Genomic DNA, 56590 nt, shown 5'->3' with positions numbered 1-56590 from the left:
AAAACGCAGCTTGGCGTTTGTTACACGGCCGGATTCCCGCATGCTGTCAGTCACTTCATGACTGACGACCGGTTGCATGAGAAGATGTAGAACATTCTTCTTCTTAGGTTGATCGAAACGCCGTTTGTCTCCGTCGGCGATAAGGACAAACCGTTCATCGACGATGCCGATGATGACAGCATAGCCGCCCTCGTCCTTGCCGCGCACTACTTTGACGATCCGGCCGATTTCAGGCATATGTTCCAATGCGCTCAACCTGCTTGCTCTCTGGATTGAGTGAATATTTCGCAGCCATTCTCGGTAACTGCCACGGTGTGTTCAAAATGAGCGCACCAGGTGTTATCCACAGTTACGACTGTCCAATTATCCTCCAGCGTACGTACATAACGTTCGCCGATGACTACCATCGGTTCGATTGCCAGTACCATGCCTGGTTTCAGGCGTGGACCGCGATCAGGTACGCCGTAATTTGGAATTTGCGGCTCTTCATGAAGGCTTGCGCCTATTCCATGACCGACATATTCCCGTACTACGGAGAAGCCAGCTGCTTCGATCACTTGTTGAATCGCATGCGAGACGGTGAACAGGCGGACATCCGCTTTCACCATAGCAAGGCCTGCATAAAGCGACTGTTCAGTCACTTCCAGCAGACGGCTTACTTCTTCACTGACATCGCCTACGCCGTAGGTCCAGGCGGAATCGCCATGGTAGCCTTTATACTGCGCACCGATATCAATGCTGATAATGTCGCCATCATTCAGCTTTCGTGAACCCGGAATGCCATGCACCAGCTCGTTGTTTACAGAAGCGCAAATACTGGCAGGAAACTGATTGTACCCTTTAAAAGAAGGCAAAGCGTTTTGACTGCGAATGTACGACTCGGCGATACCGTCAAGCTCCTTGGTCGTAATGCCAGGACGTATGGCTTGCTTCAACAAACGATGCGTCTCAGCTACGATCCGACCAGCTTCTCTCATATATCGCAATTCCGCTTCGGACTTGCAGATGATCATTATAGCGAACCTCGCAGACAGGCCGTAATTTCACCTGTTACTTCGTCGATTTCTTTCTCGCCGTTTACTTCTCTCAGCAATCCTTTGCCTGAGTAATAATCAAGCAGCAGTGATGTCTTTGAGATATATTCGTCAAGACGTGTTCCGACTTTTGCTTCCGTATCGTCTGACCGCTGATACAGCTCACCGCCGCATTTATCGCAAACGCCTTCTTGCACCGGCGGATTGAACATAACATGATAAGTCGCGCCACAAGCTTTACAAATGCGGCGACCGGTCAGACGCGCAAGCAGCAAGCCACGGTCTACCTTTAAGTTAACGACATGATCGATGCTGCGGCCCATCTCAGCCAGCATTCCGTCCAGTGCCTCAGCTTGCTGAAGCGTACGCGGGAAACCATCAAGCAGGAAGCCGGAGTTGCAATCTTCAAGCTGCAGGCGCTCACGTACGATACCGTTCGTGATTTCATCCGGAACTAGAAGTCCTTGATCAACATATTCCTTAGCTTTCTGACCGAGTGGAGTTCCCTGCTTCATAGCGAGCCGAAAAGCATCGCCGGTCGAAATGTGCGGAACACCGAAGGTGTCTACAATTCGTTCGGCCTGCGTACCTTTACCAGCGCCTGGAGGGCCCATGAATAAAATGTTCATTAGCGTCTTCCTCGCTTTAAGCACAATAGGCTCTAAGCGGGTTCCGCCGCATGGACTTGCATGTGCGGAATCCCGGTTTTGAACCTATCATTATTTATTGATAAACCCTTTGTAATGGCGCTTGATCAATTGTGTCTCGATTTGCTTCATTGTATCGAGTGCAACACCTACGATGATGAGCAATGACGTTCCGCCAAGCTGTACGCTTGTTGGCAGTCCGGCCAGAGAACCAAAAGCAATAGGCATCAGTGAGATAAGCGCCAAGAAAATCGCTCCACTCAAAGTAATCCGTGACATAACGCGAGTGATGAAGGATGAAGTTGGTTTGCCTGGACGAACGCCAGGGATATATCCGCCGTTCTTCTTCATTTGATCAGCCATCTGCACCGGATTAATTTGCACGAACGTGTAGAAGAACGTGAAACCGATAATCAACAGCACATAAAGCACCATACCGAGCGGTGCATCATAATACAAGTTCTTCTTGACCCAGATCGCCCAATCATGAGTCGACCAGAACTGCGCTATCGTACCTGGGAACATCAGAAGCGAACTTGCAAAGATAACCGGGATAACGCCTGCTCCGTTAACTTTCAGCGGAATGTGCGTAGATTGGCCACCGTACATTTTCCGGCCAACAACACGTTTGGCATATTGAACCGGAATTTTTCGAATCCCCTGCTGAACATAAATAACAGCCACAATAACCGCAATAACCACAACGACCATTACGATTGCTTTCACAATGTTCAGGAACAGCTGATCACCTGCATCAACGAATTGATCGGTGTAGATCGTACGAATGTGACCCGGGATTGCAGCAGAGATACCGGCAAAGATCAGAATCGAAATTCCGTTGCCAATGCCTCTCTCCGTAATCTGCTCACCTAGCCACATCAAGAAGGATGTACCGGCAGTCAGTACAATAGCGATCATGATATAGTCGGTCACAGTAGCCCCCGGAACCATCTCATAACCATATTGTCTGTTAAAGCCGATTGCAGTACCAAAACCTTGAATCAAAGCGAGCGCAACAGTACCATAACGCGTAATTTGCGCCAGCTTGCGCTTACCATTCTCGCCTTCTTTTGCCCATTCAGCAAATTTAGGAATAACGTCCATCGACAGTAATTGTACGATGATTGACGATGTGATGTAAGGTAGGATCCCGATCGCAAAGATAGAGAACTGGAACAATGCACCACCGGAGAAAGTGTTAAGCAGCCCGAACAAATCCGAGCCCTGTTGATCTACGCTTTTGAATACATCTTTATTTACTCCAGGCACCGGAATAAATGAACCTAAACGGTAAATGAACAAGATGAACAGTGTAAACAAAATCCGCTTGCGAAGGTCTTCCACTTTCCATATGTTGGAAATGGTCTTGAACAATTAGATCACCTCGGTTTTACCGCCGGCAGCCTGGATTTTCTCTACCGCAGATTGAGAGAATTTGTTTGCTTTTACGGTAAGCTTAGCAGAAATCTCGCCATTGCCCAAAACTTTGATGCCGCTTTGAGGATTTTTGACGATTCCTTGCTCGATAAGCAACTCAGGTGTAACTTCAGTTCCATCTGCGAAGCTGTTTAGCTCATCGATATTTACAATCGCATACTCTTTACGGAACGGATTGTTGAAACCACGCTTAGGCACGCGACGATACAACGGGTTTTGTCCACCCTCGAATCCTGGGCGAACACCGCCGCCGGAACGAGCGTTTTGACCCTTGTGACCGCGGCCAGCAGTTTTACCGTTGCCGCTACCGATACCACGGCCTTTGCGGAAGCCCTCTTTACGAGAACCCGGTGCTGATGCCAGATCATGCAATTTCATCGTACGTTGCACCTCCTTATTATTTCTAAAGCCTATTCAGGGCGATTTATGCTTTTACTTCTTCAACTTTAACCAAGTGGCTAACATGGTTCACCATGCCGCGAATGGCTGGGCTGTCACTGTGGACAACCGATTGACGAATCTTACGCAGACCCAGCGTAGCAACAGTCGCACGCTGTTTCTCGTTACGACCGATTAGGCTACGAACGAGGGTGATTTGCAATTTTGCCATCGTATTTCCCTCCTTAACCCAAAAGCTCTTGTACGGTTTTGCCGCGCAGTTTGGCAACATCCTCAGCGCGTTTCAGGCGGGACAGCCCTTCCAGCGTTGCGTTAACCATGTTCATGGAATTGGAAGAACCAAGCGATTTCGTAAGAATGTCGCCTACTCCAGCCAGTTCAAGAACCGCACGAACAGGACCGCCAGCAATCACTCCGGTACCTTCCGATGCCGGTTTGAGAAGCACGCGTCCTGCACCGAAATGTCCTAGCACCAGATGCGGAATCGTTGTATTTACAAGCGGAACGAGGATCAGATTTTTCTTAGCATCCTCGATGCCTTTACGAATAGCATCTGGAACTTCGCCCGCTTTACCGATACCAGCTCCAACATGACCTTTGCCGTCGCCGACAACTACAAGTGCACTAAAGCTGAAACGGCGTCCGCCTTTAACAACTTTCGAAACACGGTTGATTTGGACTACTTTTTCAGTCAGTTCTAACGTATTCGGATCTATACGCAAGTCGTTTTACCTCCTTAATGAATATTTAAATCAGAATTTCAGACCGGCTTCGCGTGCTGCGTCTGCCAAAGCTTGAACTCTGCCGTGGTACAAGTAACCGCCGCGATCGAATACTACTTGCTCATGACCTTTTGCTTTTGCACGAGCTGCAATCAATTCGCCGATTTTACGAGCGGATTCAACGTTGCCGCCGTTGCCGATTTGTGCTGCAACTTCTTTATCAAGCGTTGATGCGGAAGCGATCGTTACGCCTTGAACATCATCGATCAATTGAGCATAGATATGTTTCGAAGAACGGAATACAGAGAGACGCGGACGTTGCGTTGTTCCGCTGATTTTCTTACGAACACGCAGGTGACGCTTCAGACGCGCTTTGTTTTTATCGCCCTTTGTAATCATTCGTTGCACACTCCTTTCATTGGTCCTTATGAAGCTCTTCTATTTAAGCAGCCGCTCTTGGCTGCTTATTTTTTCTTACCAGCTTTACCTTCTTTGCGAAGAATACGCTCGCCTTCGTACTTAATACCTTTACCTTTGTAAGGCTCAGGCTCACGAACAGAACGGATCTTAGCAGCTGTAGCGCCAACAAGTTCTTTGTCGATGCCTTTCACGATAATTTTCGTGTTAGACGGAACTTCGAACTCGATGCCGCCTTCCGGTGTAATCTCAACCGGATGGGAGTAACCAACGTTCAAGACGACTTTGTCGCCAGCCTTGCTTGCACGGTAACCAACGCCAACAAGCTCCAGGTTTTTCGCAAAACCTTCGGATACTCCGCTAACCATGTTAGCGATGATGCTGCGGGTTGTACCATGCAGTGAACGATGCAATTTATTGTCAGAAGGACGCTCTACAGTGATTACACTGTCCGCTACTACCACTTTCATATCCTTGTGGAGTTCACGGCTCAATGAACCTTTAGGTCCTTTAACGGTAATGAAGCTATTGTCCAAGTCGATGTTTACGCCACCTGGTACTTGGATCGGTTTACGGCCAATACGAGACATTGTTGCACCTCCAATCTTTGTGACAGTTTATTACCAAACGTAGCAGACTACTTCGCCGCCGGATTTCACCTGGCGCGCTTCTTTATCGGTCATAATCCCTTTGGATGTGGAGATGATCGCCATTCCAAGGCCGCCCAGTACGCGAGGGATTTCATTGCTTTTCGTGTAGACGCGCAGTCCCGGTTTGCTGATACGTTTCAGGCCGGTAATGACACGCTCTTGATTAGGGCCGTATTTCAAGAAAATACGGATAATCCCTTGTTTGTTATCTTCGATATACTCAGCATCACGGATAAAGCCCTCACGCTTCAAAATTTCAGCGATTTGCTTCTTTACTTTCGAAGCAGGCATTTCAACCGTCTCGTGACGAACAACGTTAGCGTTACGAATGCGAGTCAGCATATCTGCGATCGGATCAGACATAACCATTGTATTAACCTCCTTCCCGAACTAGGCTGATTACCAGCTTGCTTTTTTAACGCCAGGAATCTGGCCTTTGTGTGCTAATTCACGGAAACAAATCCGGCAAATTTTAAATTTTTGCAAAACGGAATGTGGACGGCCACAACGCTCGCAGCGCGTATAAGCGCGCACTTGGAACTTTGGTGTGCGTTGTTGCTTGACCTTCATCGAAGTTTTTGCCACTTGGTATTACACCTCCTGTGGATTACTTCGTAAACGGCATACCCAATTGGGTCAGCAATTCACGAGATTCCTCGTCCGTTTTTGCCGTCGTGACGATGACGACGTCCATACCACGCACTTTATCAACTTTATCATACTCAATCTCAGGGAAGATAAGTTGCTCTTTCAAGCCCAGTGTATAGTTGCCGCGACCATCAAACGCTTTGTTTGATACACCGCGGAAATCACGTACGCGTGGAAGAGATACGTTGAACAGTTTGTCAAGGAAGTAGTACATACGCTCGCCGCGCAGCGTTACTTTAACCCCGATTGGCATGTTCTCGCGAAGTTTGAAACCCGCAATGGATTTCTTCGCACGAGTTACAACAGGCTTTTGACCTGTGATCAGGCGAAGCTCTTCAACAGCAACATCAAGAACTTTGGAGTTGGAAACAGCTTCACCAACACCGATGTTGATGACAACTTTCTCAACTTTAGGCACTTGCATTACTGTCGTATAATTGAACTTCTGCATCAATGCAGGAGTAATTTCATTCAAGAAACGATCTTTCATTCTTGCTGCCATGTTTCGTGGTCCTCCTTTCTCTAACGGTCAATTAATCGATAACTTCTCCGGATCTTTTGGCAATCCGAACTTTCTTGCCGTTGTCGAGCACTTTGTATCCGATACGGGTTACTTTACCGCTCTTAGGATCAACGTGCATAACGTTCGACACGTGAATTGGCGCTTCTTGCTCAATGATGCCGCCTTGAGGGTTTTGCTGGGTAGGACGCGAATGCTTCTTCACCATGTTAACGCCTTCGACGAGTACGCGATTCTCACGTGGATACGCAGCGATGACGCGGCCTTTTTTGCCTTTGTCTTTACCAGTAATCACGATGATCGTATCGTCTTTCTTCACGTGCAATTTATTGTTGTGTGATTCCAACACTTTTTTCACCTTTGGCATGAGTTACACCTCCTGCATCTTGCGATTGACGCAAGCCAATTTCGCTTTATTAAATAACTTCCGGAGCAAGGGATACGATTTTCATGAAGTCACGATCACGGAGTTCGCGAGCAACTGGTCCGAAAATACGCGTACCGCGCGGGCTCTTATCTTCTTTAACGATTACAGCTGCATTCTCATCAAACGAGATGTAAGAACCGTCTTTACGGCGTACTGCACGCTTCGTGCGTACGATAACCGCTTTAACAACATCACCTTTTTTGACAACGCCACCTGGTGTTGCTTGTTTAACGGAGCAGACGACCAAATCACCGATGTGTGCTACACGACGACCGGTACCACCGAGCACACGAATACACATCAGTTCTTTTGCGCCAGAGTTATCGGCAACACTCATACGTGTAAATGGTTGAATCATTTCAACGTCCTCCTTTCGGGAAAATGCTTATAAAAGCATTCTTACAAAATAACAGCTACTTCAACGATTTCGACAAGGCGGAACCGTTTATCTTTCGAAAGCGGACGAGTCTCCATGATTTTGACTACATCGCCGATCTTAGCTTCATTGTTCTCGTCATGCGCTTTGAATTTTTTCGTGTATTTGATGCGTTTATGGTACAGATCGTGTTTTTTGTAAGTCTCGATTGCTACAACGATCGTCTTGTCCATTTTATCGCTCACGACTTTACCGATTTGAACTTTGCGTGCATTACGTTCGCTCATGTTCTTCCTCCTTCCTTACAATACCGTTTCGTTATCAATCACGGACGATCAACTAGCTGCTGATTCCGAGTTCTCTCTCACGCAGAACGGTTTTTGCACGAGCAATTTCCTTCCGCACATCACGGATGCGCGTTGGGTTCTCCAATTGACCGGTAGCCAATTGAAAACGAAGGTTGAAAAGCTCTTCTTTAAATCCGGCAACTTTTTGTTCGATCTCAGTAGAGGTCAGGTTGCGCAATTCACTAGCTTTCATTTGCTTCACCACCCACTTCTTCGCGTTTCACAAACTTCGTTTTAATCGGGAGTTTGTGAGCAGCAAGACGCATTGCTTCGCGAGCGATCTCTTCGCTAACACCTGCAAGCTCAAACAAAATTTTACCCGGTTTAACGACTGCAACCCATTTCTCAACATTACCTTTACCGCTACCCATCCGCACCTCAAGAGGTTTTTGAGTAATCGGTTTATCTGGGAATACCTTGATCCATACTTTACCACCACGACGGATGTAGCGAGTCATCGCGATACGCGCTGCTTCGATCTGACGGTTAGTGATCCATGAAGGCTCCATAGCTTGAAGACCAAACTCACCAAAGTTAACTGTCGTTCCGCCTTTAGCGCGACCTTTCATGTGACCACGTTGTTGTTTACGATGTTTGACACGTTTTGGTACCAACATGATTAGTTGCCTCCTTCCTGCGGAGCTTTCTTCTTAGGTGGAAGGATTTCACCGCGGTAGATCCATACTTTAACGCCGATACGGCCATAGGTCGTATGCGCTTCTGCTGTACCATAGTCAATATCAGCACGCAGCGTATGAAGTGGAACTGTTCCTTCGCTGTAACCTTCCGTACGAGCAATCTCAGCGCCGCCAAGACGACCGCTTACAGATGTTTTGATTCCTTTAGCACCGGAACGAATAGTCCGTTGAATGGATTGTTTCATCGCACGACGGAACGAAATACGACGCTCAAGCTGTTGTGCAATGCTCTCTGCAACCAAGATTGCATCGAGTTCCGGATTTTTGATCTCAGCAATATTGATATGGACTTTTTTGCCCTTAGCAATTTTGGAAACTTCGGAACGAAGGTTCTCAACCTCGGAACCGCCTTTACCAATTACCATACCAGGCTTAGCCGTATTGATCGTAACGTTAACGCGGTTAGCTGCACGCTCAATTTCAAAGCGGGAAACAGCTGCGTCTTTCAACTTGTTTTTCAAGTACTCACGGATCTTAACGTCTTCCATGAGAAGATCACCAAAGTCTTTGCCAGCGTACCATTTCGATTCCCAATCACGAATGACGCCGACACGAAGACCGACTGGATTTACCTTTTGACCCACACGTTATCCCTCCTTATTTCTCAGATACCACCAATGTAATGTGGCTGGTTCTTTTGTTAATCCGGCTAGCGCGACCCATTGCACGCGGACGGAAACGTTTCATAGTTGGCCCTTGATTCACGAATACTTGTGATACGACCAATTTGTTAATATCCAGCTGGAAATTATGTTCTGCATTAGCAATAGCAGAGTTAAGCAGCTTCTCCACGATTGGGGAAGCCGATTTCGGCGTATGACGCAGAATCGCAATTGCTTCGCCAACTTGCTTGCCGCGGATCAAGTCCACAACCAGCTGCGCTTTACGAGGAGCAATACGAACGTGATTAGCGAACGCTTTAGCTTGTTGCATGGATGAACCTCCTTTCGTTCGTTAGAAACTATCAATTAACGATTAACGACGTCCTGTTTTCTTGTCGTCATTACCGTGGCCTTTGTAAGCGCGTGTTGGTGCAAACTCACCGAGTTTGTGTCCAACCATATCTTCCGTCACATACACTGGCACATGCTTGCGTCCGTCATAAACAGCGAAAGTGTGTCCGATGAATTGCGGGAAAATTGTCGAACGGCGAGACCAGGTTTTAACAACGACCTTCTTCTCAGACTCGTTCAATACCTCAACTTTTTTCAACAGGTAACCGTCGATAAACGGTCCTTTTTTCAAACTGCGACCCATGGATGATCCTCCCTTCACGCTAGCATTGCATGACGCGATTGCGTCATGCGATTATTATTTCGTACGACGACGAACGATATATTGAGTTGAAGCCTTTTTCTTTTTGCGAGTTTTGAATCCGAGTGTCGGTTTGCCCCATGGAGACATCGGAGATTTGCGTCCGATAGGAGCGCGGCCTTCACCACCACCGTGCGGGTGATCGTTCGGGTTCATTACAACACCACGTACTTCTGGACGTTTGCCAAGCCAACGGGAACGGCCGGCTTTACCGATTTTCACGAGCTCGTGATCCTCGTTGCCTACAGAACCGATTGTTGCACGGCAAGTTTTCAGAATGCGGCGAACTTCACCGGAGGACAAGCGGATCGTTACATAGTTATCTTCTTTACCGAGCAGTTGTGCTTCTGTGCCTGCTGCACGAACCAACTGTCCGCCTTTACCAGGCTTCAGCTCGATATTGTGGATAACTGTACCAACCGGAATGTTCTCAAGCGGCATTGCGTTGCCGATTTTGATATCCGATCCAACGCCGGAAACGATTTGAGCGCCGACTTTCAGACCTTTAGGAGCGATGATGTAACGTTTTTCTCCATCCACATAGTGGATAAGTGCAATGTTCGACGTACGGTTTGGATCGTACTCGATCGATGCTACATTACCAATAACGCCATCCTTGTTGCGTTTGAAGTCGATGATCCGGTATTTACGTTTATGGCCGCCACCATGATGGCGAACCGTAATTTTACCTTGATTGTTGCGGCCTGCTTTTTTGAAAAGCGGCGCAAGAAGCGATTTCTCCGGTGTACTTGTCGTAATCTCTTCGAATGTCGATACGGACATAGCACGACGTGCTGGAGATGTCGGTTTATACTTCTTGATTGGCACTTCGATTCCCTCCTTAACCGATATCTTGCGGTTTATCCACAGGCAGAACCATCAGGTTCCGCTGCTGTAAACTAAACCGTTTCGAAAAATTCTAGTTCATTGCTTTCAGCGGTCAATTGAACGATCGCCTTTTTCCATTCGGACGTATATCCGCTATGTTTGCCATAACGTTTCGGCTTAGCCGGCATACGCATTGTATTAACAAACGCAACTTTAACGTTGAAAATTTGCTCGATAGCTTGTTTGATATTGGTCTTATTCGCACGCATGTCGACTTCGAACACATATCGTTTAGTAGCCATAAGCTCGCTCGTTTGTTCCGTAATGATCGGGCGCTTGATAAGATCGCGTGGATTCTTCATTACGCAAGCACCTCCTGTACTTTCTCAACTGCTTCTTTGGTAATAATAAGCTTGTCATATACAAGCACATCCAGAACATTAATGCCATCAGCTGCAACGATCTTGATTCCCGGAATATTACGAGCGGACAATGCTACATTATCCTCGTAGGTAGCCGTTACTACAAGTGCTTTGCGAGCAACCTTCAGGTTGTTCAGGATTGATGTGAATTCCTTCGTCTTAGGCTGCGACAGAGCCAATTGATCCAGAACGATGATATCGTTGTCGATCACCTTTGAAGACAAAGCGGATTTAATCGCCAGACGGCGAACTTTCTTCGGCAATTTGAAGCCGTAGCTGCGAGGTGTAGGTCCGAAAACCGTACCGCCGCCAACCCATTGCGGGGAGCGGATGCTACCTTGACGCGCGCGTCCTGTACCTTTTTGTTTCCAAGGTTTACGACCGCCACCGCGTACTTCAGAGCGCCCTTTCGTCTTATGCGTACCTCTGCGTTCTGCAGCTTGCTGCAACAGAACCGCGCTGTGCAAGACGTGTACGTTCGGTTGAATTCCGAATACGGATTCAGACAATTCAACTTCACCAACTTGCGAGCCGTTCACGCTAAAAAGTGCTACTTTCGGCATTGCTTGTTCCTCCTTTCTTTAGAAGCGATTATTTCTTCACCGTTAATTTAACTTTAACGAAGCTGTTTTTAGGGCCTGGGATAGAGCCTTTAACGAGCAGCACATTACGTTCTGCATCAACGCGTACAATTTCAAGATTTTGAATTGTAACGGTTTCGTTACCCATATGTCCTGGAAGGCGTTTGCCCTTAGGAACGCGGTTCGCTTGGATAGAACCCATGGAACCTGGACCACGGTGATAACGGGAACCGTGCGACATTGGGCCGCGGCTTTGGTTCCAGCGTTTGATAACACCTTGGAATCCTTTACCTTTGGAAATACCTGTTACGTCAACGAATTCGCCTGCAGCGAACAAGTCAGCTTTCAATTGCTGGCCAACTTCGTATTCGCCAATGTTAATGCCGCGAATCTCACGAACGTAGCGCTTAGGAGTCGAATCAGCTTTCTTAGCATGACCGACTTCCGGTTTAGTTGCTCTGCTAGCTTTCTTGTCAGAGAAACCAATTTGAACAGCCTCATAGCCATCGTTCTCTTGGTCTTTCTTCTGCAGAACAACACACGGACCTGCTTCAATTACCGTTACAGGTATAACATTACCTTCAGCGGTAAACACTTGCGTCATTCCTAGTTTTTTACCTAAGATACCCTTCATGTTGACACCTCATTTCCTTCCTGCATTATGCTGTATTACAGTTTAATTTCGATATCTACACCGGATGGCAGGTCTAAGCGCATCAATGCATCTACCGTTTGCGGCGTTGGGTTAACAATGTCGATCAAGCGCTTGTGAGTGCGCATTTCGAATTGCTCCCTAGAATCCTTGTACTTGTGTACCGCACGCAGAATGGTGATGATTTGCTTCTCAGTCGGAAGCGGAATCGGTCCCGAAACGCCTGCACCAGAACGTTTAGCAGTCTCCACAATTTTCTCTGCGGATTGATCAAGAATTCTGTGATCGTACGCTTTCAAGCGAATACGAATCTTTTGCTTTGCCATATAAGTCCCTCCTTTTATCGCCCAATTTAGTATCGGACATACTCCGCGAGAAAACCCGACACGCCCCTCATGGCAAAGGAGCCGTGTGTGTCGGCAACCTCTCACATCATCGCAACGTCACAGACCAACTTCACTATTATATCGAAATTGATGGGTGAATGCAACAACTAAATTAGGCATTTAATTGTGATGAATTTGGAGGCGCTGCGCGGGGCAATAAACGGTCTGCGGCCGCTGTTGCAATCATGTTGCTTCATTATATAGTAACTCAAGGTGGCAACATGATCGCAAAGGCGGCTCGTAAACTCTCCGACTCGTTTATTGCTCTGCTTCGCTCCCCATTCATCAAGATCATCATGCGCTAAGCGCGCATTTTAATATCCAAGGCAGCTGTTATCAGTATTGCAGCTGCCTTGGATTCTTAAACCCGTAATGCTTATAGCACTACATGTACATTCGTTTCTATTCTGTTTCTTCTATTATAATGTAGAAACAAAATAGAAACTGAGATGCAGCACAGTTTCAGAACACATTATAGAACAACCTATAGAACAACAAAAACCCCTCACCGAAGTGAGGGGTTTTCTACCATTATAATGTGAGCACGGCTGATGCCGGGCTTTATTATTTTTGGATGGATGCTACAGCGCCAGCGCCTACAGTACGGCCGCCTTCGCGGATAGCGAAGCGAGTTCCATCTTCAACTGCGATTGGAGCGATCAGCTCAACCGTAACTGTGATGTTATCACCAGGCATTACCATCTCAGTGCCTTCTGGCAGGTTGATGATACCCGTTACGTCAGTTGTACGGAAGTAGAACTGTGGACGGTAGCCAGTGAAGAAAGGCTTATGACGGCCACCCTCTTCTTTTGTCAAAACGTAGATTTGAGCAGTAAAGTTCGTGTGTGGTTTAACGGAACCTGGCTTAGCCAATACTTGGCCACGCTCGATGTCAGCACGGTCTACACCACGAAGCAATGCGCCGATGTTGTCGCCAGCTTGAGCGGAGTCAAGCAATTTGCGGAACATTTCTACGCCTGTTACTACGCATTTGCGAGTTTCTTCAACCAGACCGATGATTTCGATCTCGTCGCCTACTTTAACAACGCCACGCTCTACACGGCCAGTAGCAACTGTACCGCGACCTGTGATCGTGAATACGTCCTCAACCGGCATAAGGAAAGGTTTGTCCGTATCGCGCTCAGGAGTTGGGATGTAAGTATCAACTTGCTCGAACAGTTCAACGATTTTGTCAGCCCATGCGCCATCTGGGTTTTGCAACGCTTCACGAGCAGCACCACGGATGATTGGCGTATCGTCGCCTGGGAACTCATATTCGTTAAGAAGGTCGCGAACTTCCATCTCAACCAGTTCAAGAAGCTCATCGTCTTCAACCATGTCGCATTTGTTCAGGAATACGACGATGTAAGGAACACCTACTTGTTTGGAAAGCAGGATGTGCTCACGAGTTTGTGGCATAGGACCGTCTGCTGCGGACACAACGAGGATTGCTCCGTCCATTTGTGCAGCACCAGTGATCATGTTTTTAACGTAGTCGGCGTGACCTGGGCAGTCAACGTGAGCATAGTGACGGTTAGGCGTCTCGTACTCAACGTGAGCTGTCGAGATCGTGATACCGCGCTCGCGCTCTTCTGGAGCTTTGTCGATTTGGTCGAATGCTACTGCAGCTCCACCATAACGCTTGGAAAGAACAGTCGTGATAGCAGCAGTCAAAGTTGTTTTACCATGGTCAACGTGACCGATTGTACCGATATTAACGTGCGGTTTATTACGTTCAAATTTTGCCTTAGCCATTGAACTTAATCCTCCTTAATATATAGAAAATATGTGATCGGTCGGATTCGGAATCCCAATGGTTTCCCTTGATCCGACCAAGTACAGCTTCTAACAGGTCTTGCACGGTCAAAGGCAGCTATTAAGCATTACCTTTGGATTTGGAAATGATCTCTTCCGAGATCGAACGAGGTACTTCTTCATAGTGCGAAAGCTCCATGGAGAATACGCCGCGTCCTTGTGTACCGGAACGAAGTGTTGTGGAGTATCCGAACATCTCTGCCAGAGGCACCTTCGCACGAACGATCAAGGAACCATGACGCGTGTCAGAACCTTCGATGCGTCCACGACGGGAGCTCAGCATACCCATTACGTCACCCATGTACTCTTCTGGTACAGTTACTTCTACTTTCATGATAGGCTCAAGCAGGACAGGAGCACATTTGTCCTTAGCCGCTTTAAGCGCCATCGATCCAGCAATTTTAAACGCCATCTCCGAGGAGTCAACGTCATGGTACGAACCATCAACAACAGTAGCTTTAATGTCAACGAGCGGGAAGCCCGCGAGGACACCGTTCTTCATTGACTCTTCGATACCAGCTTGGATCGGCCCGATAAATTCACGAGGAATCGCACCGCCGACAACCTTGCTTTCGAATGTGAAGCCAGCTCCTGCTTCTTGTGGTTCGAACTCAACCCAACAATGTCCGAATTGACCGCGTCCGCCGGATTGACGAACGAATTTACCTTCGACCTTCGCATGTTGCTTGAACGTCTCACGATAAGCAACTTGAGGCTTACCAACGTTCGTTTCAACTTTGAATTCACGAAGCATACGGTCAACGAGGATTTCAAGGTGAAGCTCACCCATACCAGCGATGATTGTCTGTCCTGTCTCTTCATCCGTGTGTGCACGGAAAGTCGGATCCTCTTCAGACAGCTTTTGCAATGCGATACCCATTTTGTCTTGGTCAGCTTTCGTCTTAGGCTCAACCGCGAGCTGGATAACCGGCTCAGGGAACACCATCGACTCCAGAATAACAGGGTTCTTCTCATCGCAAAGCGTATCGCCAGTCGTTGTATCTTTCAGACCTACTGCAGCCGCGATATCACCGGAGTAAACATCGGTAATTTCTTGACGGCTGTTCGCATGCATCTGAAGAATACGTCCAACGCGCTCACGTTTGCCTTTCGTTGCATTCACGACATATGAACCGGAGCTAAGAACCCCAGAGTATACGCGGAAGAACGTCAGTTTACCAACGTAAGGATCTGTCATAATTTTGAATGCCAATGCTGCGAAAGGCTGGTCGTCTGCCGACTTGCGAGTCGTTTCGGTTCCATCTTCAAGTGTACCCTTGATATCTGGAACATCGATTGGAGCAGGCAAGTAATCAACAACTGCGTCAATCATAAATTGAACGCCTTTGTTGCGGTAGGAAGATCCACATACAACCGGGTAGATCTTAACTTCACAAACGCCTTTGCGCAATGCTGCTTTGATTTCAGGAATTGTGATTTCTTCGCCCTCAAGGAATTTCATTGTGAGCTCTTCATCAAGCTCAGCAACCTTCTCAACGAGATCATTGCGAAGCTCTTCAACTTTATCCACCAAATCAGCTGGAATTTCAATTTGCTCCGGATCTTTACCAAGATCGTCTTTATATTTGTAAGCGACCCGTTCAACGAGGTCAACTATACCAATAAAGTCATTCTCGGCACCGATTGGCAATTGAATAGCGACAGCATTAGCTTGCAGACGCTCACGCATATCTTTGATAACGTTAAGGAAGTCTGCGCCGATGATGTCCATTTTGTTGACGTATGCGATCCGCGGAACGCCGTAACGGTCAGCTTGACGCCATACTGTTTCGGATTGCGGCTCAACGCCTTCTTTTGCACTGAAAACGCCTACGGCCCCGTCCAATACGCGCAGGGAACGCTCAACTTCAACTGTGAAGTCAACGTGTCCCGGGGTGTCGATAATATTGATGCGGTGACCCTTCCATTGAGCAGTAGTAGCAGCGGAAGTAATCGTAATTCCGCGCTCTTGTTCCTGCTCCATCCAGTCCATCGTCGCTGCACCTTCGTGCACTTCTCCGATTTTGTGGGTACGGCCTGTGTAGAACAGAATCCGCTCTGTCGTGGTTGTTTTACCCGCATCGATATGCGCCATAATCCCGATGTTGCGTGTATTTTTCAAGGAGAACTCTCTTGCCATGATTTCGTCTCCTTTCGATTATGTGAATCCTACCAGCGGTAGTGAGCGAATGCTTTATTAGCTTCCGCCATCTTGTGTGTATCTTCGCGCTTCTTCACGGATGCGCCAGTGTTATTGGAAGCATCGATGATTTCAGCAGCCAGACGCTCTTCCATCGTTTTCTCACCGCGGTTACGTGAGTAGTTCACGAGCCAACGGAGACCAAGCGATGTACGACGTTCTGGTTTTACTTCAACCGGTACTTGATAGTTTGAACCACCTACACGGCGAGCTTTAACTTCAAGAACAGGCATGATGTTTTTGATTGCCGCTTCGAAAACTTCCATCGGCTCTTTGCCCGTACGCTCGTTAATAAGGGTGAATGCATCATACAAAATCGTTTGAGCAACACCGCGTTTACCATCGAGCATAATGCGGTTGATGAGACGAGTAACAAGTTTGCTATTGTACAGCGGATCTGGAAGAACATCACGTTTAGCAACAGGACCTTTGCGTGGCATGAGGAAATCCCCCTTTCTCTAGTATTCACATCGGCTACCTTAATGATAACCTCATGTGGCAAGTCTTATTTTTTAACTTTAGCACGCTTCGTTCCGTATTTAGAACGAGCTTGTTTACGGTTGTTTACGCCCGAAGTATCAAGCGCACCGCGAACGATATGGTAACGTACGCCCGGAAGGTCTTTAACCCGGCCGCCGCGAACCAATACAACGCTGTGCTCCTGCAGGTTGTGACCGATACCGCCGATGTATGCAGTAACCTCAACGCGGTTCGACAAGCGTACACGCGCATATTTCCGCAATGCGGAGTTCGGTTTTTTCGGTGTCATCGTACCTACACGAGTACAAACCCCGCGTTTTTGTGGCGCGCTTTGGTTTGTTTCCTCACGTTTAAGTGCGTTGAATCCTTTTTGCAGTGCCGGCGATTTCGATTTAACGACTTTCGCTTCACGGCCTTTGCGTACGAGCTGATTAATTGTTGGCATGTTGCCACCTCCTTCCCAAATGACTGTCTTGCTCCATCCAATATGAAGGCTTATATTAAGCCCACAGACCCAGGCGGTTCATAAAGAAACAAACGAAAGTTTCTACCGCTGCCTTTCCCGGTAAAAACGATATTTCCTTATTCTATTTCAGGTATGACTGCCGCCATAGCAGCACCGACTTCGATCCCGCAGGTAACCCCAAGGTTCTTCATCGTGTCCACCCAGGAGATTGGAACCCCCGCCGTTTCGCAAAGTCGGACAATCTTGTCCGTCATCCGCTGATCTGCATCTTGTGCAACATAGACTAGAATGGCGCTGCCTTGCTCTACCATCTTCGTCGTCTGCTTGCTGCCGATAACAAATTGCATGATATCCCATCCTTCTATGCTCTGTCAAAACTCTATATCTACATGAGAGACAACAAGTTCTGAACTGACAATTACAAGGACAATGCAATAGGCACACTACGACATATTAGCACTTTGTCTGGCTGTGTGTCAAGTAAGTTATAGAAGTGCGTTCTATGAAGGTTTCGTAAACTCCATCTATGGTTAGGTATGACAGCACAAAGAGCGATTTGCAGCACCAACCATAACGGCTGTGCCGCAGCTCGCTCCCCGCGCTCCTACCAGATCACACATTCAGTTCAGAGAACTTTGCTGCCTATTCTACAGTGACCGTTTCAGCAGCGGCAAGAGATTCCTCTTCCGCCAGCTCTTCTTCCATGCCTGCGAAGCTTATGCTCCGATAACGGTTCATTCCAGTACCAGCTGGAATGAGCTTACCAATAATTACGTTCTCTTTCAAGCCGAGCAACTGATCCACTTTACCTTTGATCGCTGCATCCGTAAGGACACGAGTCGTTTCTTGGAAAGATGCTGCCGACAAGAAGGAATCCGTCTCCAGTGATGCTTTGGTAATACCAAGCAATACCGGTTTGGCAACGGCTGGTTCCAGACTGGAAAGAATAGCTTCACGGTTCGCTGATTCATATTCATGGATATCCACGAATGCACCAGGGAGAAGCTTAGTGTCTCCCGCATCAACGATACGGATCTTACGAAGCATCTGCTTGATCATAACTTCTACGTGCTTGTCGTTAATCTCAACGCCCTGGTTCCGGTAAACGCGCTGAACTTCTTGCAGAATGTAGTTCTGAACGCCACGGATACCTTTAATGCGGAGCATATCTTTCGGATCGATCGATCCGTCCGTAAGCTCGTCGCCCGCCTCAATGTGCTGGCCTTTAACGACACGAATACGGGAACCATATGTGACCGCATATACTTTTGACTCAGCTTCGCCTTGCACTTCTATTTCACGACGATCCTTAGCTTCACGGATGTCTTTAATAACGCCGTCAAGTTCAGAGATAATCGCTTGACCTTTCGGATTACGCGCCTCGAAAAGCTCCTGGATACGCGGCAAACCTTGCGTAATATCGTCTCCGGCAACACCGCCGGTATGGAATGTACGCATTGTAAGCTGTGTTCCCGGCTCACCGATCGATTGAGCTGCAATGATACCGACTGCTTCACCGATTTCGACAAATTTGCCTGTCGCAAGATTGCGGCCGTAACAAATTTTACATACGCCATGACGAGCACGGCAGCTAAGAACGGAGCGAATTTGCAGCTTCTCAACACCAGCTTCGATAACTTCTTCCGCTTTGTTGGAGTCAATCAGCTGGTTGCGGTGAAGGATCACTTCGCCCGTCTTCGGATTCCGTACTGTCTCGAAGGAGTAGCGTCCTTCGATACGATCATACAGATCCTCGATAACCTCTTTACCATCTTGAATCTTGCTGACAGTAAAGCCTTTATCCGTGCCGCAATCGTCTTCGCGTACAATCACGTCTTGAGCAACGTCAACGAGTCGGCGGGTCAAGTAACCGGAGTCAGCGGTACGAAGCGCTGTATCGGCAAGACCTTTCCGCGCACCGTGAGTCGAGATAAAGTACTCGAGAACGGTCAGACCTTCACGGAAGTTCGATTTGATTGGCAACTCGATGATACGACCGGACGGATTCGCCATGAGACCACGCATACCACCAAGCTGAGTAATTTGTGATTTGTTACCCCGCGCCTTGGAATCCACCATGAGCATAATGGAGTTATAACGATCCATTGATCTCATGAGAACTTCTGTGATCTTGTCTTTGGATTTGCTCCAAATTTCGATTACACGGTCATAGCGCTCTTCGTTTGTAATCAAACCACGACGGTATTGATTGGTAACGACTCTGACCTTCTCTTCCGATTCCTTCAGCAATTCCTTCTTCTCGTCCGGCACGATAACATCGGATACAGCAATCGTGATCCCCGCACGAGTCGAGTAAGTAAAGCCCAATTGCTTGATATCATCAAGAATGATGGAAGTTTGTGTCGTATGGTATTGACGGAAGCACTCAGCAATAACAAGGCCAAGATATTCCTTGCCGACAGCACCCATTTGCGGTACTTCGTCCATAAACTTCCGCAAGTCAGTGCCTTTCTCGTATACGAAATATTTGTCCGGCGTACCTTGAAGCAAGTTAACCTTTGTAGGCTCGTTGATGTAAGGGAACGTTTCCGGGAATATTTCATTGAAAATTACTTTACCCACAGTCGTGGAAATCAGCGAGCTCTGCTGCGCCTCTGTAAAGGTCACTTTCTTAAGCACTTTTACGGGAATAAAGATGCGAGCATGCAAGGAAACAATTCCTCTTTGGTATGCCGAAATCGCTTCATTCACAGTCGCGAATACGGAACCGCTGCCCTTGGATTCCTTGTTATCCATCGTCAAATAGTAACTGCCGAGAACCATATCCTGTGAAGGGGTAACGACCGGCTTACCATCTTTCGGGTTAAGAATGTTGCCTGAAGCAAGCATCAGAAGACGAGCTTCCGCCTGTGCCTCTGCCGATAATGGAACGTGGACAGCCATTTGGTCACCGTCAAAGTCCGCATTATAAGCGGTACAAACGAGCGGGTGAAGCTTAATCGCACGACCTTCTACCAGAATCGGCTCAAATGCTTGAATACCCAATCTGTGGAGCGTAGGGGCACGGTTTAGAAGAACCGGATGTTCTTTAATGACTTCCTCAAGAACGTCCCATACTTCTGGACTTACGCGCTCAACCTTGCGCTTCGCACTCTTGATATTATGAGCAAGACCTTTGTTAACAAGCTCTTTCATTACGAACGGCTTGAACAATTCCAGCGCCATTTCCTTCGGCAAACCGCACTGGTACATCTTCAGGCTAGGTCCGACTACGATAACGGAACGACCGGAATAGTCAACACGTTTACCGAGAAGGTTCTGACGGAAGCGTCCTTGTTTACCTTTCAGCATATGGCTGAGGGATTTAAGCGGACGGTTGCCTGGTCCTGTTACCGGACGGCCGCGACGGCCATTATCGATAAGCGCATCAACTGCTTCTTGAAGCATGCGCTTCTCATTCTGGACGATAATATCCGGTGCGCCAAGATCAAGCAGACGTTTCAAACGATTGTTACGGTTAATTACACGACGGTACAAGTCGTTAAGGTCAGACGTGGCAAAACGTCCGCCATCCAGCTGTACCATTGGACGAAGCTCTGGCGGTATAACAGGAAGCACATCAAGAATCATCCACTCCGGCATATTGCCTGAGTTGCGGAATGCTTCAATGACCTCCAAACGCTTGATCGCACGATTGCGGCGTTGGCCTTGAGCTGTTCTAAGCTCTTCCTTCAAGTTCTCAAGGTCGCGCTCGACATCAATATCCTGAAGCAGCTTCTTAACAGCCTCGGCACCCATGCCAGCATGGAAGCCATAGCCGTATTTCTCACGATAGCTGCGGTATTCCTTCTCGGACAGCAGTTGTTTCTTCTCCAAAGGCGTATCACCTGGGTCCGTAACAACATACGATGCAAAGTAAATGATTTCTTCCAAAGAACGCGGGGACATATCAAGCGCAAGTCCCATGCGGCTTGGAATACCTTTGAAATACCATATATGCGATACAGGAGCAGCCAGCTCAATGTGGCCCATCCGTTCGCGGCGGACTTTCGCCCGAGTTACTTCTACTCCACAACGGTCACACACAACGCCTTTATAACGTACACGTTTGTATTTGCCGCAATGGCACTCCCAGTCCTTCGTTGGTCCGAAGATTTTCTCGCAGAACAAGCCTTCTTTTTCCGGTTTTAGCGTCCTGTAGTTGATTGTCTCCGGTTTCTTCACTTCTCCGCGGGACCACGAGCGGATTTTGTCCGGAGATGCCAATCCAATCTTCATGTATTCGAAGTTGTTCACGTCTAGCAAGGAGCAACCCTCCTTCGTCTTGGTTCACTATGTCAAGCTCGTTACGTGTGCAACGCCGTTGCCGGGAGCCATGCTTCATACCAGAACAAAGCCGGCCCCGACATCTTCAACACGGACGTACGGCATGCTCATTAGCGTTCGTACGTATTCCGTTACTCTACTCCAACCTCTGCACCCTCAAGATTGAGGTTCAGCTTATCGCTAGTTGCGTCTTCCTCGTCGTCCATTTCTTTCATTTCGATCTCTTCTTCGTTCTCTGCCAGTATCTTGACATCCATACCCAAGCTCTGAAGCTCTTTAATAAGAACTTTGAACGACTCAGGCACGCCCGGCTCAGGAACGTTCTCGCCCTTGACGATCGATTCGTATGTCTTCACACGACCGACAACATCATCGGACTTGACGGTAAGAATCTCTTGCAATGTATAGGCAGCGCCATAAGCCTCAAGCGCCCAAACCTCCATCTCCCCGAAACGCTGTCCGCCAAACTGCGCTTTACCACCGAGCGGCTGCTGGGTAACAAGCGAGTAAGGCCCTGTGGAACGGGCGTGGATTTTGTCATCGACCATGTGCGCAAGCTTGATCATATACATGACGCCAACGGTAACTTCACGTTCAAACTCTTCGCCAGTACGGCCGTCATAGAGAACTGTCTTACCGTTGCGCTGCATTCCTGCTTCTTCCATGGAGTCAAATACGTCATCCTCACGCGCACCGTCAAATACCGGTGTTGCAGCATGGATGCCCAGACGCTTGCAAGCCATGCCAAGGTGAACCTCAAGCACTTGACCGATGTTCATCCGCGACGGAACCCCCAGCGGGTTCAGAACGACTTCTACCGGTGTGCCATCAGGAAGGAAAGGCATATCCTCTTCCGGCAAAATGCGGGCGATAACCCCTTTGTTACCGTGACGTCCGGCCATTTTATCACCCTCGGAGATCTTACGCTTCTGAGCGATATAAGCACGAACCAATTGGTTAACGCCTGGAGGAAGCTCATCGCCGTTCTCACGGGTAAACACCTTCACGTCAACGACGATTCCGTCCGTTCCGTGAGGCACGCGCAAGCTTGTATCACGCACTTCGCGAGCCTTCTCGCCGAAGATCGCATGAAGGAGACGCTCTTCAGCCGTCAGCTCCGTTACACCCTTAGGTGTCACTTTACCGACCAGAATGTCGCCTGCGCTGATCTCAGCACCTACGCGGATAATTCCGCGCTCATCGAGGTTGCGAAGAGCTTCTTCCCCGACATTAGGAATGTCGCGTGTAATTTCTTCCGGTCCAAGCTTCGTGTCCCGCGCTTCAGACTCATACTCTTCGATATGAATCGACGTGTACACATCTTCCTTCACAAGCTTCTCGCTAAGAAGAATCGCATCCTCGTAGTTGTAGCCTTCCCATGTCATAAAGGCAACGACTACGTTGCGGCCAAGAGCCAACTCGCCCATCTCGGTGGATGGTCCATCCGCAAGGATATCGCCCTTCTTCACGTGATCGCCACGACGGCATAGCGGACGCTGGTTAATACATGTTCCTTGGTTGGAACGCATAAACTTATGCAGCTTCTGCTTAACCAGGTCTCCGGTAACAGGCTTGCCATCGATTATCTCAACACGGCGAAGCCAGATCTCGTTAGCCGAAACACGCTCGATAATTCCATCGTATTTGGCAACAATACATACACCGGAGTCTTTTGCCGATTTATGCTCCATACCCGTTCCGACAAGCGGCGACTTCGGAATAAGCAGCGGCACAGCTTGACGTTGCATGTTGGAACCCATGAGCGCACGGTTGGAGTCATCATTCTCAAGGAACGGAATGAGCGCTGTTGCAACCGAAACAACCTGTTTAGGTGAAACGTCCATGTAATCGACTCGATCACTTGGCATCGTGAGGATGTTATCTGCTTGTTTGTTATAACGGACGATAACCGCCTCATCAGCAAATCGGCTTTCTTCTGTCAACTTGGCATTTGCTTGCGCAATGATATAGTTGTCTTCTTCATCTGCTGTCAGGTATGCGATTTGCTCCGTAACAATGCCGGTCTTGGGATCAACCCAACGATACGGCGCTTCGATAAATCCATATTCATTAATGCGGGCGAACGTGGATAAGGAGTTGATCAATCCAATGTTCGGTCCCTCTGGCGTCTCAATCGGACACATCCGGCCGTAGTGAGAGTTATGAACGTCACGCACTTCAAAGCCCGCGCGTTCACGAGTCAAACCGCCGGGTCCCAAAGCGGACAAACGACGCTTGTGCGTAAGCTCGGCAAGCGGGTTTGTTTGATCCATAAATTGGGACAATTGCGAGGAACCAAAGAACTCTTTGATCGACGCAATAACAGGCCGTATATTGATAAGCGCTTGCGGCGTAATTGCATTCGCATCCTGGATGGACATCCGTTCACGGACAACGCGCTCCATACGCGACAAACCGATGCGGAACTGGTTCTGCAGCAGCTCGCCAACGGAACGAAGACGGCGGTTACCGAGGTGATCGATATCATCCGTGCTGCCAACACCGTGGAGCAGGTTCAAGAAATAGTTAATCGACGAAATTATATCCGCCGGCGTTATATGTTTAACCGATTTGTCAATGACACCATTAGCGATGACCTTGATGACCTTTGTTTCATCATCAGGAGAGAATACGCTGATCGCTTGAAGTGGAATACTATCCGCATCAAGTACGCCGTTAGCGACATGATAGGTTTTGAAGCCTACGTTATTCTCCAGGTAAGGAATAATCTCATCAAGCAGTCTGCGATCGATCATTTGACCGGCTTCGGCCAGAATCTCTCCTGTAGACGGATCAACGAGTGTTTCCGCCAGCCGCTGGTTGAACAAACGGTTCTTAATATGCAGCTTTTTATTGATTTTGTAGCGACCGACATTCGCAAGATCATAACGCTTCGGATCAAAGAAACGCGCGACGAGCAAGCTCTTGGCATTATCAAGCGTCGGCGGCTCACCCGGACGAAGGCGCTCGTAAATTTCAATAAGCGCTTTCTCTGTAGAATCGGTATTATCCTTATCTAGCGTATTGCGGATATACTCGTCATTGCCGAGCAAATCAAGGATCTCAGCATCTGTGCCAAAACCAAGCGAACGTAGAAGAACCGTCACCGGAATCTTCCGCGTACGGTCGATACGGACATAGACGATATCCTTGGCATCCGTCTCAAGTTCCAGCCATGCGCCGCGGTTCGGAATAACCGTTGCCGTGTAAGTCTTTTTGCCGTTTTTGTCCACTTTCGTGCTGAAATAGACACTTGGCGAGCGGACCAATTGGCTTACAATAACCCGTTCAGCACCGTTAATAATGAATGTGCCCGTTTCAGTCATCAGCGGGAAATCGCCCATGAATACTTCTTGCTCTTTCACTTCGCCGGTTTCTTTATTGATGAGCCGAACCTTTACACGTAACGGCGCTGCGTAAGTTACGTCACGTTCTTTCGATTCGTCGACGGAATATTTCGGTTCTCCGAGCGAATAGTCTATGAACTCAAGCATCAAGTTACCTGTAAAATCCTGAATCGGCGAAATGTCCTGGAAAAGTTCCAATAAATCCTTCTCCAAAAACTTCTCATACGATTTCTGCTGGATTTCAATCAGGTTCGGAACTTCAAGCACCTCATTGATGCGAGCATAGCTTCTGCGCGTGCGCCGACCAAACTGAACAAGTTGTCCTGCCAACTTAACCTCACCCCTCATGTCTGCTTCCACAGAAAATGAACCATGCACTCTTTCACCAAAACAACGATGAACAGGCATCGCACTCAACGTGGGCATTCAATTCCACGTTTCTTTCTGCGCCCTCTCTTAAAATGACGATGCCTCACTATCTCATCGCCAACCAGAACGTGCAGCAGGCAAATTCTGATTCAATAAAGAAAAGCCCTTATCGAATATTTTCGAAAAAAGAGCATGTTTCCGCTAGTAACTCTTACATGCTTACAAGAAAAGAAAGTCTCATATCATGTAATTTTGCCCAAAATGTAAACATTATACGTCAAACATGTCATTTCTATTCATAAAAATTAACGCTTGACATTTTAGTTAACTAAAGAGATTGAGCCCATATTAATACTGACATTTTATAATGATACCACAACCCAAAAGTCAAGTCAACAAAATATTGAGCATCTGCCTAATCTTCCTTGCGCGACCGAAATATGCGATAACCTTTGTCCTTCGTCACTTCTTCAACATTGCCAAATATCGCTTCAAGCTTGGCCTCAGCAGAGGGCGCGCCTTGTTTCTTCTGAATAACAACCCACATGGATCCGCCTGATGCCAGCAGCTTGGCGCCTTCCTCGAATATTTGATGCACAACTGCCTTTCCTGCCCGAATGGGCGGATTAGTGATAATCACATCAAACTCTTGACCGCGCACCCGCTCAAACAAATCGCTTTGCAGAACAGTGATATTAGCAGCACCGTTCAGCTTCGCATTCTTCTCCGCCAACTGAACAGCACGCTCGTTAATATCGATCATCGTGATGTGTCCACGGGGAGCAAGCTTTGCAGCCATAATTCCGATGGGGCCATATCCGCAGCCTACGTCCAGAACTCGTGCGTGGGACGGAATATCCAGCGCTTCGACAAGCACGCGGGTACCATAATCGACACCTGTTTTCGAGAAGACGCCGGCATCTGTCATAAATCGCAGCTGTTGACCGCGAATAGCAGTTTCATATTCCCTGTGCTCGTGCTTCGCGCCAGGTGCCTGTGTATAATAATGGTCCGACATCGTATCCCTCTCCATCCTAGACTTCACCTTTTATAGAGCATACTGCCGCCTAGGCGTTTCTTACGTTAAAAATATTAGAAAAGCAGACATTCTGCGCTAGCAAGGCCCGCCTTTCTCCTATTTTTAATGAAACGAACCCCAAGAGACCAGTAGCCTCTAGGGGTTCGCCGATAAGCTAGGTTAGCTTAAATTACTTCACTTCTACAGTAGCGCCTGCTTCTTCAAGCTTAGCTTTAACAGCTTCTGCTTCTTCTTTAGCTACTTTTTCTTTGATTGGCTTAGGAGCGCCATCAACAAGATCTTTCGCTTCTTTCAGGCCAAGACCTGTAATTTCGCGAACTGCTTTGATAACGTTGATTTTGGAAGCGCCAGCGTTAGCCAGGATTACGTCGAACTCGGATTGCTCAGCAGCTTCAGCAGCTCCGCCACCAGCTACAACCGCTACAGGTGCAGCAGCTGTTACGCCGAATTCTTCTTCGATTGCTTTAACTAGGTCGTTCAGTTCAAGAACGTTCATGCCTTTGATAGCTTCTAAGATTTGCTCTTTACTCATGGTTAAACCTCCAGTGAATTTGTTTTATTTGGGTTATTGCTATTACCCGGCATAGCCGAGCCGATTATTAAGCTTCTTGCTTCTCTGCCACTGCTTTAACAGCAAGGGCGAAGTTGCGCATAGGAGCTTGGAGCACGCTGAGGAGCATGGAGAGCAAGCCTTCGCGAGACGGAAGATCCGCAATCGCTTTGATTTGCACTGCATCCATAAATTGACCTTCAACAACGCCGCCTTTAAGTTGCAAAGCTTCGTTCTTCTTAGCGAATTCGCTCAGAATTTTAGCTGGTGCTACTGCGTCTTCCTTGCTGAATGCGATAGCAGTTGGACCAGTCAATACTGAATCCATCTCTGTCAGATCAGCACCTGCAGTCGCACGGCGCAGAATCGAGTTTTTCAATACTTGAAATTCGATACCTGCTTCACGCAGCGATTTACGAAGCTCAGTTACTTGCTTAACGTTCAATCCACGATAGTCAGCAACAACTGTGCAAGAGCTCTCACGAAGCTTCGTCGTGATTTCTTCTACAGCAGCTTGTTTGCCTTGGATGATCTTTGCATTTGCCAAAATGTACACCTCCCGTAAAGTTATCAACATCCCGATTCTAGCGGCAAATTCCTTCTTCCTCGATGCATGAGAAAGGCCTTCGCAGACAATGCGAAGGCCATGATGGTCAGTTGCATATCCGGACGCAAGCGTCCATCCAAGCACAAACACGATATCATAACACCTCGGTAGGAAATTAAGCCTTACGGCACCTACTGTCTACGGTATGCGTATTCGAATGTTAGTTACTGTTCCTCTTAGCGGTAAGCCGCTACGTTAACACGAGCGCTAGGGCCCATAGTGGAGGCAACAGCAATGTTTTTCAGGTAAACCCCTTTAGCAGCAGCCGGCTTAGCACGAACGAGCGCCTCAACCAAGGAACGAAGGTTTTCGTTCAGCTTGTCAGCATCAAACGATACTTTGCCGATTGGAGCATGGATTTGACCTGCACGGTCAAGACGGTATTCGATTTTACCGGCTTTGATCTCTTGCACAGCTTTAGTAACGTCAAACGTTACAGTACCCGCTTTAGGGTTCGGCATGAGACCTTTACCACCGAGAATACGTCCGAGTTTACCAACTTCAGCCATCATGTCCGGAGTAGCGACACAAACGTCGAACTCGAACCAGCCTTGTTGGATTTTGTTGATCATGTCAGCATCGCCAACAAAATCTGCGCCAGCTGCTTCCGCTTCTTTGGCTTTGTCGCCTTTCGCGAAAACGAGAACGCGTTTCGTCTTACCAGTACCGTGCGGAAGTACAACGACACCACGCACTGCTTGGTCTTGTTTCTTAGGGTCTACACCCAGGCGAACAGCAACTTCAACAGTCTCGTCGAATTTCGCAGTCGCAGCTTTCTTCACCAATTCAATGGCTTCCAATGACTCATAAGTCGCTTCGCTGTCAATCAGCTTAACGGCTTCAAGATACTTCTTGCCGTGTTTTGCCATGGTATTCGTCCTCCTTGTGTGGTTTTAACGGAAAATCCTCCTTGAAAGGAGATCCTCCCACTGTAGCGAAACTAAAGTTACGCTATAGCAGACAACGCCTTCCGGCGTGCCCTACATGTGCTGCAATCGCAACCGAATTAGTCTTCGATTACAACGCCCATGCTGCGCGCTGTACCTTCAACCATGCGCATAGCTGCTTCTACAGAAGCTGCGTTGAGGTCAGGCATTTTTTGCTCTGCGATTTCACGTACAGTTGCACGTTTCACAGTAGCGACTTTCTTCTTGTTCGGCTCACCAGAACCCTTCTCAATCTTCGCAGCAACGCGTAGTAATACGGCCGCCGGTGGTGTTTTGGTGATGAATGTGAACGAACGGTCTTCAAATACGGAAATTTCAACCGGAATGATCAGACCTGCCTGGTCGGCTGTACGAGCATTGAACTCTTTACAGAACGCCATGATGTTCACACCTGCTTGACCGAGTGCAGGACCGATCGGCGGAGCCGGGTTCGCTTTACCTGCTGGCACTTGCAGTTTTACCATCTTGATGACCTTTTTTGCCATGTTGCACACCTCCTTGCCCCAATAATCCATTCAGCCCTGAACGATACAATCGCCAAAGCTCTCTCGCCGTCTAAGAGAAACGGCCCCCGGAAACCGGAATTATATCTTCTCCACCTGAGTATAATCAAGCTCAACTGGGGTTTCCCTACCAAACATGTTCACATGAACCTTCAGCTTGCTTTTGTCGAGCAGAATTTCTTCTACCGTACCGACAAAATTAGCAAACGGACCTACTGTTACGCGAACCGTTTCTTTCACATCAAACTCGATCTTCGGCTTCGGCTCCTCCATACCCATATGCTTGAGGATTTGCTCCACTTCATCAGGCAGCAAAGGAGTCGGCTTCGAACCGGAACCAGTTGATCCGACGAACCCGGTCACGCCAGGCGTATTACGAACAACATACCAGGAATCATCGGTCTGAACCATCTCCACCAGGACATAGCCGGGGTAAACTTTACGCATGACGGTCTTCTTCTTACCGTCCTTGTTTACCACTTCTTCCTCCATAGGGACAAGCACACGGAAAATCTTGTCTTCCATGCCCATTGATTCAACACGCTTCTCCAGGTTGGCTTTCACCTTGTTCTCATAGCCTGAGTAAGTATGCACAACGTACCATCTTTTTTCCATAAACAAGCCACCTTTGGCCCCTTCTTAAACAATCAGTTCGACCAATTCGGAGATCCCGATGTCAAGAACCCAAAAATAAATCGTGACAACTATAATCGTAAATAATACTACGAGCGTATAGCTTGTCAACTCTTTACGGCTTGGCCAGCGAACTTTCTTCAGTTCTGCGACGCTGTCGGACAAGAAGGAAAACGTCGTGCCGAAGAATTGCTTCACTTGTGCGAAAAATGCCACGTCCACACCTCCAAATTAGCTATCTCGTCTCGCGATGAGGAGTATGCTCGTTACAGAACTTGCAGAACTTCTTCATCTCGATGCGGTCGGGGTGATTCCGCTTGTTCTTGCTTGAAGCATAATTTCTCTGTTTGCAGTTTGTGCAAGCCAACGTAATAATTACCCGCATTGCTGTACACCTCCGAACTAACCATAAATAAAAAAAATTTGAATCTCTTTATGTGACTAAGCTTCGTTCAGTACCCACAATAAAAAAGACCTATTTAGGGCTACCTAAAACACTTTATCACAAGCAATAGTTAGTGTCAACGAAAACTATTCAAAGTCAACGTCATCTATCCTCATTATCGACGAAAAGCAGCCCTCTCAAACATTGCAATCCCTTTCATTCATAAAAAAAAGAGCCCGCAGGCTCTCACATTCGCACATTTATCCGCTAATATTACGAACTTCCAGGTAGCGTTCCAGCTTGCGCTTCACGCGTTGGAGCGCATTATCAATAGACTTAACATGGCGATCCAAATCGACTGCAATCTCTTGATATGAACGGCCATCCAGATACAGCATAAGAACTTTGCGCTCCAGATCGCTCAGAATCTCGGACATCTTATCCTCAAGGCCAACGAACTCCTCTTGATTGATAATCAGTTCTTCCGGATCAGATACGCGTGTTCCGCAAATAACGTCCAGCAGCGTCCTGTCGGAATCCTCATCGTAGATCGGCTTGTCCAAAGAAACATAGGAATTGAGCGGAATATGCTTCTGACGCGTCGCCGTCTTAATGGCTGTAATAATCTGACGCGTGATGCAAAGTTCAGCGAACGCCTTGAAGGACGCTAACTTATCCCCTTTAAAATCCCGAATCGCCTTATAAAGGCCAATCATGCCTTCCTGGACAATATCCTCGCGGTCAGCCCCGATTAAGAAATAGGAACGCGCCTTAGCACGGACAAAGTTCTTATACTTGTTAATCAGAAATTCCAGCGCTTCGCCATCACCTTCTCGAACCGCTTCTACAATATCCTCGTCCGTTCTGCAGTCATATTCCAGCGTTTTCCACTCTCTGAGGTCGATGCTCACGAACAATCCCTCCGGCTCGAAAGGCGTACATTACTCTGAATCGGCTACGCGCAAATGTTAACCGACGTCCCCTTGACGCCAACACTTGTCGCTAGTTTTTATACAAGAAGCGCGGAGCTTACTACGATTCCAGTCGCCAAACCTAGACCTAGTATACATTATGTAACCTAAGGCCGTCAATCAGCTTGATGTCGAATGTTTGCTTATAAAATAGTGGAAATGGAATTTCTGTCCATCCAGTTCGCAATTCTGCAACACATTGCCTGCCTCACAGCTTCCCTCTTCGCCACCGTTCAAGCTTCATGCGAACATCTACGCTTAAATTCTCATCGAGTTCGTTGCGTTTGCTCTCTGTATGCTTCAAAGTCCGCTCGATCGAAATCCGGTTCTGTTCAATATCCGTAAGCAGCTCCCTTGCCGAGATCCGAAGCGCTCCTTTGCCAAAAGCAACGTGCTGTTCCACCATATCTGAAGTAGCTACATACAGATTGCGGCTGCGCAGCGCCAGCTCAATGGCGAGACGCTCGATACAAGCGTCAGCCGTTTCTTTTTCCTTCGTGAACACTACAGTAACACGGTGCTGGTTAAAGGTCGATCCTGCGCCCGGCACCTGATAGGCGTCAAATACTACAACTACACTTACTCCGGTAAAGCCCTGATACTCTGCCAGCATTTCCAGCAATCGGTCACGCGCCTCTTCCAAGTCATTATCCCTTATTGCAGCAAGCATCGGCCATGCGCCAATCATGTTATATCCGTCAACCAGCATAATATCATCCTGCCGTCGCATTGTTAAAGGCTCCGACGCTGTCGCACCACTTCATACATCAATACGCCTGCCGCCACTGAGGCGTTAAGCGAGTTAAGACTGCCCTGCATGGGGAGCTTGACCAGAAAATCACATTTCTCCCGAATCAATCTGCCGATGCCTTTGCTCTCGTTCCCAATAATAATCGCCAGCGGCATGTCAAAATTGCGGGTGGCAAACACATCCTGCTGCGCGCCTACATCGGCACCGGCAATCCAGATGCCCGCTTCTTTCAATTTATCAATCGTTTGCGCCAGGTTCGTCACTCTTGCCACCGGTACATATTCCACTGCGCCTGCAGAGGTCTTGGATACGGTTGCCGTCAGTGAAGCCGCACGCCGCTTGGGAATAATGACACCATGCACGCCTGTGCATTCCGCCGTCCGCAGAATAGAGCCCAGGTTGTGCGGATCTTCAATCTCATCCAGCAGCAGAAGGAACGGCGTCTCGCCGCTTTCGCGCGCCCGCTCGATTAATTCATCGACTTCATAATAACGATGGGCAGCCGCCTGAGCAACGATCCCTTGATGCTGAATGCCTTCCACCATGCTGTCGAGCTTGCGCTTGTCCACAAATTGCACGATTATGCCAAGCTTCTTTGCTTCGATAACGATTGGCCCTGTCGCATGCTTCTGAGCCTGCTCCGCGATCCATATTTTGTTGATCTCCCGACCGGAACGAAGCGCCTCCATAACTGGATGCTTGCCCGCAATCCACTCTTGTCCGTCCTGCTCATGCTCAGTCATTCCTTGCCCTCCTCGGATATTGCTCGCTCATGTTCATCGGCCCTCGCACCGAATGCAATCGCCATTAATTCGTGCAGCCGTTCTATTTGCTTGCTGTAATATAAGTATCCTACCAAACATTCCAACGCTGTCGCTTGGCGGTAGTCTGCAGGATCCGCGTTCTTGGGCAGACTGCCGGACTTGGCATTCCGCCCTCTCCTGACGATATCCGCTTCCGCCTCCGTAAGCAGCGGCTTCCATCTCTCTAGCAGCGAACACTGCGCTTTAGCAGACACGAAGCCGGTTGCTTGACGGTGCAGATGCTGCAGCTTGTGGTTAGGCTGAGAGATCAAGTATTGACGAATGAGCAGCTCGAACACTGCATCGCCGATATAAGCCAGCACGATCGGGTTCAGCAAATGCGGCGGCTTCACCGGATCATGGCTCCACAGATCGCGATCCGCCGCAATTGACGATGCCGGGCGCTCCATCATTTGCGCCGCCAACGGATACCTTGCGGCGTATCCTCCAGCACGATGCCCTGGGCTGCAAGCAAGTCACGGATCTCATCCGCACGCGCCCAATTTTTTGACTGCCGGGCCTCCGTCCGTTGTACGATGAGATCATCAATATCGGCATCCAGCATCTCGCCATCCTCCTCATCAGGGAGCAAGCCAAATACTTTGTCAAACAAGGCAAAGGCTTCGATCAGCATTTCCAGCCCTTCAGCAGATACAACGGGCCGCTGCAAATATTGATTCGCCACAGCGACCAGCTCGAATATGCTCGTGATCGCATCCGGCGTGTTGAGATCATCGTCCATTCGCGAGCGGAAGCCGTCCTGGATAGCGCCAATGCTGGATCGCAGCTCCAATTCCGCCTCACTGGCGGCGCTCACCGCTACCGACAAACGATGCTTCAGATTGCCGATGCAATTCGTAATGCGTTCCACGCTGTTCTCCGCCTGTGCAATCGTCTCATCGCTGAAATTAAGCGGGCTGCGGTAGTGAGAGGATAGGATAAAGTACCGAATCGTAGTAGACTTCACCGTTTTGAGCAGCTCGTTGACTGTAATGCCGTTACCCAATGACTTGGATATCTTCTCATTATTGATGTTAATGAAGCCGTTATGCATCCAGTAGCGGGCAAGCGGCTTGCCTGTTACCGACTCCGATTGAGCCACCTCGCACTCATGATGCGGAAATTGCAAATCATGGCCTCCGCCATGAATATCGAGCGTGTCTCCCAGATATTTGCGCGCCATCGCCGAGCATTCGATATGCCAGCCGGGACGGCCGGGTCCCCAAGGGCTCTCCCAATGGATTTCTCCAGGCTTGGCAGCTTTCCACAGTACAAAATCCTGACCGTTCTCCTTGCGCTGGTCCACCTCGATGCGGATTCCGAGCTGCAGCTCATCCATGTTCTGATGCGACAGCTTGCCGTAATCGGCAAATTTGTTGATGCGGAAGTACACATCCCCGCCGCTTTCATAGGCATATCCCCTGTCGACCAATTGCTGCACGAACGCAACAATCTCCGGGATATTCTCCGTCACGCGAGGATTGATCGTGGCCTTATGGACGCCAAGTCCGGCGATATTCTCATTGAAAGCGCCAATAAACCGCTCCGCAACCTCCGGCACCGTTGTGCCAAGCTGCTCCGCCTTGCGTATCAATTTATCGTCAACATCGGTAAAGTTCACCACGTAATTAACCTCATATCCGGACACTTCCAGATAACGGCGCACCACGTCAAAGAAAATAACCGGCCTTGCATTGCCGATGTGGATATAATCATATACGGTCGGCCCGCATACATACATATTCACTTTACCCGGTTCCAGCGGCACAAACTCTTTCTTCTCACGAGACAATGTATCATAGATATGCAAGGTCATTTTCTAATTTCCCCTCCAGCGACAGGCTGTCTATGCCGTTCGCGTTCCAGTTCAGTTTTCAAAGCTTGAATCTCGCTTTGCATCGCCCTCAGCATCTCAATGACCGGATCGGGCAGCTTGGTATGATCAAGTCTGTCTCCGACACGCTCGCCATTGCGCTTCACAACACGGCCGGGATTGCCGACAACCGTGCTGTTAGACGGAATCTCCCTTAGCACGACCGAGTTCGAGCCAATATTCACATTATCCCCAACTTCAAAGGAGCCCAGCACCTTCGCTCCGGAACCAATTACGACGTTGTTTCCGATTGTTGGATGCCGCTTGCCTTTTTCTTTCCCTGTTCCGCCAAGCGTTACACCTTGATAGATCACCACATTGTCCCCGATCTCGCAGGTTTCACCGATAACGACACCCATGCCGTGGTCAATAAACAGGCGCTCCCCTATCGTAGCACCAGGATGGATCTCAATTCCTGTGAAAAACCGGCTTATCTGCGAAATGATCCGCGCTACCGTGAACCAGTGGCGCTTGTAGAGCCGATGCGCAAGGCGATGCGCCCAGATGGCATGAAGTCCCGAATACGTAAATATAATTTCGAACTTATTCCTGGCTGCGGGATCGTTGTCAATCACCGTTTCAATATCCGTTCTTAGTTGGCGAAACATGGTCAAGACTCCTCTCGAACATCGACGATTCAGGGCTACCTAACTGCGAACAATCGGTTGTCCTATCTGTAGTCGCATGATATGCCTGAATAAACAAAAGCCTCTGCAGCCTGGGGCTGCAGAGGCGTACTAACGCGGTTCCACTCTGCTTGGGAGCATCTTATGCACAGCATAACTCCCGTCTCATTGGTTCTTAACGCGAACCGGACGTCGCCGCCTACCCCGTGCCATACAAGTGCTTCCTCTGATCCCGGCAAGCCGTTGATCGAGAGGTCTCCCATGCACGCTCGGATCGGGTGCGCAGCTCCCAGGCGCAATGTTGCATTTCAAGGAATGAACGACTTCCACCCAATCCCACGAAGTCCAACACGCATAAGTCCTGCTCTGCGAATATTGGCTCCGCTTGATAGGTCGCCCTCTCTGACAATTCCTTCATGAAATGAACGTTCCTGTTCTAAGCCTTATACCGATAACCTAGCTAACATCTAATAGTTCAAGTATATCCGACAGTCGAATAACTGACAAGTGCCACGTTGCCTATTGGCGCTGGCATGGCTGTCCAAAATTGTTCAGCCCAGCCGCCCGCGCAGACGCTCCACAACCTTTGCTTTGCCAAGCAGAACGATCGTCATATTGAGATCAGGACCATGCGTCTGCCCCGTTACTGCGGCACGGATCGGCATGAACAGCGCTTTGCCCTTGCAGCCGGTTGCCTGCTGCACCGCTTTAATCGCCGCTTTAATTCCATCTGCCTCGAGGATATCCATTGCTGCCACCCCATCGGCAAAGGCTGCCAGTACAGCCGGCACACCCTCCTCCGCCAGCACGGCCAGCGCTTCTTCTTCATCCACAACCTCTGTGCGGAAGAACAGCTCCGTGAGCGGTACAATCTCTGCCCCGTAGCGCAGCTTGTCCTGATACAGCGCAATAAGATCATTCGCCCATTGGCGACCCGACTCATCCAGCGCTTCCGGAAGCCGCCCTGCAGACTGCAGATGAGGCAAGCACAGATCAACCACTCTCGGCAGCTCCGACTTCTTCAAATATTCATTGTTCATCCAGCTCAGCTTATTCGTATCGAATACAGCCGTACTTTTGCTGAGACGATCAGGGTTAAACACACCAATAAGCTCTTCCCGTGTGAAAATCTCCTGCTCGCCCTCCGGTGACCAGCCGAGCAGCGTAATGAAGTTGAACATCGCTTCAGGCAGATAGCCAAGCGTGTCGTACTGCTCGATGAACTGAATGATCGACTCGTCGCGCTTGCTGAGCTTCTTGCGCTGCTCATTGACGATCAGCGTCATATGCGCAAATTGCGGCGGCTCCCAGCCGAACGCTTCATAAATCATTAGTTGACGGGGGGTATTGGAGATATGATCCTCTCCGCGCAGCACATGGCTGATCGCCATCAGATGATCGTCAAGCGCAACCGCAAAGTTATAGGTCGGAATACCGTCCTTCTTCACGATAACGAAATCTCCGATGCCATCGGATTCGAAGCTGATCGTCCCTTTGACCATATCATGGAACGTATAGGTTTTGCCTTGCGGAACGCGGAACCGAATGCTGGGAATACGGCCTTCTGCCTCAAAAGCCTGGCGCTGCTCCTCCGTCAACCGGCTGTGCCTGCCGGAATAACGCGGCATCTCGCCCCTTGCGGTCTGTTCCTCCCGCTCCTGCTCCAGCTCTTCTTCCGTGCAATAGCATTTGTAAGCCAGATCGCGGTCAATAAGATCCTGCCAGTACTTATTGTAGATATCGATCCGCTCCGTCTGGCGGTAAGGCCCGTAGCCCCCGCCGATATCGACGCTCTCATCCCAGTCAATGCCAAGCCATTTCAAATACTTGAGCTGGCTCTCTTCACCGCCTGCAACGTTGCGTTTCACATCGGTATCTTCGATACGTATAATAAATTTGCCGCCGCGGCTGCGTGCGAATAAGTAATTGAATAAGGCCGTTCTTGCATTGCCGATATGCAGATGCCCCGTTGGCGATGGTGCATATCGAACACGAATTTCATTAGACATTATCGTTCAAGCTCCTTCCATCCATTCCAGATTCATCAGTGAATCATAGCACAACTTTTACAAGGCAGACAACCGATTGCGCGGCAATTCCTTCGCCCCGGCCTGTAAATCCCAGCTGCTCGGTTGTCGTTGCTTTCACATTGACTTGCGAGAGGTCCTCCGCTTCAAGCGCATCCGCAATAATCTTCACCATGTCAGGTATGTAAGGCGCCATCTTGGGACGCTGCGCAATAATCGTGGAATCCACATTGCCCAGCTTATAGCCCCGCTCCTTCACCATCGACCAGATGTGCAGCAGCAGCTTGAGACTGTCCGCGTCCTTGAATGCCGGATCTGTATCGGGATAATGCTTGCCGATATCGCCAAGTCCGAGCGCTCCCAGCACCGCATCGCTAATGGCATGCAGCAGCACATCCGCATCGGAATGTCCAAGCAATCCCTTCTCATAGGGAATCGTAACTCCGCCGATAATGCATGGACGGCCCTCAACCAATTGATGCACATCAAATCCTTGTCCTACCCGAATCATTGCTTTCTTCCCCTCTCGTCTGCTGTCTCTATTCCTGCTTGCGGCTGGCAAGCAGAAACTCCGCCCAAGGCAGATCCTCAGGCGTCGTAATCTTAATATTCGTGTAATCACCCTCAGCCACTGTTACAGATACGCCAAGCCGCTCAACAACACTCGCATCGTCGGTGCCGACGAACCCTTCAGCGGCAGCCCGCTCATGCCCTTCTTGCAGAAGGGAACGACGAAAAGCCTGCGGCGTTTGAATCGCCCACAAGCTTCGACGGTCAGGTGTCGCAACGATGATGCCGGACTCATTCACTTGCTTAATCGTATCCTTCACAGGCACAGCCAGCACAGCAGCCTCAGAGCGCTCCGCCGCTGCCATGCAGGCACGCACTGCTGCCGGCGTTACCAGAGGGCGCACCCCATCATGCACCATCACCCAGTCTCCATGCAGCAGCGATAGCCCGATCCTTACGGAATGCTGGCGTTCGCTGCCGCCTGCAGCAACAGCCTTCACTTTATGAAGATTGTACTGGAGCAGCAGCTCCTCGCAGCGAGTCACATCCTGTGCGCCAACGACCAGCACCATTTCCGCTATCTCTTCCATTGCCTCAAACAGCTGGAGCGTATGGATCAAGATCGGCTTGTCCTCCAGCAGCAAATACTGCTTGCTTTCTGCCGTCCCCATCCGCGTTCCGCGTCCTGCCGCAACGACGATGACATCCCATTTTGCCCGAGCCAACATACCTTCCTACCGCCTCGCTGTAAACTTTAACACGTTAAACGTGTACTCTCCGTACTATCATACCGTGTTACAGCGCTTTTTCCAACAGCTTAGGCTTGGCGAAAATCATTCGGCCTGCAGAGGTCTGCAGCACGCTCGTTACCAATACTTCCATCGTCGTGCCGATATAGTCACGCCCGCCCTCGACTACGATCATCGTGCCATCATCGAGATAGGCGACTCCCTGGCCGTGCTCCTTGCCATCCTTGATCACTTGGACGACAATTTCCTCGCCGGGCAGCACGACAGGCTTCACCGCATTAGCAAGATCATTGATGTTCAGCACAGAAACTCCTTGAAGCTCGCACACTTTGTTGAGGTTGAAGTCATTCGTGACAACCTTGCCGCCAAGCACCTTGGCCAGCTTGACCAGCTTGCTGTCGACCTCGCCATCCTCCATGTCCCCTTCGTAGATCAGCACCCTGACATCGAGCTCTTTTTGAATTTTGTTCAAAATATCAAGCCCGCGCCGTCCGCGATTTCGTTTGAGCAGATCAGAGGAATCGGCAATATGCTGCAGCTCTTCCAGCACAAACTCCGGGATGACCAGCGTCCCCTCAATGAACCCAGTTTTGCAAATATCCGCTATTCGCCCATCAATGATGACACTTGTGTCCAGAATCTTGTGCTCCTCGAAGGAGCTCTTCTCTGACGGAGCAGCCGACCTCGACTGCATGCCCATAAAGGCGGAGAAGCGCTCGGACAGTTCCTCCCGTTTGCCAATGCCAATACGCAATCCGAGATAACCTAAAAATAACGTCAGACATACCGGAACGAGGAGACCTGCGCCAGAAAAACCGGAGACAGCCGGGTAGAGCAGCGCCGATACAGCAAGTCCGCCAATGAGACCGCCACCTCCCGACATTAATTCGCCCGTCGGCATGGCCGAAGCGCGCTCTGCACCCTGCTGCATCCATTTCACAATGGGGCCTGCTATTACCGTCGCCGCTGCCAATCCACAAATTGCGCCGATACCGACGTTCATATAATAGCCCCCGGAACGCTGCATAACCCCATAGGTCGAATCCGCCCAGAGTGTCCCCATGTGCATCCAGCTATGAACCTGACCGCCAAGGGCACCTCCAAAAAATAAACCAAGCATTTGAATTATTCGTTTCATCACAATAAATCCACCTCCATTACAATTATGTTCCAATCTTTCGATCGTTAATCGTCAGGAAGGCGATATTATGCAAGATTTTATTGCCCGAAGGGGCAAATGTCTAAATTTTCGTAAAACTATTTTGAATTACGGGGCAATGACGATTATAATGGGATGTAGCAATGTCAATCCCGAAATGAGGTGGAGTCGATGAGTGCCCCAACGCTGGAGCAATTTCAGCAGCAAGTATCCGAACTGCTGTTGCGTCATCGGAGCTTGCTGGATGTTTTGTCCAAATACGGTCAGACCGGAGCCTCGGTGAATCGCGCCGTAGCCAAATCCGTCACCGAATGCGGCTGTATCGAGCTTAATGCCCGCAGACAAGAGTTCACTGACGACATCGATCTTGAGAAAGCGAAGACCAATCTTCATTATCACACCTCCGGCAATCTGTGCGAGCACTGCAGGGATGCCATCAAGAACGAACTCGGACGCAATTTATTCTATATGTCCGCTATGTGCAATTTGCTCGACATTCAGCTTGATGATGTTGTCGCTCAGGAATCCGGCAAATGCTCCACTCTTGGTTTGTTCAATTTGACCTAGATAAAGCCGACCTCTAAGAACATAACAAAACCGCCAAGCAGCATCCGATTGGGGATGGGCCAGGCGGTTTTATTATTATGCGCTATGTTCGGATTGCATGTTCTCTTCTTGCTTGCGGTGCTTCCGTTTCCGTTTCCGGCCGGGCAACCGGCGATCAACGTTTTTTTTTAGGCCGTATAGCGCATAGAGCACTAGCGGGATAAAAATGATTTTGGATAGATGGTTCGGGAACAGAATTCCCAGCACTACCGCAACAACAACGATGATCGGAACAACCCAGATGGCGTTCTTAGGTATGCCGAGCTTCTTGAAATTCGGATACTTGATCGTGCTGACCATCAGGAAGGACAGAATTAATGTGCTCGCCATCAAGACAGAGACCGCAATATCCTTATGGAACAGCGCCAGTGTAGCCAGGACGCCTCCAGCCGCAGGAATCGGCAAACCGATAAAATAGCCGGGCATTCCAGAAACGACGTTAAAACGCGCGAGCCTGAGCGCTCCACAGATCGGGAACAGCGCTGTAATAATCCATGCAGGCGCCGCATTCAGCTCTTGGAAGGCAACACTGTACATAATAAAAGCCGGCGCTACTCCGAACGATATGACATCTGACAGTGAATCCAGCTCTTTGCCGAACTCACTCTGCGCATTAAGCGCACGTGCAACGCGACCGTCGACACCGTCCATCAGCATCGCGATAATAACCATCATCGCAGCGATTTCCGGCTTTGCATTCTCAGGAAACACGAGTAAAATGGCGACAATACCTAGAAATAAATTCGCCACCGTAAAAAGACTCGGTATCGATTTCGTAATCATTATGCTCCACCTCATCTTTACTATGCCCCAAAACCGCTTCTTGCAGCTAAGTCGGCAAGCTGTGAGAAAAACTTCTTATTTAAAGTCTTTCGGGGATGAGCGAACTGTCAAATTGAACCAGCAGCGGCTGTCCGCATTCTCACATTGTATGGGATTTAAATTTGTCTGTCAATGAACATCTGTTCTTGAATCCGCTTCATGCCTTCTTTGATTGCTCTTGCCCTGACCTCGCCTATCCCGTCCACAGCATCAAGCTCCTCGATTGTAGCCATTAGAATATGAGGCAAATGCTGGAATTGGTCGACCAGGTTATTCATAATTACAGCCGGCAAACGTGGTATTCGGCTTAGCAGCCTGTAACCGCGCGGAGCAACCATCTCTTCGGCAGCCGCCCCTGATCCGGAATAGCCCAGCAGCTTCAGAATACTGTTCACTTCCAATAATTCATCCGAGCTCAGCCTGCGTATAGCCGAGCGAATTTCGCGTATTTTCTCTTCCTGCGGATCCTTCGCGTAATCCTTGAGCAGAAACCACGCCTCTTCCTCAACACCGCCAACAAGCTCCTCCATCTGCATGCTGATTAGCCGTCCCTCAGTGCCAAGCTCATTCACGTAACGCTTGATTTCCATCTTGACCCTTATAACCATTTCTACCCGTTTAATGACATGCGCAACCTCATGGAGGGTGACAAGCTCCTCAAACTCCAATGCGGACAGGTTCGTGAAGGATTGATTCAATACGACCTTGTATTTCTCCAGCGTGCCAATCGCCTGATTGGCCTTCGTCAATATGACGCCCATATCTTTCAGGGAATAGCGCAGTTGGCCTTGATACAAAGTGATGACATTGCGTCTTTGCGATATAGAGACGACCAGCTTGCCGGTCTGCTTGGCGACCCGCTCCGCCGTCCGGTGGCGAATCCCGGTCTCGATTGAAGAGATCGAGCTGTCGGGAATGAGCTGTGTATTGGCATACAGCACTCGTTTGCGATCCTCGCTCAATATAATAGCTCCGTCCATCTTGGCAAGCTCGTACAAGTAGTTCGGGGAGAAATCGCAATTGATGGAGAAGCCGCCATCGACAACCTCCATAACCTCCGGACTGTAGCCGACAACAATGAGCGCCCCTGTCTTCGCTCGCAGAACATTATCAAGTCCTTCCCTGAAGGCTGTTCCGGGCGCGACCATTTGCAGCAATTGGTTCATAATCTCTACTTGATTCAGCTCTTTCATCTTATGCCCCCTTATTCGAACGCTGCTGAGAGCGCTTCCGACACCGTCTCGACACCGATGATCTGTATGCCGGAGGGCGGGTTCCAGCCTTTCAAGCTCTTCTTCGGCATGATGACACGTTTAAAGCCCAGCTTCTGCGCTTCCCGTACACGCTGCTCCGCCCTTGACACAGCACGTACTTCACCCGTTAGGCCAATCTCGCCGAATATAACATCGAAGGGACGGGTCGGCGCATCCCGAAAGCTTGAAGCTATGCTTACCGCTGCTGCCAGATCGACAGCAGGTTCGTCCAGCTTGATCCCGCCTGCTACATTCAGATACGCATCCTGCGTTTGCAGGAACATGCCCATCCGCTTCTCCAGCACCGCAATAATGAGCACCAGCCGATTATGGTCGATGCCTGTTGACATCCGTCTCGGCGAGGGGAAGTTCGTTGTCGCTACCAGCGCCTGCAGTTCAACAAGCACCGGCCGCGTCCCTTCCATACTCGCTACGACGGTCGAGCCGGATACGCCAAGCGGCCTCTCTGACAGGAACAGCTCCGAAGGATTGCTGACCTCCCGCAGACCCCCTTCGCCCATTTCAAAAATGCCGATTTCATTCGTCGAGCCAAACCGGTTCTTCACCGCCCGCAGCAGCCGATAGGAATGATGCCGCTCTCCCTCGAAATAAAGCACACAGTCCACCATATGCTCCAGCATCCTTGGACCTGCAATCGCGCCTTCTTTGGTTACATGACCGACCAGCACCGTTGCGATACCCTTAATCTTCGCTACGCGCATGAAGTGAGCTGTGCATTCACGTACCTGCGAGACGCTGCCCGGCGCGGATTGCACGTTCGGATCATAAACCGTCTGTATGGAATCGATAACGAGAAAATCCGGCTTCACGGATTCAATCGCATCATTAATGAGCTCCATATTGGTCTCGCACAACACATACAGCTTATCTGTCAACGCACCCAGGCGGTCTGCACGCAAGCGCGTCTGCCTGACCGATTCCTCACCAGATATATATAGAACCGTCAGTTGCTGTGATGCAAGAGCATGCGAAGTTTGCAGCAGCAGCGTCGATTTCCCGATACCGGGGTCACCGCCGACCAATATGAGCGAGCCTGGCACTACGCCGCCGCCGAGTACACGATTCAGCTCCCCCAGCGTTGTCTCAATGCGCGGCTCATGACCATTATCTATTTGTATGATGGGAACCGGCTTTTCTTTCATTCCAATAATGGAAGTGCTGATCCCTTGCGTCTTAACAACCGTTTCCTTCTCTTCCACCATCGTGTTCCAGGCACCGCAGCCCGGGCATTTGCCCAGCCATTTCGGCGCTTCTGTGCCACATTCAGTGCAAGCGAACTTTATTTTAACTTTTGCCATGTACGGCTCCTTATGCAAATTGCGCTACATTAAAAGTTTACCATTTATTACGTAGGGAAGAAACCCATTTTCACAAGCATTCCCAATCCGGATCGCAATCCATTCCAATCAAGCAAAAAAGCCCCCTTCCCTCGTCAAGAGAGAAGCGGAGCTTGGCTCATGAATGCAAGGAGCCCCTTGCTTGCTGTGAATGCATCACTAGCTCAGCTAATGAACGCATTCGCATGCGTGAAGCAAGGGACTCCTGTCGTCTTCGTATATTATGATTTAGCCGCCGGCTCTTCCGAAGCGGCTGATTCAGGCTCAGAGTTCTCACGGATTACCGTCAGAGCGCCATCCTTCTCATCGATAACCAGCTTATCGCCCTTCGAAATATTGCCGATCAGCAGATCCTCGGACAGACGGTCCTCAATATGCTTCTGGATCGCCCGGCGAAGCGGACGCGCGCCATACTGAGGATCAAAGCCTTCCTTCGCCAGGAATGTCTTCGCAGCATCGGTTAGTGTGAAATCAACCTCCTGCTCACGCAGACGCTTGCGCAGCTCTTCGCCCATCAGGGACACGATTTGTGCAATATGCTCCTGCTCCAGCGAATGGAACACGATGGTCTCATCAATCCGGTTCAGGAACTCCGGACGGAAGCTCTTCTTGAGCTCAGCCATAACTTTATCCTTCATAATGCTGAAGTCGCGTCCCGCATCCTGAACAGCGGTGAAGCCGAGCGAGGAGTTGCGCTTGATCTGATCAGCACCTACGTTGGATGTCATAATGATCAGCGTATTGCGGAAGTCAACCACTCTGCCCTTGGAATCCGTCAGACGGCCATCCTCAAGCACTTGCAGCAGAATGTTGAATACTTCCGGATGCGCCTTCTCAATTTCATCGAGCAGAACAACGGAATACGGCTTGCGGCGAACCTTCTCGGTCAATTGGCCGCCTTCCTCATAGCCGACATATCCCGGAGGCGCTCCAACCAGACGAGAGGTAGAATGCTTCTCCATATACTCGGACATATCGATGCGGATGACCGCATTCTCTTCACCGAACATCGCTTCCGCCAAAGCACGGGCAAGCTCTGTCTTACCAACGCCTGTAGGTCCGAGGAAAATGAAGGAGCCCATCGGACGCTTAGGATCCTTGAGTCCCGCTCTTGCCCGGCGAATAGCCCTCGATACCGCTTTAACCGCTTCGTCCTGGCCAATGACACGGTCGTGAAGAATCTCTTCCATCTTGAGAAGTCGCTGCGTTTCTTCCTCTGCAAGCTTGCTGACCGGAATTCCCGTCCAGCTGGCGACAACCTGCGCGATATCTTCCGTTGTTACCTCAGAATCGGTACGGCCCTGCTTTTCCTTCCACTGGTTCTTCGTTACATCCAGCTCTTCCCGAATTTTTTGTTCCGTATCGCGAAGCGCTGCCGCTTTCTCGAATTCCTGGCTCTGCACCGCGGAATCCTTCTCCTTGCGGATATCATCCAAACGGTTCTCAAGCTGCTTCAAGTTAGGCGGTACAGTGTATGATTTCAAGCGTACCTTGGAGCTCGCCTCGTCGATCAGGTCAATCGCTTTGTCCGGCAAGAAACGGTCCGTAATATAGCGGTCGGACAATTTAACCGCCTGGATAATGGCCTCATCGGTAATTTTCACGCGATGATGCGCTTCATAACGGTCACGCAAGCCATGGAGAATTTGAATCGCCTCTTCAGGAGAAGGCTGATCCACTGTAATCGGCTGGAAACGACGCTCAAGAGCCGCATCCTTCTCGATGTACTTTCTGTATTCATCCAGCGTTGTAGCACCGATGCACTGCAGCTCGCCGCGGGCAAGAGCAGGCTTCAGAATATTGGAGGCATCGATCGCCCCTTCTGCGCCGCCAGCGCCGATCAGCGTATGCAGCTCGTCGATGAAGAGAATAATGTTACCTGCTTGCCGGATCTCATCCATAATTTTCTTCAGGCGATCCTCGAACTCACCGCGATACTTGGTGCCAGCTACAACTGAACCCATATCGAGCGTCATTACCCTTTTATCACGAAGCGTCTCAGGAATTTCACCGGCAATGATCTTCTGTGCAAGACCTTCTGCGATAGCTGTTTTACCTACGCCAGGTTCACCGATAAGAACCGGATTGTTCTTCGTACGGCGGCTCAGCACTTGAATAACACGCTCGATCTCCTTGCTGCGGCCGATAACGGGATCCAGATTTCCATCCTTCGCATAGGCAGTCAGATCACGTGCAAGACCATCCAGCGTAGGCGTGCTTACATTGGAAGGCGCACCATGGCTGCTGGATACAGCTTCGCTGCTGCCAAGCAGCTGCAGCACTTGCTGACGAGCTTTGTTCAGGCTAATGCCCAGATTATTAAGCACTCTTGCCGCTACGCCTTCCCCTTCACGGATAAGGCCAAGCAGAATGTGCTCTGTGCCTACATAGGTGTGACCGAGCTTGCGCGCTTCGTCCATCGACAGCTCAATGACCTTCTTGGCGCGAGGCGTATAAGCAATATTCGTCGGCTGCTCCTGGCCCCGGCCTATTAGCGTTTCCACTTCGTCCTGAATTTTCTCCAGGCTCAGACCAAGACCGATCAGCGCCTTTGCTGCAATGCCTTCCCCTTCCCGGTTCAAACCAAGCAGAATATGTTCTGTACCAATATTATTATGACCGAGACGAACTGCTTCTTCCTGTGCTAATGCGAGCACCTTCTGTGCACGTTCCGTAAATCTACCAAACATCATGTAGATACACCCCCATGATCGGATTTGCTTATTAATTGCTGTCGTATAAGTTCTGCTCGCCGGATATCCCGTTGTTCAGGGCTCATCTTCTCATGAAACACCTGCTGCAGAAAACCCGGCTGCGTTAAAACCATCATTTCATTCATTACTTGCGGCGGAACATCGCTTATAAGTCCGAGATCGATTCCGAGCCGAACATCAGAGAGACGCTGCGCGGCCTCCTTGGAATCCATGATCATGGCATGAGAGAGAATACCATAGGAGCGGTATACCCGATCCTCGATCCGCACACGCGAATCCTCCAGCATCTTCTCACGGGCAGCGCGTTCATGCTCGATAATTTGCTTCGCCACACTGTACAGATTGTCGATGATCTCAGTCTCGGACTGGCCCAGCGTAATCTGATTGGAGATTTGAAACAAATTGCCCAGCGCCTCGCTGCCTTCGCCATAGATGCCCCGTACTGCAAGCCCTACCTGTGTAATGGCCGACAGAATGCGGTTAATCTGCTGCGACAAGACAAGTGCAGGCAGATGCATCATTACCGATGCGCGGATGCCGGTGCCGACATTCGTCGGGCAGCTGGTCAAATAGCCGCGTTTCTCATCATAAGCGTAATCGGCCACTTCTTCAAAAATATCGTCAATACGGCTCGCCTGCTCCCACGCTTCATTAATTTGAAAGCCCGGGTACAGACATTGAATCCGCAAATGATCCTCTTCATTAACCATAATACTGACGGCTTCATTCTCACTTAGAATGAGCGCCCCGTGTCTAGATTCATTCGCAAGATTCGGACTGATCAGATGCTTCTCTACAAGCACCCTCCGTTCCAGCTCATTCAGCTCCGACAGCTCAATAGTATCGAATTGTCCGAGTCCGTTAAGCCTGCCATTGCCAGCGACGGATGTCAGACGCTCCATAACCTCGCGAGCTTGCTCATTCGTTGCCAGCATAGGGAACGGATGCGCGCGTATGTTCCGGGCGATCCGAATTCGGCTGCTAATGACAATGTCAGCGTCCGGGCCGGTCCCCTTCATCCAATCGCTTAGCGCGTGCTGCGCAAAAGAACGTTTTGTCAAACCGATTCACCCTTCCTAACCGCATCAACTGTCTGCGACCTTGCGCTCCAGCTCCCGAATTTGGTCGCGGATTTGCGCCGCATTCTCGAATTCCTCGTGTATAATCTGCTCATGAAGATTTTGCCTTAACTGCTCGATCTCTCGCTTAATTTTAATTTGGCCGCCGGCACGTTTCGGAATTTTACCGCTGTGAACCGTACTGCCGTGAACCCGTTTAAGTATAGGATCGAGCTTATCGCCAAACTGCGAGTAACACTTGCTGCATCCCAACCGTCCCATCTTGCTGAATTGCGCATAGGTCAGGCCACAAGTTTCACAGCGCAATGGCTGCGGCTTGGCCCCGAATCCATGTATCCCGCCTGCCGATTCAATATCGAGCAAGCCGGACAGAAGGCTATGGATCGAAAAACCGTTCGAGGTGCCCGGTATTCCTTCTCCCCTCTCCCTTGCGCATGTTTCGCAAATATGGAACTCCGTCTTCTCTCCATTCACAATTTTCGTAAAATGAAGCGTTGCCGGTTTCTTGCCGCATTCTTGACAAGTCATTCCGGATAAGTCCCCCCTTTTGCAAGGCCAAAAGGCGCACAAGTCTACTTGATGAGCAGCGTTATCAGCATAGCTTTCAGAAGTCTTGCCCGAATCTCGTCGCGCAGAGGCAGTTTCACAGCTATCGCCTCACGGGAAATCGCTGCCCGCAGCAGATTCGCTTCTCTCTTGGAGATAAACTCAGCTTCCTCCAATTGATAGATCAACCCTTCTGCCGCGCTCTGATCCACTTGATCACCGATGGTCTGAGCAATGTGCCCTTGAATCGCAGTCAGCGTAGGCAATTCAATCCGTTGAATACGAATGTAACCGCCGCCCCCGCGCTTGCTCTCGACCACATAGCCCTTCTCAAGCGTAAACCGCGTGCTGATCACGTAATTGATCTGCGATGGGACACAAGAGAATTGATCCGCCAGATCATTCCGCTGTAATTCTACCGCGCCATCGGAGCTCTCCTGTAGCATATGCTTCAAGTGCTGCTCAATGAGATCGGAAATGTTGCGCATTTCACTAACCTCCTTAAGTTGCAGAACAGAACCGGTTCATTGAACCAATAAAATCAAAATCGTCAAAGTTTTGCGACAATTGACTTTGACTTTCTTTGACTTTAATTTTATTATACGCAATTTCATCAAAAGGTCAAGAGGCTTCCTGCCATAGCTTCCCTTAATATGATGGGCGGTTACCTGCGAAATATACCTGCAAATATCATTACCCCAATATATTATTATTTAACGCGTCCTCCTCCATACCCTTGGCAGCGCGCAAGAACCTGCAAGAAGCCCCGCCCAATACGAAAAATGGCGGCAGCCATGAAAACATCAACATCCTGTTTTCGGGCTGCCGCCAACATTTATGGCAGGTCGGTCACTGCTCCTGCGGGGATCTGCTAATCGTACCTCAAAGCATCTACAGGCTTGAGACGCGATGCTTTGCTCGCAGGGAAAATGCCGAATATAATGCCGATGCTGAATGAAAAAGCAAAGGAGAGCAGAATGATATCCCATGACATTAGAATCGGCGTGCCAGTAGCACTCTCAACAATCGGACCGATCGCGTAGCTGATTCCCACTCCGAAAGCGCCGCTCCAGCCGCTGATGACCAGCGCTTCAAGCAGAAACTGCAGCATAATGTCCCTGCGCTTCGCCCCTACTGACTTGCGGATGCCGATCTCCCGTGTCCGCTCCGTAACAGACACCAGCATAATATTCATGACACCGATCCCGCCGACGAGCAGCGAGATGCACGCAATTCCCGACAGCGTGACGGCAAGCGTGGAAGATACAGACGCCACTGTGTCCACCAGATCCGCCTGATTAAATACCCGATAGCTGCTGCTGCTGCCGTTTGTAGTTGTTTCCCGGAATTTCTTCGCCAGATCATTCTCCACATAGGCTTGGACGAGATCCAGCTGCTCCTCGCTCTCTGCCTGAATATAGACCGAGCGAACACCCTTGGATTGCAGCAGACGCTGCGCCGCAGAGATCGGAATAAGTATCTTCTCGTCGTTGGAGCCTCCCAGCGAGGAGCCTTTCTCGGCAAGCAGCCCCACCACTTTATAACGAATGCCATTCAACGATACTGATTGACCGACAGGGTCGTCTGTACCAAATAGATCCGTTGCCGTTGTCGATCCAAGCACAGCTACCTTCTGCAAATATTCAACGTCAATGGAGGAAATAAACCTCCCGCTTTGCATCGCATATTCGCGCACGGTCTCATACGAGGCCGTTACGCCTTCGACGGCAACATTCTGATTCGTTGTCGCATATTTTGCCGATACATTGCCGCTGACTACGGGTGAGACGCCAATTACACCGTCAATCGTGCCGAATGCCTCTGCCTCGTCTACGGAAAGTGTCGTTACAGCGCCCCGTCCGGTTATCGTAACAGAGAGCAGGTTCGTGCCCAAGCTGCTCATCTGTTCCTTTACCTGTGCAGACGATCCCCGTCCCATCGCAACAAGCGTAATGACCGACGAGACGCCAATCACTATGCCCAGCATCGTCAGGAGGGTTCTCATTTTGTTAGAGAGAATGCTCTTCCAGGCCATCCGGACGCCTTGACTGAAGTGCATGTCTTCCCCTCCTTTCCTCTGTCAAAACACCGTCAGTGATCCGCACGACACTCTCGGCCCGTTCAGCTACCTCTGGATCATGCGTAATGAGAACAATCGTGTGCCCCGCTTTATGCAGCTCGTCGAAAATATGAAGTACTTCCCGGCCGGTTTTCGTATCCAGCGCACCTGTCGGCTCATCAGCCAACAGAATAGTGGGATTGCCGGCGAGCGCCCTTGCAATGGCAACACGCTGCTGCTGCCCGCCTGATAACTCTTTGGGCTTATGATGCATACGGTCTTGAAGCCCCATTCGCGTAAGAGCAGTTACCGCCCTCTCCCGCCGCTGTCTGGAGCTTAACCCTCGATATACAAGAGGCAGCTCTACATTCTCCAGCGCAGTAAGCTGTGTGAGCAGGTGAAAACTCTGAAAGATAAAACCTATTTTATGATTGCGAATCTCTGCCAATCGATTATCACTGAGTCTGCTCGTATCCTGACCATCAATCGTATAACTGCCGGAAGACGGGGTATCCAGGCAGCCGATAATATTCATTAATGTCGATTTGCCGGAGCCAGAAGGTCCTACTATAGCCAGAAATTCACCACTGTACACATGCAGCGAGATTCCTCTCAGTGTAGTAACCATTTCTCCTCCCATGCGGTAGGATTTTACGATATCCTTCAGCTCAATGCCTATATGCTGTTCCTCATTCATCAGCTTCCACCACCCGGCGCAGCTCCACGGGTGCCGCCTGCGGCACCACTGCGGTTCCCGCCAGTAGCTCCGCCGCCGCCAAAACCACTCGGACCTTGTCCTCCGGCGAATCCGCCTGTCCCGAATCCACCTCCAGGGAATCCCTGCATCTGGTTGGCGGATGACGATGCCGCAATGGTCGGTAGAATTACGCGCTCTCCCTCAGCAAGCCCGCTTAGCACTTCTATATAAGTGTCGTTCGCAATGCCAACGGTAACTTGACGCATTGTGCCCTGTCCCGATCCGTTCTGCACGTTAGACTGCGGGAAACCTTGACCGCCTTGTCGGTTCGGGGCGCTATCTGCCCCTCTCGTCGGATTGGCAGCCGCACCCTGCTGGCCTGCTGTTCCTTGCTGGCCTACGACACCTTGCTGGCCTGTCGTGTCTTGCTGACTTGCCTCACCCTGTCGGCCTGCCACACCCTGCTGTTCTGTCGTGTCTTGCTGACTTGCCGCACCTTGTCGGCCTGCCACACCCTGCTGTTCTATCGCGCCTTGCTGACTTGCCTCACCCTGCTGTTCTGTCGCGCCTTGCTGACTTGCCGCACCCTGCTGACTTGCCTCACCCTGCTCGCGTGCCGGCCTGCCGGCTCCGCTCTGGCCAGAGGCCTGCTCATTAGCCGATGGCATCGATGACGCCCCGGTGCTGTCCGCATTGGTGCTGCTAGCATTCGCGGCAGAAGCAACCAGCACGAATTTATTGCCTCCACGCTCCCGAATGGCCTCAATCGGAACCATAAGGACATTTTGCTTATTTTCAATGCTAATATCAGCGCTTGTTGTCATTCCTACTTTGACACCTGTTTGTGCTTTGAATCCAATCGTGACATCGAACAGAGATACCCCGTTTGATGCGCTTCCTTCATCCGCAATTTTTGTGACAGTTCCCTTGATCGAAGCATCAGGCAGGGCATCCAGCGTAATCGCAGCCTCCTGCCCGATCTTCACCTTCGTTACATCCAGCTCATCAATCTGGATAACGGACTGTAGATTCTCATAATCCACGATTGAGGCAACAACAGCATTCTCTTGAACCTTTTGCCCTTCCTCCACACTGATTGTTGTCACCTTGCCCGCAATCGAAGCGACGATTTCATGCTTGTCATTCTTCTGCTCCCTAAGATCGGCGAGCGTAGTTTCATCTGATTGTATATCCAGCTTTAACGAATCGATCTGAATCTTCACATCTGCACGAGCAAGATCATCCTGGGCTTCAATATACTTCTTCTTAAGCTGCTGATACTGCAGTTCGCTCTTTTGGAGCGAAATCTGCTTCTGGGCAATTTGATCATCCACATCCGGTGCAATATAGGAAACCAGCACCTGCCCCTTTTTGACACTGTCTCCTTCTTTGACATGCAAGGTACCGATTTCTCCGGATTCATCCGCCTTGATTTCTTTGCTGTTTGCTGTTGCAACCGCACCTGATCCCGTTACCGATACTTTCAGCTCACCCTTGGTCACAGCTGCTGTCTGCACAGGAACCGACATAACCGCCTCTGTCTGAAAATAGTGCTGATATCCGTAGTACCCTCCGGCCCCGATGAGCACAATGCCTATACCTATGTAGATCCATTTCTTCATTGCTGAACTCCTTTCCATACCTTTCCGTCATATCGAAACATTCTGCCTGCTAGATGGTGTCTGATGCAATAATGCCTTCGTCCAGAAATCCACGACCTTGCCGCGGACATCCGTCTTTATGGCAGAACCGCCTGTATTCGCTGAAGATCGCAGGACGAGCTTGGACCGGTGTAGAACCATACGGACTGCTGAAAGCGTGCAGCCCAGTTCCTCAGCAATTTCCCGATAGGTGTAACGGAATACGGCGAATAAAAACAGCATGCACATTTCCCTCTTCGTCAAATGCTCCGCAGTCCATTCAACCAATGACCTCACCGCCACATATTCGGGACATGCGTCCGCCAAGCAGGCTCCAGGATCGCTTCGTTCTTCCAGAGAAACGCAATTGCTCTGCATGCGGCTGCGGCGGTACTGATCAATTCGAAGATTGCGGGCAACTCGATAGAGAAGCGGGCGGGCTTGACGGATATCCCCCGAATTCCGATAGTATTGGAAGACACGCATCATCACTTCCTGATATAAATCCTCCGCATCCCAGTGATTTCTCGCAAGCCTCAGGCAATAGACACGAAGCTCAGCTGTATAGGGAGCAATCTTAGCTTCAAATCCGGTCAGCTTCCTCATCCCTAACCTGCTCCTAAAGCTCAGCTTTTCGTTTATTTCTGCGTGAGCTCTGAGCCGCCAATATCTTCGTAGACATCACAATTCCTGTTACTGTCAGAATGATCATGCCTACAGCAACGATGCTTAGTATCCAGCTGACATCCGTACCCCTGATTCGTCCTTGATGAAGATTTTTGATGAAGCCGCTAGCACCTTGTCCATCCTCTCTGCCTGGGCCGAAATTGCCATTGCCGGGAAAAGCATCCCCACCTGGCCGCCCCATTCTACCGTTCATATTGCCTTCTGGAACTTCCCCCATCTGACCCATGCCAACGTTTCCATCAGAATTACCTGCTGCACCGTCATTCATCTGCTGCAGCTGCATTTGGCGGGGAAACCCGCCCTGCTCGGGCATTTCGCTGCCTCCGATAAGCCACGGTTCCAGTATTAACAATCCTGTAGCCGCTTGTATCAGAATAAAGACCGAGCAGATTAAACCGATCCATAAATGCAATTGACGTGATTTCTTAACCATTTTCGTTCCTCCATATCGTGGGTAGATAAAAGCTGCCGCAATGAACGGTCCTCATCATTATGCGTCCCCATACTGAATAAGAGTTGAAGCCCTGCTGAATGTTAGCTGAAAACCTTACGACTCCCAGCCTGACGCTCCATCATATCCAGTGAATGCCTGGCCCACATTTCAGTATCGGCTCAGGCCCCATTCAGGGAATATTCAGGTTGTTGGCTTATACTTACTTCAGGGAAAGAAGCATGGGAGGCTTGAATATGACAAACGATAGAAATATTCGGATATTGCTTGTCGATGATGAACCGCATATATTGCAGTTTTTGGAGATGGGGCTTGTCGAGGAGGGCTACACGATCAAGACTGCACCGGATGGCATGACCGCCGTAAACATGGCCGTGAAATTCCAACCGCATGTCGTTGTGCTGGATATTATGATGCCGGGTATGGATGGGTTCGAGACATGCCGCCTGCTCAAGAAGAGGGGCACGGATATGGCCGTGATTATGCTGACTGCCAAAGATGAGATTGAAGATCGGGTAAAGGGGCTTAAACTGGGCGCTGACGATTATTTAATCAAACCTTTCAGCTTTGAAGAACTGCTCGCACGAATTGAGGCCAGGCTTCGTAATCAGTTCCCGTCTCTTTTTGGCGAAGTAGCACTGGGACCTTTCCGTATGGACGACCGGCGCAGAGAAATCCTCTACAGGGATCGGGTGCTGGAGCTCTCTCCAACGGAGTACGACCTTCTCAAATATTTGATTATTAATCATGGGATCGTGCTAAGTAAGTCCAAAATACTCGATGTTGTATGGGGTTATGATTTTGGCGGTGAGGAAAATATCGTTGAGGTGTATGTCCGGTCATTGAGGGAAAAGTTGAATGATAAGGATCATCGGCTGATCCGAACGCTTCGCGGTGCCGGTTATAGGATTGATCTGCCATGAAGCGCCTACACAGACCGGCAACCGACTGGTTGAACCGCCATTCACTCCGATTTCAGCTATTAGCCCGATCTCTTCTCATATTGGCGGCACTGCTTATTCTAATTGGCACCCTTCAATACGTATTTATGAAGAACTTCCTGTACCGCAATGAAGCGGAAACATTGTCCGCTGAAGCTAGAGGGCCACTGCGAGAAGCAATGTTTATGGATAGATCCGGCTTCGGATTCGAACGCAGCAATAACGGCAGCGGCAATTCGGCCAGTGATGCCAACAAGCCGCGCGGTCCCGTTCTGTTTCTGGAGGACACCTCCTTTGCGCTAATAGAACAGGACGGCCGTTTTACGGATATTTCCGGTACTAATAACGGTTCATTATCGCCAAGACTGTCTGATGCGGAATATATGAGCGTTCTGACCAAAAAGGCGTTATATAAATCATCCAAGGAATACCGCGTTGTATCTGATGCCGAAGGAACAGAACAGCTTATTGTATTCCGGCAAGCCGGAGGCCCTGGGAACATAACCGGGATCATTCAGATCGGCAAGCCAACCGCTCCGATTAAAGCAGTCGTGCTTCAGCAATTGCTCATATTCGCCGCACTCTCGGTTGGGGCGCTTGCTGGCGGATTGGCCTTATATTTGCCGGTGCTTCGCCGAACACTAAATCCCCTCCAGCAGATGGTCAAAACAGTAGAAAGAACCGATGCAGGCAATTTGGATGAGCGATTCCCTGTAGGTCAGGGACAAGAAGAAATAGACCTGCTTGCAGAATCGTTCAACGGCATGCTGGGCAGATTGGCCATGTCCTTTGAGACAGAGCGGGAGGCCAAGGAGCAGATGAGACGGTTCATTGCCGATGCTTCCCATGAGCTGCGTACGCCGCTCACTTCGATACATGGTTTCCTTGAGGTGCTGCTTCGTGGTGCTGCCGACAAACGCGAGCAGCTTTATGCAGCATTGAACAGCATGCACGGCGAATCGACCCGCATCAAGAAACTGGTCGAGGATTTGCTAATACTGGCCAAGCTGGATCGTGCTCCAGCGCTTGTGCTTCATATAACTCATCTGGATGAAATCATCTCCGAGATGGAGCCTCATCTTAGAATGCTTGCTGGCAATCGAGCTCTCCGGGTCGATCTGGCAACAGGGCTGCACGGCATGTATGATTCCGATAAAATCAAACAAGTCATATTAAACTTGTTTCACAATGCAGTCCAGCACACGGACCCCGAGCAAGGAATCATATCAGTCAAACTAAGCACTGATGGCGGCAGCTCGGGTTTCATAGCCATTACAGACAACGGACCGGGCATCACGGAAGCGCATATGCCCCACCTGTTCGAACGGTTCTACAGAAGTGACTCCTCTCGTACACGCAAGCACGGCGGCGCCGGTCTGGGACTCGCAATCTCCAAATCAATCGCGGAAGCCCATGGGGGACGAATTGAAGTTGCAAGCAAAGTTAAATCTGGCAGCACCTTCACACTGCAGCTTCCGCTTATGCTGAAAGAATCATAAAGTACGGGGCTGTCTAATAAGTCCTTTGGGAAATCTCAACTACCACTTTAAGAAACTGTACGATGTGGAAAGCCTGCGATCAAGGGACTGTTGACTCCTCCTCGCCAGAGGATGATCCCTCATTCAAACACTGAGACATACGAGAAGCTGAATATGAGATGCGAGATGCGAGCTAAGCTAGGCGAAACATGCAAAACGGCAGCTTTTTTCTCATTTCTGACCCCATGAAGGTGAAATGCCTGCCAGCGTGCAGGTATTTCACCTTCGTTTCCCCTTATCGGCCGATTTCCTCTCACATTCATGCATGATCGCAGGAATTTAACCATTTAGGAGTCGCGTAACCGAAATTCATGTACATTCGCAGGAATCTTACTCTGTCGCTCTGCCAAACCACACTTGGAGAAGGTAAAAGCTACGCTGGAGGAAGAATGATAAATAATCTATTTTGGGGACAGCCCCGTTTGCTTAATGACAGCAACTATGGAAACAACAAAAAACCGACCGTGGTTCACGGTCGGATCTTCGTGCTTGGCGACGTCCTACTCTCCCAGGACCCTGCGGTCCAAGTACCATCGGCGCTGGAGGGCTTAACGGTCGTGTTCGAGATGGGAACGCGTGGGTCCCCTCCGCCATCGC

The 56590-nt window shown here is 49.7% G+C and carries 65 protein-coding genes, 1 rRNA gene and 1 other annotated feature (1 of these 67 cut by a window edge); of the genes, 3 read left to right on the top strand and 63 right to left on the bottom strand.

Annotated elements, in window-relative coordinates:
• The 50 genes from K0T92_RS22545 to K0T92_RS22300 all read right to left on the bottom strand — a co-directional run.
• A protein-coding gene (locus K0T92_RS22545) for a KOW domain-containing RNA-binding protein (RefSeq protein WP_219874774.1) crosses the window boundary here: on the bottom strand, window positions 1-237 show its 5' portion. It extends 36 nt beyond the left edge of the window; only the first 237 of its 273 coding nucleotides appear in the window; its start codon is at window positions 235-237; its stop codon lies beyond the left edge, outside the window.
• A gap of 14 nt (window positions 238-251) precedes the next feature.
• Entirely contained in the window at window positions 252-1013 is a 762-nt protein-coding gene (gene map, locus K0T92_RS22540) for a type I methionyl aminopeptidase (protein ID WP_219874755.1), read from the bottom strand.
• Window positions 1013-1663, bottom strand: coding sequence for an adenylate kinase (locus K0T92_RS22535; protein ID WP_219874754.1), 651 nt, complete (start codon window positions 1661-1663; stop codon window positions 1013-1015). The genes map and K0T92_RS22535 overlap by 1 nt, the downstream gene beginning before the upstream one ends.
• Window positions 1664-1753: 90 nt before the next feature.
• Window positions 1754-3055: a preprotein translocase subunit SecY gene (gene secY / locus K0T92_RS22530; RefSeq protein ID WP_219874753.1), complete on the bottom strand. Its 1302-nt coding sequence runs from the start codon at window positions 3053-3055 to the stop codon at window positions 1754-1756.
• Window positions 3056-3496 (bottom strand): 50S ribosomal protein L15, encoded by a 441-nt coding sequence (rplO, locus tag K0T92_RS22525; RefSeq protein WP_219874752.1) that lies wholly within the window; start codon window positions 3494-3496, stop codon window positions 3056-3058.
• A 46-nt stretch (window positions 3497-3542) separates the two neighbouring features.
• Entirely contained in the window at window positions 3543-3728 is a 186-nt protein-coding gene (gene rpmD / locus K0T92_RS22520; RefSeq protein WP_219874751.1) for a 50S ribosomal protein L30, read from the bottom strand.
• Between the two features lie 13 nt (window positions 3729-3741).
• Window positions 3742-4239 carry a 30S ribosomal protein S5 gene (gene rpsE, locus K0T92_RS22515; protein WP_219874750.1) on the bottom strand — a complete coding sequence of 166 codons (498 nt, stop codon included), beginning with the start codon at window positions 4237-4239 and terminating at the stop codon, window positions 3742-3744.
• Window positions 4240-4269: 30 nt separating this feature from the next.
• A complete protein-coding gene (gene rplR / locus K0T92_RS22510; protein ID WP_219874749.1) occupies window positions 4270-4638 on the bottom strand; it encodes a 50S ribosomal protein L18 in 369 nt (122 codons plus the stop codon).
• Between the two features lie 65 nt (window positions 4639-4703).
• The gene (gene rplF, locus K0T92_RS22505; RefSeq protein ID WP_219874748.1) at window positions 4704-5246 is read right to left on the bottom strand and encodes a 50S ribosomal protein L6; all 543 of its coding nucleotides are present in this window, start codon (window positions 5244-5246) and stop codon (window positions 4704-4706) included.
• 30 nt (window positions 5247-5276) lie between these two features.
• Window positions 5277-5675 carry a 30S ribosomal protein S8 gene (gene rpsH / locus K0T92_RS22500; RefSeq protein WP_219874747.1) on the bottom strand — a complete coding sequence of 133 codons (399 nt, stop codon included), beginning with the start codon at window positions 5673-5675 and terminating at the stop codon, window positions 5277-5279.
• A 30-nt stretch (window positions 5676-5705) separates the two neighbouring features.
• Complete coding sequence (locus K0T92_RS22495; RefSeq protein WP_219874746.1) at window positions 5706-5891, bottom strand: type Z 30S ribosomal protein S14; 186 nt, start codon at window positions 5889-5891, stop codon at window positions 5706-5708.
• Between the two features lie 22 nt (window positions 5892-5913).
• Window positions 5914-6456, bottom strand: a complete 543-nt coding sequence (rplE, locus tag K0T92_RS22490; protein ID WP_219874745.1) for a 50S ribosomal protein L5 — start codon at window positions 6454-6456, stop codon at window positions 5914-5916.
• Window positions 6457-6487: 31 nt separating this feature from the next.
• A complete protein-coding gene (gene rplX, locus K0T92_RS22485; protein ID WP_219874744.1) occupies window positions 6488-6841 on the bottom strand; it encodes a 50S ribosomal protein L24 in 354 nt (117 codons plus the stop codon).
• A gap of 49 nt (window positions 6842-6890) precedes the next feature.
• On the bottom strand, window positions 6891-7259 hold the full coding sequence (rplN, locus tag K0T92_RS22480; protein ID WP_219874743.1) for a 50S ribosomal protein L14: 369 nt from the start codon (window positions 7257-7259) through the stop codon (window positions 6891-6893).
• Window positions 7260-7300: 41 nt separating this feature from the next.
• Window positions 7301-7564, bottom strand: a complete 264-nt coding sequence (rpsQ, locus tag K0T92_RS22475; RefSeq protein ID WP_219874742.1) for a 30S ribosomal protein S17 — start codon at window positions 7562-7564, stop codon at window positions 7301-7303.
• 52 nt (window positions 7565-7616) lie between these two features.
• The gene (rpmC, locus tag K0T92_RS22470) at window positions 7617-7817 is read right to left on the bottom strand and encodes a 50S ribosomal protein L29 (protein ID WP_219874741.1); all 201 of its coding nucleotides are present in this window, start codon (window positions 7815-7817) and stop codon (window positions 7617-7619) included.
• Window positions 7807-8241, bottom strand: a complete 435-nt coding sequence (rplP, locus tag K0T92_RS22465) for a 50S ribosomal protein L16 (protein ID WP_219874740.1) — start codon at window positions 8239-8241, stop codon at window positions 7807-7809. The genes rpmC and rplP overlap by 11 nt, the downstream gene beginning before the upstream one ends.
• A gap of 2 nt (window positions 8242-8243) precedes the next feature.
• Window positions 8244-8906: a 30S ribosomal protein S3 gene (gene rpsC, locus K0T92_RS22460; RefSeq protein ID WP_219874739.1), complete on the bottom strand. Its 663-nt coding sequence runs from the start codon at window positions 8904-8906 to the stop codon at window positions 8244-8246.
• Window positions 8907-8919: 13 nt separating this feature from the next.
• Complete coding sequence (rplV, locus tag K0T92_RS22455; RefSeq protein WP_219874738.1) at window positions 8920-9255, bottom strand: 50S ribosomal protein L22; 336 nt, start codon at window positions 9253-9255, stop codon at window positions 8920-8922.
• A 42-nt stretch (window positions 9256-9297) separates the two neighbouring features.
• Window positions 9298-9579 (bottom strand): 30S ribosomal protein S19, encoded by a 282-nt coding sequence (gene rpsS / locus K0T92_RS22450; RefSeq protein ID WP_219874737.1) that lies wholly within the window; start codon window positions 9577-9579, stop codon window positions 9298-9300.
• 54 nt (window positions 9580-9633) lie between these two features.
• Window positions 9634-10464: a 50S ribosomal protein L2 gene (gene rplB, locus K0T92_RS22445; protein ID WP_219874736.1), complete on the bottom strand. Its 831-nt coding sequence runs from the start codon at window positions 10462-10464 to the stop codon at window positions 9634-9636.
• Between the two features lie 71 nt (window positions 10465-10535).
• Entirely contained in the window at window positions 10536-10826 is a 291-nt protein-coding gene (gene rplW / locus K0T92_RS22440; RefSeq protein WP_219874735.1) for a 50S ribosomal protein L23, read from the bottom strand.
• Entirely contained in the window at window positions 10826-11449 is a 624-nt protein-coding gene (gene rplD, locus K0T92_RS22435; RefSeq protein ID WP_219874734.1) for a 50S ribosomal protein L4, read from the bottom strand. The genes rplW and rplD overlap by 1 nt, the downstream gene beginning before the upstream one ends.
• Window positions 11450-11477: 28 nt before the next feature.
• Entirely contained in the window at window positions 11478-12101 is a 624-nt protein-coding gene (gene rplC / locus K0T92_RS22430; protein ID WP_219874733.1) for a 50S ribosomal protein L3, read from the bottom strand.
• A 35-nt stretch (window positions 12102-12136) separates the two neighbouring features.
• The gene (gene rpsJ / locus K0T92_RS22425) at window positions 12137-12445 is read right to left on the bottom strand and encodes a 30S ribosomal protein S10 (protein ID WP_005544556.1); all 309 of its coding nucleotides are present in this window, start codon (window positions 12443-12445) and stop codon (window positions 12137-12139) included.
• Between the two features lie 624 nt (window positions 12446-13069).
• The gene (tuf, locus tag K0T92_RS22420; RefSeq protein ID WP_219874732.1) at window positions 13070-14260 is read right to left on the bottom strand and encodes an elongation factor Tu; all 1191 of its coding nucleotides are present in this window, start codon (window positions 14258-14260) and stop codon (window positions 13070-13072) included.
• Between the two features lie 121 nt (window positions 14261-14381).
• Entirely contained in the window at window positions 14382-16460 is a 2079-nt protein-coding gene (fusA, locus tag K0T92_RS22415; RefSeq protein ID WP_219874731.1) for an elongation factor G, read from the bottom strand.
• A 29-nt stretch (window positions 16461-16489) separates the two neighbouring features.
• On the bottom strand, window positions 16490-16960 hold the full coding sequence (gene rpsG / locus K0T92_RS22410; protein ID WP_219874730.1) for a 30S ribosomal protein S7: 471 nt from the start codon (window positions 16958-16960) through the stop codon (window positions 16490-16492).
• A gap of 65 nt (window positions 16961-17025) precedes the next feature.
• On the bottom strand, window positions 17026-17445 hold the full coding sequence (rpsL, locus tag K0T92_RS22405) for a 30S ribosomal protein S12 (RefSeq protein WP_219874729.1): 420 nt from the start codon (window positions 17443-17445) through the stop codon (window positions 17026-17028).
• Between the two features lie 137 nt (window positions 17446-17582).
• A complete protein-coding gene (locus K0T92_RS22400; protein ID WP_219874728.1) occupies window positions 17583-17813 on the bottom strand; it encodes a ribosomal L7Ae/L30e/S12e/Gadd45 family protein in 231 nt (76 codons plus the stop codon).
• A 295-nt stretch (window positions 17814-18108) separates the two neighbouring features.
• Window positions 18109-21732, bottom strand: a complete 3624-nt coding sequence (gene rpoC / locus K0T92_RS22395; protein WP_219874727.1) for a DNA-directed RNA polymerase subunit beta' — start codon at window positions 21730-21732, stop codon at window positions 18109-18111.
• A gap of 152 nt (window positions 21733-21884) precedes the next feature.
• On the bottom strand, window positions 21885-25430 hold the full coding sequence (gene rpoB, locus K0T92_RS22390) for a DNA-directed RNA polymerase subunit beta (protein WP_219874726.1): 3546 nt from the start codon (window positions 25428-25430) through the stop codon (window positions 21885-21887).
• 454 nt (window positions 25431-25884) lie between these two features.
• Entirely contained in the window at window positions 25885-26487 is a 603-nt protein-coding gene (locus tag K0T92_RS22385; protein WP_219874725.1) for a class I SAM-dependent methyltransferase, read from the bottom strand.
• A gap of 190 nt (window positions 26488-26677) precedes the next feature.
• Entirely contained in the window at window positions 26678-27040 is a 363-nt protein-coding gene (gene rplL, locus K0T92_RS22380; protein ID WP_219874724.1) for a 50S ribosomal protein L7/L12, read from the bottom strand.
• A gap of 67 nt (window positions 27041-27107) precedes the next feature.
• Window positions 27108-27605 carry a 50S ribosomal protein L10 gene (gene rplJ / locus K0T92_RS22375; RefSeq protein ID WP_281423187.1) on the bottom strand — a complete coding sequence of 166 codons (498 nt, stop codon included), beginning with the start codon at window positions 27603-27605 and terminating at the stop codon, window positions 27108-27110.
• Window positions 27606-27664: 59 nt separating this feature from the next.
• Window positions 27665-27827 (bottom strand) — a sequence feature (ribosomal protein L10 leader region).
• A gap of 14 nt (window positions 27828-27841) precedes the next feature.
• Window positions 27842-28534: a 50S ribosomal protein L1 gene (gene rplA / locus K0T92_RS22370; RefSeq protein WP_219874723.1), complete on the bottom strand. Its 693-nt coding sequence runs from the start codon at window positions 28532-28534 to the stop codon at window positions 27842-27844.
• Window positions 28535-28671: 137 nt separating this feature from the next.
• On the bottom strand, window positions 28672-29097 hold the full coding sequence (gene rplK / locus K0T92_RS22365) for a 50S ribosomal protein L11 (protein WP_219874722.1): 426 nt from the start codon (window positions 29095-29097) through the stop codon (window positions 28672-28674).
• A gap of 99 nt (window positions 29098-29196) precedes the next feature.
• Complete coding sequence (gene nusG / locus K0T92_RS22360) at window positions 29197-29730, bottom strand: transcription termination/antitermination protein NusG (protein WP_219874721.1); 534 nt, start codon at window positions 29728-29730, stop codon at window positions 29197-29199.
• Window positions 29731-29754: 24 nt separating this feature from the next.
• On the bottom strand, window positions 29755-29964 hold the full coding sequence (gene secE, locus K0T92_RS22355; protein WP_219874720.1) for a preprotein translocase subunit SecE: 210 nt from the start codon (window positions 29962-29964) through the stop codon (window positions 29755-29757).
• Between the two features lie 19 nt (window positions 29965-29983).
• Window positions 29984-30133: a 50S ribosomal protein L33 gene (rpmG, locus tag K0T92_RS22350; RefSeq protein ID WP_183604319.1), complete on the bottom strand. Its 150-nt coding sequence runs from the start codon at window positions 30131-30133 to the stop codon at window positions 29984-29986.
• A 260-nt stretch (window positions 30134-30393) separates the two neighbouring features.
• The gene (gene sigH / locus K0T92_RS22345; protein ID WP_219874719.1) at window positions 30394-31044 is read right to left on the bottom strand and encodes an RNA polymerase sporulation sigma factor SigH; all 651 of its coding nucleotides are present in this window, start codon (window positions 31042-31044) and stop codon (window positions 30394-30396) included.
• Between the two features lie 268 nt (window positions 31045-31312).
• On the bottom strand, window positions 31313-31834 hold the full coding sequence (locus tag K0T92_RS22340; RefSeq protein WP_219874718.1) for an NYN domain-containing protein: 522 nt from the start codon (window positions 31832-31834) through the stop codon (window positions 31313-31315).
• Between the two features lie 2 nt (window positions 31835-31836).
• On the bottom strand, window positions 31837-32598 hold the full coding sequence (rlmB, locus tag K0T92_RS22335) for a 23S rRNA (guanosine(2251)-2'-O)-methyltransferase RlmB (protein WP_219874717.1): 762 nt from the start codon (window positions 32596-32598) through the stop codon (window positions 31837-31839).
• Window positions 32595-33068, bottom strand: a complete 474-nt coding sequence (locus tag K0T92_RS22330) for a Mini-ribonuclease 3 (protein ID WP_219874772.1) — start codon at window positions 33066-33068, stop codon at window positions 32595-32597. The genes rlmB and K0T92_RS22330 overlap by 4 nt, the downstream gene beginning before the upstream one ends.
• Window positions 33068-34474, bottom strand: coding sequence for a cysteine--tRNA ligase (gene cysS / locus K0T92_RS22325; protein WP_219874716.1), 1407 nt, complete (start codon window positions 34472-34474; stop codon window positions 33068-33070). The genes K0T92_RS22330 and cysS overlap by 1 nt, the downstream gene beginning before the upstream one ends.
• Window positions 34471-35139 carry a serine O-acetyltransferase gene (gene cysE / locus K0T92_RS22320; RefSeq protein ID WP_219874715.1) on the bottom strand — a complete coding sequence of 223 codons (669 nt, stop codon included), beginning with the start codon at window positions 35137-35139 and terminating at the stop codon, window positions 34471-34473. The genes cysS and cysE overlap by 4 nt, the downstream gene beginning before the upstream one ends.
• 569 nt (window positions 35140-35708) lie before the next feature.
• Window positions 35709-37166, bottom strand: a complete 1458-nt coding sequence (gltX, locus tag K0T92_RS22315) for a glutamate--tRNA ligase (RefSeq protein ID WP_219874714.1) — start codon at window positions 37164-37166, stop codon at window positions 35709-35711.
• A gap of 43 nt (window positions 37167-37209) precedes the next feature.
• Complete coding sequence (ispF, locus tag K0T92_RS22310; RefSeq protein WP_219874713.1) at window positions 37210-37695, bottom strand: 2-C-methyl-D-erythritol 2,4-cyclodiphosphate synthase; 486 nt, start codon at window positions 37693-37695, stop codon at window positions 37210-37212.
• Window positions 37696-37723: 28 nt separating this feature from the next.
• Window positions 37724-38422 carry a 2-C-methyl-D-erythritol 4-phosphate cytidylyltransferase gene (gene ispD / locus K0T92_RS22305; protein WP_219874712.1) on the bottom strand — a complete coding sequence of 233 codons (699 nt, stop codon included), beginning with the start codon at window positions 38420-38422 and terminating at the stop codon, window positions 37724-37726.
• 67 nt (window positions 38423-38489) lie between these two features.
• Window positions 38490-39581 (bottom strand): PIN/TRAM domain-containing protein, encoded by a 1092-nt coding sequence (locus tag K0T92_RS22300; protein WP_219874711.1) that lies wholly within the window; start codon window positions 39579-39581, stop codon window positions 38490-38492.
• A 192-nt stretch (window positions 39582-39773) separates the two neighbouring features.
• On the opposite strand from K0T92_RS22300, the gene K0T92_RS22295 reads away from it, so the two are divergent.
• The gene (locus K0T92_RS22295) at window positions 39774-40169 is read left to right on the top strand and encodes a nucleoside triphosphate pyrophosphohydrolase family protein (RefSeq protein ID WP_219874710.1); all 396 of its coding nucleotides are present in this window, start codon (window positions 39774-39776) and stop codon (window positions 40167-40169) included.
• Between the two features lie 75 nt (window positions 40170-40244).
• On the opposite strand, the gene pssA is transcribed toward K0T92_RS22295, so the two are convergent.
• The 12 genes from pssA to K0T92_RS22235 form a co-directional block, all read right to left on the bottom strand.
• Window positions 40245-40991 carry a CDP-diacylglycerol--serine O-phosphatidyltransferase gene (gene pssA, locus K0T92_RS22290; RefSeq protein ID WP_219874709.1) on the bottom strand — a complete coding sequence of 249 codons (747 nt, stop codon included), beginning with the start codon at window positions 40989-40991 and terminating at the stop codon, window positions 40245-40247.
• 155 nt (window positions 40992-41146) lie between these two features.
• Entirely contained in the window at window positions 41147-42223 is a 1077-nt protein-coding gene (disA, locus tag K0T92_RS22285; RefSeq protein WP_219874708.1) for a DNA integrity scanning diadenylate cyclase DisA, read from the bottom strand.
• Window positions 42224-42234: 11 nt separating this feature from the next.
• Window positions 42235-43602, bottom strand: coding sequence for a DNA repair protein RadA (radA, locus tag K0T92_RS22280; RefSeq protein WP_219874707.1), 1368 nt, complete (start codon window positions 43600-43602; stop codon window positions 42235-42237).
• Between the two features lie 260 nt (window positions 43603-43862).
• On the bottom strand, window positions 43863-46334 hold the full coding sequence (gene clpC, locus K0T92_RS22275; RefSeq protein WP_219874706.1) for an ATP-dependent protease ATP-binding subunit ClpC: 2472 nt from the start codon (window positions 46332-46334) through the stop codon (window positions 43863-43865).
• Window positions 46331-47416: a protein-arginine kinase McsB gene (mcsB, locus tag K0T92_RS22270; protein WP_219874705.1), complete on the bottom strand. Its 1086-nt coding sequence runs from the start codon at window positions 47414-47416 to the stop codon at window positions 46331-46333. Before mcsB ends, clpC begins: the two co-directional genes overlap by 4 nt.
• A 24-nt stretch (window positions 47417-47440) precedes the next feature.
• A complete protein-coding gene (gene mcsA / locus K0T92_RS22265; RefSeq protein ID WP_219874704.1) occupies window positions 47441-47962 on the bottom strand; it encodes a protein-arginine kinase activator protein McsA in 522 nt (173 codons plus the stop codon).
• 44 nt (window positions 47963-48006) lie between these two features.
• Window positions 48007-48468: a CtsR family transcriptional regulator gene (locus tag K0T92_RS22260; RefSeq protein WP_219874703.1), complete on the bottom strand. Its 462-nt coding sequence runs from the start codon at window positions 48466-48468 to the stop codon at window positions 48007-48009.
• Between the two features lie 383 nt (window positions 48469-48851).
• Complete coding sequence (locus K0T92_RS22255) at window positions 48852-50039, bottom strand: ABC transporter permease (protein WP_219874702.1); 1188 nt, start codon at window positions 50037-50039, stop codon at window positions 48852-48854.
• On the bottom strand, window positions 49990-50736 hold the full coding sequence (locus K0T92_RS22250; protein ID WP_219874701.1) for an ABC transporter ATP-binding protein: 747 nt from the start codon (window positions 50734-50736) through the stop codon (window positions 49990-49992). Before K0T92_RS22250 ends, K0T92_RS22255 begins: the two co-directional genes overlap by 50 nt.
• Entirely contained in the window at window positions 50736-52358 is a 1623-nt protein-coding gene (locus K0T92_RS22245) for an efflux RND transporter periplasmic adaptor subunit (RefSeq protein WP_219874700.1), read from the bottom strand. The genes K0T92_RS22250 and K0T92_RS22245 overlap by 1 nt, the downstream gene beginning before the upstream one ends.
• Before the next feature lie 27 nt (window positions 52359-52385).
• On the bottom strand, window positions 52386-52982 hold the full coding sequence (locus tag K0T92_RS22240; protein WP_219874699.1) for an RNA polymerase sigma factor: 597 nt from the start codon (window positions 52980-52982) through the stop codon (window positions 52386-52388).
• Window positions 52983-52995: 13 nt separating this feature from the next.
• Window positions 52996-53496 (bottom strand): PepSY-associated TM helix domain-containing protein, encoded by a 501-nt coding sequence (locus K0T92_RS22235; RefSeq protein WP_219874698.1) that lies wholly within the window; start codon window positions 53494-53496, stop codon window positions 52996-52998.
• A 254-nt stretch (window positions 53497-53750) separates the two neighbouring features.
• On the opposite strand from K0T92_RS22235, the gene K0T92_RS22230 reads away from it, so the two are divergent.
• Both K0T92_RS22230 and K0T92_RS22225 read left to right on the top strand, forming a co-directional pair.
• The gene (locus K0T92_RS22230; protein ID WP_219874697.1) at window positions 53751-54437 is read left to right on the top strand and encodes a response regulator transcription factor; all 687 of its coding nucleotides are present in this window, start codon (window positions 53751-53753) and stop codon (window positions 54435-54437) included.
• Entirely contained in the window at window positions 54434-55954 is a 1521-nt protein-coding gene (locus K0T92_RS22225; protein WP_219874696.1) for a sensor histidine kinase, read from the top strand. Before K0T92_RS22230 ends, K0T92_RS22225 begins: the two co-directional genes overlap by 4 nt.
• Before the next feature lie 526 nt (window positions 55955-56480).
• Here the strand turns inward: K0T92_RS22225 and rrf are convergent.
• Window positions 56481-56590: ribosomal RNA gene (gene rrf / locus K0T92_RS22220) — 5S ribosomal RNA — on the bottom strand; the annotation flags it as partial.

It is taken from the genome of Paenibacillus oenotherae, from assembly GCF_019443105.1.
In the GTDB taxonomy this organism is placed as follows: Bacteria; Bacillota; Bacilli; order Paenibacillales; family Paenibacillaceae; genus Paenibacillus_Z; species Paenibacillus_Z oenotherae.
This window is presented reverse-complemented; position numbering and strand designations above follow the sequence as displayed.

Bases quoted from the DNA above. Each gene is read 5' to 3' on its own strand.
- rpsH (WP_219874747.1), bottom strand. From the start codon at position 5,675: ATGGTTATGTCTGATCCGATCGCAGATATGCTGACTCGCATTCGTAAC.
- clpC (WP_219874706.1), bottom strand. From the start codon at position 46,334: ATGATGTTTGGTAGATTTACGGAACGTGCACAGAAGGTGCTCGCATTA.
- rplV (WP_219874738.1), bottom strand. From the start codon at position 9,255: ATGCAACAAGCTAAAGCGTTCGCTAATCACGTTCGTATTGCTCCTCGT.
- pssA (WP_219874709.1), bottom strand. From the start codon at position 40,991: ATGATTACGAAATCGATACCGAGTCTTTTTACGGTGGCGAATTTATTT.
- rplF (WP_219874748.1), bottom strand. From the start codon at position 5,246: ATGTCTCGTATTGGCCGTAAACCGATCCAAGTACCAGGTGGCGTAAAC.
- rplR (WP_219874749.1), bottom strand. From the start codon at position 4,638: ATGATTACAAAGGGCGATAAAAACAAAGCGCGTCTGAAGCGTCACCTG.
- rpsJ (WP_005544556.1), bottom strand. From the start codon at position 12,445: ATGGCAAAGCAAAAGATTCGTATTCGCTTGAAAGCGTACGATCACAGA.
- radA (WP_219874707.1), bottom strand. From the start codon at position 43,602: ATGGCAAAAGTTAAAATAAAGTTCGCTTGCACTGAATGTGGCACAGAA.
- rlmB (WP_219874717.1), bottom strand. From the start codon at position 32,598: ATGACTGAGCATGAGCAGGACGGACAAGAGTGGATTGCGGGCAAGCAT.
- K0T92_RS22260 (WP_219874703.1), bottom strand. From the start codon at position 48,468: ATGCGCAACATTTCCGATCTCATTGAGCAGCACTTGAAGCATATGCTA.
- K0T92_RS22330 (WP_219874772.1), bottom strand. From the start codon at position 33,068: ATGGAGCGCCCGGCATCGTCAATTGCGGCGGATCGCGATCTGTGGAGC.
- rplE (WP_219874745.1), bottom strand. From the start codon at position 6,456: ATGGCAGCAAGAATGAAAGATCGTTTCTTGAATGAAATTACTCCTGCA.
- cysS (WP_219874716.1), bottom strand. From the start codon at position 34,474: ATGACCTTGCATATCTATGATACATTGTCTCGTGAGAAGAAAGAGTTT.
- K0T92_RS22295 (WP_219874710.1), top strand. From the start codon at position 39,774: ATGAGTGCCCCAACGCTGGAGCAATTTCAGCAGCAAGTATCCGAACTG.
- K0T92_RS22340 (WP_219874718.1), bottom strand. From the start codon at position 31,834: ATGCGACGGCAGGATGATATTATGCTGGTTGACGGATATAACATGATT.
- K0T92_RS22535 (WP_219874754.1), bottom strand. From the start codon at position 1,663: ATGAACATTTTATTCATGGGCCCTCCAGGCGCTGGTAAAGGTACGCAG.
- cysE (WP_219874715.1), bottom strand. From the start codon at position 35,139: ATGTTTCGCCAACTAAGAACGGATATTGAAACGGTGATTGACAACGAT.
- rpmD (WP_219874751.1), bottom strand. From the start codon at position 3,728: ATGGCAAAATTGCAAATCACCCTCGTTCGTAGCCTAATCGGTCGTAAC.
- rpsQ (WP_219874742.1), bottom strand. From the start codon at position 7,564: ATGAGCGAACGTAATGCACGCAAAGTTCAAATCGGTAAAGTCGTGAGC.
- gltX (WP_219874714.1), bottom strand. From the start codon at position 37,166: ATGTCTAATGAAATTCGTGTTCGATATGCACCATCGCCAACGGGGCAT.
- ispD (WP_219874712.1), bottom strand. From the start codon at position 38,422: ATGTTGGCTCGGGCAAAATGGGATGTCATCGTCGTTGCGGCAGGACGC.
- map (WP_219874755.1), bottom strand. From the start codon at position 1,013: ATGATCATCTGCAAGTCCGAAGCGGAATTGCGATATATGAGAGAAGCT.
- mcsA (WP_219874704.1), bottom strand. From the start codon at position 47,962: ATGACTTGTCAAGAATGCGGCAAGAAACCGGCAACGCTTCATTTTACG.
- rplC (WP_219874733.1), bottom strand. From the start codon at position 12,101: ATGAAGGGTATCTTAGGTAAAAAACTAGGAATGACGCAAGTGTTTACC.
- rplP (WP_219874740.1), bottom strand. From the start codon at position 8,241: ATGTTGGTACCAAAACGTGTCAAACATCGTAAACAACAACGTGGTCAC.
- nusG (WP_219874721.1), bottom strand. From the start codon at position 29,730: ATGGAAAAAAGATGGTACGTTGTGCATACTTACTCAGGCTATGAGAAC.
- tuf (WP_219874732.1), bottom strand. From the start codon at position 14,260: ATGGCTAAGGCAAAATTTGAACGTAATAAACCGCACGTTAATATCGGT.
- fusA (WP_219874731.1), bottom strand. From the start codon at position 16,460: ATGGCAAGAGAGTTCTCCTTGAAAAATACACGCAACATCGGGATTATG.
- rplD (WP_219874734.1), bottom strand. From the start codon at position 11,449: ATGCCGAAAGTAGCACTTTTTAGCGTGAACGGCTCGCAAGTTGGTGAA.
- rplA (WP_219874723.1), bottom strand. From the start codon at position 28,534: ATGGCAAAACACGGCAAGAAGTATCTTGAAGCCGTTAAGCTGATTGAC.
- rplK (WP_219874722.1), bottom strand. From the start codon at position 29,097: ATGGCAAAAAAGGTCATCAAGATGGTAAAACTGCAAGTGCCAGCAGGT.
- rplX (WP_219874744.1), bottom strand. From the start codon at position 6,841: ATGCCAAAGGTGAAAAAAGTGTTGGAATCACACAACAATAAATTGCAC.
- K0T92_RS22300 (WP_219874711.1), bottom strand. From the start codon at position 39,581: ATGAAACGAATAATTCAAATGCTTGGTTTATTTTTTGGAGGTGCCCTT.
- K0T92_RS22245 (WP_219874700.1), bottom strand. From the start codon at position 52,358: ATGAAGAAATGGATCTACATAGGTATAGGCATTGTGCTCATCGGGGCC.
- rpmG (WP_183604319.1), bottom strand. From the start codon at position 30,133: ATGCGGGTAATTATTACGTTGGCTTGCACAAACTGCAAACAGAGAAAT.
- disA (WP_219874708.1), bottom strand. From the start codon at position 42,223: ATGAAAGAGCTGAATCAAGTAGAGATTATGAACCAATTGCTGCAAATG.
- rpsS (WP_219874737.1), bottom strand. From the start codon at position 9,579: ATGGGTCGCAGTTTGAAAAAAGGACCGTTTATCGACGGTTACCTGTTG.
- K0T92_RS22230 (WP_219874697.1), top strand. From the start codon at position 53,751: ATGACAAACGATAGAAATATTCGGATATTGCTTGTCGATGATGAACCG.
- K0T92_RS22250 (WP_219874701.1), bottom strand. From the start codon at position 50,736: ATGAATGAGGAACAGCATATAGGCATTGAGCTGAAGGATATCGTAAAA.
- ispF (WP_219874713.1), bottom strand. From the start codon at position 37,695: ATGATTCGGGTAGGACAAGGATTTGATGTGCATCAATTGGTTGAGGGC.
- rplW (WP_219874735.1), bottom strand. From the start codon at position 10,826: ATGAAGAATCCACGCGATCTTATCAAGCGCCCGATCATTACGGAACAA.
- rpmC (WP_219874741.1), bottom strand. From the start codon at position 7,817: ATGAAAGCTAGTGAATTGCGCAACCTGACCTCTACTGAGATCGAACAA.
- K0T92_RS22225 (WP_219874696.1), top strand. From the start codon at position 54,434: ATGAAGCGCCTACACAGACCGGCAACCGACTGGTTGAACCGCCATTCA.
- K0T92_RS22235 (WP_219874698.1), bottom strand. From the start codon at position 53,496: ATGGTTAAGAAATCACGTCAATTGCATTTATGGATCGGTTTAATCTGC.
- rplN (WP_219874743.1), bottom strand. From the start codon at position 7,259: ATGATTCAACCATTTACACGTATGAGTGTTGCCGATAACTCTGGCGCA.
- rplO (WP_219874752.1), bottom strand. From the start codon at position 3,496: ATGAAATTGCATGATCTGGCATCAGCACCGGGTTCTCGTAAAGAGGGC.
- K0T92_RS22400 (WP_219874728.1), bottom strand. From the start codon at position 17,813: ATGCAATTTGTTATCGGCAGCAAGCAGACGACGAAGATGGTAGAGCAA.
- rplL (WP_219874724.1), bottom strand. From the start codon at position 27,040: ATGAGTAAAGAGCAAATCTTAGAAGCTATCAAAGGCATGAACGTTCTT.
- K0T92_RS22240 (WP_219874699.1), bottom strand. From the start codon at position 52,982: ATGAGGAAGCTGACCGGATTTGAAGCTAAGATTGCTCCCTATACAGCT.
- rpsL (WP_219874729.1), bottom strand. From the start codon at position 17,445: ATGCCAACAATTAATCAGCTCGTACGCAAAGGCCGTGAAGCGAAAGTC.
- K0T92_RS22385 (WP_219874725.1), bottom strand. From the start codon at position 26,487: ATGTCGGACCATTATTATACACAGGCACCTGGCGCGAAGCACGAGCAC.
- K0T92_RS22255 (WP_219874702.1), bottom strand. From the start codon at position 50,039: ATGCACTTCAGTCAAGGCGTCCGGATGGCCTGGAAGAGCATTCTCTCT.
- rpsG (WP_219874730.1), bottom strand. From the start codon at position 16,960: ATGCCACGCAAAGGTCCTGTTGCTAAACGTGATGTTCTTCCAGATCCG.